Genomic DNA, 57,671 nt, shown 5'->3' with positions numbered 1-57,671 from the left:
ATCATAACCAGCCACCAGGTGAGGTGCGCGGGCACTATGAGAAATAGACAACCACAGCGCCACAATAATCCAGTTAGCCACCAACGAGGAGCCACCGGCAGACATGAAAGGAGTCGTCAGACCAGTCAGCGGAATCAAACGAGTCACGCCGCCAATCACCACGAACAGCTGCAGAACCATGACCGTAGACAGACCGGCAGCCAACAGCTTGCCGAAACCATCACGAGTACCCAACGCTGCACGGTAACCGCGCGAAACCAGAAGCATGAACATCATCAGGATGGCACCCAGACCAACCAGGCCCAGCTCCTCACCCAACGAGGAAATAATCATGTCCGAATTAGCGTACGGGACAAGGTTTGCGCGGCCCTGACCCCAACCGCGGCCAAAAAGACCGCCGTAAGCCAGACCGAAAACGCCCTGCAGAATCTGACCCGAACCACCAGGAGACGCCTGGTAAATCTCCGGATCAAAAGCATGCACCCACGCATAAATACGGGCGTGCACGTGCGAGACATAGTGGTACGCGAAATAGCCACCCACAGCCATACCGATACCCGCAACCACCAGCCACGAAATACGACCGGTCGACAGGTACAGCATCGCCATGAACAGGCCAAAGAACATAATTGCCGAACCAAGGTCCTTCTGGAACACCAGAACACCCAGGCTCACAATCCACGCCAAGAACACCGGCGCCAAATCACGCAGACGCGGCAGATTGATAGGGCCGATGCGGCGGCCAGCCACCAGAATCAGGTCACGGTGCGTCGCCAAATAGCCGGCGAAGAAAATCGCCAAAGTAATCTTCGCGACCTCACCCGGCTGGAACGTACGGTTACCGATATGAATCCAAATACGAGCACCATTGAGCTCCATACCCAGACCCGGAACCAGCGGCATGATAAGCAGGATCATCGACAGCACCAGGGAGGTGTACGTGACCTTACGCAGCAGACGGTAATCCCTGAGCACAAACACGATAATCGCGCACAGCACCATAGACACGCCAGTCCACATCAGCTGACCATCACCCACCGGAGCCGCAATCTGCGGATCCAGACGATAAATCATGGTCAAACCAATACCGTTCAGAGCCACCACCAGCGGCAGAATAAACGGATCAGCATAACGGGCGCGGAACTGCATGACTAGGTGAATCAGAAGAGCACCAGCACCCAGCACCACCGTGCACGGCAACCACTGGCTCTTCGACGTATCAAAAGCATGCTCCGGATCAATCAAGTACATGCCGAACGAGCTGATACCCACCGCCAAAACCAGCAGGAAAAGCTCCGTGAAACGGCGTGCACGAGGCGCGTCCGACTCACGACGGAACGAGAACTTAGCCATTGTTCTCACCGCCCTCTGCCGCAGGCGCGGAGGAAACCGTAGCCAGCTCAGGAGCCGGGGATGCCGAATCAGAGCCCGGTGCCTCAGCAGAGCCCGGTGCCTCAGAGCTCGGAGCCTCACTGGGCGCCTCAGAGCTCGAGGAAGCAGAAGCCGAGGCAGACGCGGAAGCAGACGCAGCGGCCTGCTCCGCCTTCTCACGAGACTGATCTGCCTGAGTCTTCAAACGAGACACAATCTGGTGCGCATCATCCAGGTCCTTCGCCGTAATCGCATTACGCAACAAAGAACGAGTATGATCGCTCAGCTCACTCGTAGGAATATCGGTATTCTCCACCACGTGAGAAAGGCGAATCGGACCCACCGCATGCGGAATACCGTTGTACACCGCAACCGTGCCGTCACTCTCACCCACATAGTAGCTACGCTCCACATAGCGCAGACCGGTCCACGCAGCCAGCGTCACAATAGCTGCAACCAGTAGAGTAATGAACAGGCGAATCGACCACGACCGCGGACGCGAACGCTCAACAGTATCCTCAGCGATCAGCTCCTCCAGCTCAGCCGGCAAGGTCGCCTCATCAGACTCAACCTTCAAAGGCACACGCTGAGCCACCGTCGCACGATGCTCCAGGGTACGCGAAGTCACCGCCGGAATCATGCCGGTCTCAGTAGCCACCGAAGCGGCACCAACCAGCTGATGCGGGCGGGAACCCAATTCGCTACGCAAGATCGCAGCATTCGTAAGAGCCGCATCCACGGCGTTATCGTACGTACCGATATGGTGACGCACCGCCCCAGAACCACTGTGCAACAGGGTTCCAGAGAAGTCACGAGCACGACGGAAACGGCGCAACGACCGACGATGAGGCTCCTCAGAGTCCTCATCATGGTGCGCACCCAAAATAGCCTCAGCAGCCTCAGCCGTAGCAGCAACCTCGGGAAGCTTCTGAGTATTCGTGCTGACCTCCTGCTCCGCCACAATCGAATCAGGCAGAGCAGACTCAGGCAGGCTCGAAGGACCCACCGGCTCATCCACCGGCAGAACCTCACGGTCAATCACCTGCAGGGACACAACCGTCACGTTATCCGGAGCGCCACGCTCCAAAGTCATCGCAATCAGAGTGTCAGCAATCTCAGATAGGTCATCGGTAGAACGCATCACCTGCTCAATCTCCGATAGGGACACCACAGCATCCAAACCGTCAGAAGAGAGCACCCAGCGCTCGCCGGGAACAGCGTCCAGAGTCTTCAACTCCAGCTCAGGGGACGCATCAACATCACCCAGAACGCGCATAATCACGTTCTTATGCGGGTGGTTCTCCGCCTCCTGCGGGGTAATGCGACCCTCATTGAGCAAGCGCTGCACAAACGTATGGTCAGTAGAAATCTGCTCAAACTCACCATCAGCACCCGGGCGCAGACGATACGCACGCGAGTCACCAATATGAGCCAGCTCAATACAATCGCCATCAATCAGCAGGGCAGTACAGGTCGTACCCATACCCGCCAGCTGCGGGTCATTCGCCGCCAGCTCATTAATAATCAGGTTCGCACTCTGAATCTCATCAGCCAGATAAACGCCGCCAGTACCATCCTCAAAATCAGGGTGATCAAGCGGAGTCAGATTCAGAACCGTCGTAGCCGACGCAACATCGCCGCCTACGTGGCCGCCCATACCGTCAGCAACGACAGCAAGGAAACGACCACCGTAGCCGGAGTCATCATTCTTCGAGCGTTTCAGACCCGTATCAGAGCGGGCCTCAAAACGAAAAGCAATCTTCATACACTAGCCCCTCAACTGCATGGTGGTACCGCCAACGCGGAAATCATCACCGGGCTCAATCGGGGTCGCACGAGTCAGACGCTCGCCATTGACGAACGTACCATTAGTAGAATTCAAATCCTCAAGGAACCAACGGGAACCCTGAGGGAACAGACGCGCATGGCGGCCCGAGGCGTAATCATCCTGCAGGGACACCTCAATGTCATTAGCGCGGCCAATAGTAATCGGGTGGTCCCCCAGCTGCATCATCGCGCCAGCCTGCGCACCGGCAGTAATCACAAGCTGCGAAGGGCGAGTCGGCGGAGGTGCAATATGGGTAGCCTCCGGAACCGCATCAACCGGTGCCGCACGATAGTTCTTACCCAAACCAAGGTCACGGCGAGCCGCCGAAACCACCAGGAAAACAAAGAACCAAATCAGAGCCAGAAAAGCGTAACGAAGGATAGTAACGGTCAATTCAGACGCCATTAACGGACACCTCCGGTCGAACTATGGAAGATGATGCGGGTATTACCCATGCGAAGCAGCGAACCGTTCGCCAGCACCACCGGCGCACGCAGAGGCGCACCATTAATCAACGTGCCGTTGGTAGAACCCATATCGGTGGCGACCACCGCACCACCCTGCATCGAAAGCTGCAGGTGACGGCGAGAAACACCCTTATCGTCCAGACGAAAATCAGCATCAGAACCGCGACCCAGCACAAACGGCAGGTGGTTCACCGGGTGCATGCGACCCTCAATCTCCAAGAAGAAACGGGGAGCACCCGCCGCGGGGGACGCTACAGGCATGTTCAGGCGAGGCGCAGGAGCCTGCTGAGGCGCAGGGCTGGGTGCAGGCTGAGTCGGCTGGGCAGCCGGCTTCGTAATGCGGGTCGGCAAAGAAGACTCACGCGGCGGACGCACCGGCGCGTAGTTAGTAGCACCGCGCAGAGATGGGGACGCCGGAGCCTCCGGCACAGAGAACGGCTCGAAAGTCGCAACAACCTCAAACTCGCCCTCAGAGAGAGAATCAAGAACGTTGAACGTCACGCGAACCGCACCAATGAGGGTGTAACCCTGCGCGCGGGCGTGCGAAATCGCCAAATCGCACAGCTCAACAGCGAACGGGTTGCCCCACTCGCGCACGCGAGGGAAATCAACCGGCGCAAAACGGAGAGTATAGACATTAGGAGCCATAGTGCGGCCACTGCCGTCCACATAGGACTCGTCATCCATCATGATGCGGACGCGGTTAGCGACATCCGCCTTCGCAAAGGTGCCGAAGCCCTTGGAAAGGCCGACAGTGCGGCCGATGCCTTGCTCCAGCTTGCCCAGCTTGTCGAAAAACTTCATGCCGCCTCCTTCTCAACGACCATTCCGAGCAACAGACCGCGCAAACGGTCTTTATCCGAAAGGCTCAGTTTAACGAGCGTGTCTGTGCGTTAGCTGTGTGTCCTGTGAATGAACACACCCGGTTCTATTTTAGGTGATGCACTCGCCATCGCTCTGGAACCCCGTCATTTAGCGGGGAATTGGTTATGGATATGAAAAAATCCCCGGTTCTTTCGAACCGGGGATCGTTGGTGCGCGAGGGGGGAGTTGAACCCCCACGCCCTCACGGGCACACGGACCTGAACCGTGCGCGTCTGCCTATTCCGCCACTCGCGCATGTGTCTTACGGTGTATCACCGCAGGCAACACATAAAACTATACGGACTGCATGCGGTGCTGTCCAATTGAGAGAGTGTGACCTTCGTTACTTGTGTTATGTGGAGGTGGTGGTGGGGGCTCAGGAAGAGCCTCCGAGCCGTTACCAGCCACCCTCCTCGGAAGTTGCAGTATCGGAAGCAGCCGCAGAAGCCTGCGCTCCGCGTTCCTGCTCAGTACGCTCCCGATCAATGCGTTCCAGACGCGCACGCAACAACCACGTCACCGGACCCACATACGGCAGACACAGCACCAGCAGAAGCCACTTCAACTTCTGTACCTCCGAAAAATGCGGGTTCCGATGAATCGTCACCAGGCACAGCAGCGCCAACGCAATACCCGCCAGAAAAACAACCGTGACCACCAGCTCCAGTACGGCATGCCAATCCATAAACCCTCCTAATATCCTTCCTAAGGATACAGACCCCGAATATGCCCCGGGATATGCATTAGGACGCGCCCAGAACGTGTGCCGGCAGGCGCCCCCCTCCACACGCCCCTCGGGCACGCAAAAGGGCCCGCCCCGCACACAGCAGGACGGACCCTCCACAAAGCCTTACACAGAAACCTGCGTGTAGCTCACAAACTAGCGGCTAACTTTCTTAGCCTTCTTCGCAGCACGACGCTCAGCAGCCTTCGCATCATACTCAGCCCAGAACTCACGGGTAGTCACCGCATCAGTACCATCCCACGCCGCAAGATTCTTCAACTCAGGCATATCCGAAGCCTTGAAAATCGGCTCCAAACCAGCCTTACGCTGAGCTTCATAGTTCTTCAACACCGCAACAACCTGCGGAGTCATCAACAGAACCGCCGTCAAGTTCACAATCACCATGCCGGCATTCAACATATCCGCGGTAGTCCACACCAGATCCAGCGAAGAAATCGCGCCGAAGAACACGAATACCAGAACCAGCGCACGGAAAATATTCATCGGCAGCTTACGCTCAGTCACAAAACGCATATTCGACTCGCCGTAGTAGTAGTTACCAATCACAGTCGAGAACGCAAACATGAAAATCGCGATAGTCAGGAAGTGAACCGCCCAATCGCCCAGCTGCATAGCCAACGCCGACTGAGTCAGCGACGCACCGCGAGAACGATCACCATAAGTCGGGTTCGACAGCAGAACAATAAACGCAGTCACAGTACACGCCATCATCGTGTCAAAATAAACACCCAAAGTCTGCACGTAACCCTGCTTAGCCGGGTGAGAAATAGTAGCGGTCGCACCAGCGTTCGGAGCAGTACCCATACCCGCCTCATTAGTCAGCAGGCCACGCTTCATACCCCAAATCACGGCACCCATGGTACCGCCGGTCACAAACTCCTTAATGCCAAAAGCGCCCTGGAAAATCATCAGCAGCATATTCGGAACCTCGGTAATGTTCAGCAGAACAACCAGCAGACCCAACAGCAGATACAGTACCGCCATAATCGGCACCAGCCACTCAGTCACCGAAGAAATCGCGCGAATACCACCGAAAATAATAGCCGCAGTCAGCGCCACCATAATCAGACCAATAGTGATGCGGAAGCCCATCGAGTTAGTACCCGAAACATCAATGCTGAACGAGTTCGCCGCAGCATCCACCACAGCATTCGTCTGAACCGCCACAAATACAAACGCATAAGTGACCACAATGAACGCCACGAAGATGTAACCCATCCACGGAGCATTCAGGCCGCGCTTCATGTAGTACGCCGGACCACCAATATAGGAATCCTTACCGCGCTCCTTATACAGCTGACCCAGAAGGGACTCCGCAAAAGCAGAAGCCGCACCAACAGCAGCAATAACCCACATCCAGAACACAGCACCCGGGCCACCCATAGCAATAGCCAAAGCAACACCCGCAACAGTACCGGTACCCACACGAGAAGCCGCCGAAACAGTAAACGCACGGAACGAAGAAATGCTCTTCTTACCGTCAGCCTCACGAGCAACCGGGTCACCCAGGACACGGACCATTTCCTTAATGGAACGCCACTGCACACCGCGAGTACGGATCGTAATGTACAGACCAGCCGCAATCAGAGCGTAGTAGAGGAAATTACTCCACATCCAGTTCTGCACGGCATCCACGGAGGAAGTCAGTTCCGCAGTCTGCGTATTAATGTCCCCGATGATATTCAGAAGAAAATCCACTCGGCACTCCAATCTTGAAAGCAAAAAGCCCGCACGCTCAAATCCGAAAGACGGACAACGTGTGGGCTACATTGCTGGGTGGCGCGGACTCAAAGCCGCGTAACGGAGGCACATACGCTCCGTATGATTAGTCACCTCATTGTGTCGGCTACGCCCCCCGCTCGGCAACTTAAAAAAGGGACCCAAGCCAAAATGTAACGAATACTTAATATATGGGCAGAGTAAATATAGACTCCGTGGAGGTGTTGACGGCACCGGCAGGGCGGGCACAAAAAGCCCGGCACAAGGCACAAAACCTCGCACCGGGCATAACGAAGAAGCGGGGGTATCAGTCGGGCTACGAACGCTCAGGCTTCACAAACGGGAACGACAACACCCCACGAATCTGCGTCTGAGCCAACAGCATCACCAAACGGTCCACACCCAGACCCAAACCACCCGTCGGCGGCATACCCGTCTCCAAGGCGTAAAGGAAATCCTCATCCACCTCCATCGCCTCCAGGTCACCCGAAGCCGCCTTCAACGACTGCTCCGTCAGGCGCTCACGCTGCACCAGCGGATCCGCCAGCTCCGAGTAGGCACAGCCCATCTCCATGCCGTTAATCACCAAATCCCAACGCTCCGCCAAACCCGGAACACTACGATGCGGCGCCGCAAGCGGACTCGTCTCCGCCGGGAAATCCGTATAGAACGTCGGCTCCACCGTATGCACCTCAACCAGCTCACCATACAGTTCCTCAACGATGGCACCCGGACCCATACCCTCGTGAACACGCACACCGTGCTGCTGCGCCAAAGCCAGCAACTCCTCAAAATCCGTCTGCACATCCACTCGGCGACCCAGCGCCTCCGACAGAGCATCACACACCGACACCACACGCCACGGACCCGACACATCACGCACCACGCGCTCGCTCGAAGCCTTACGACCCAGCGGCAAAGACACCGAACCAAACACCGCCTGAGCGGCATCCTTAATCAGACGCTCCGTCAACTCACGCATCTGCACATAATCCGCATACGGACGATACGCCTCAAGCACCGTAAACTCCGGATTATGGGTCGCATCAGCACCCTCATTGCGGAAATCACGACCCAGCTCATATACCGGACCGCTACCGCCCACCACCAGGCGCTTCAAATACAGCTCCGGCGCAATACGCAGCGTCAAATCCTCACCGTACGCATTGATATACGTGCGGAACGGACGCGCGCTCGCGCCACCGTGCACCGTATGCAGAATCGGGGTCTCCACCTCAAGGAAGCCCTCCGCATCCAGGCGGGCACGCAGTGCCTTAATGACCGCAGTACGCAGACGCAGATTCTGCATCTGATCCGGATGCACCAATAGGTCCGTGGAACGGCGACGCAGGCGCGCCTCCGGGTCAGTAAAGGAGTCGAAGGGGATGGGGTGCAGGCTCTTCGACGCCATGTACCAGGAGACGGCAATCAGCGATGGAGTGCCGTTACGGCTCACCCCGTAAGTGCCCTGCACGATGATGATGTCGCCGGTATCCAGGTTGCGGGAGGCGAGGCTCAACGGGCGCTCGCCCACCAGGCTGCGTTCCATGACGACCTGCAGGGTCTCACCCCCTTCAATGAGGATTGCAAAGAGGACTCCACCGTGGTTGCGAAGCGCGCGAATACGCCCCGAAACCATGAATTCCGAATCTGGAATATTTTCAGAAGAGAATATACTCAGGGCATCCTTCACGCCCAGAATAGGCGCACCATTACTGCGTATCTCACCACCCAGCGGATACGGATCCATGCCCGCCGCACGCAGCGCCTCCAGATGGCGCAGACGGTGCTGAGTCTGATCGCTACGCGACACCTCAGGAAGCTCTTCCACAGAAGCGAGCTGCATCTGGCGAAGAGCCTCCAGCTCATCTGTAGAAAGAACCTGCTCCTGATCCTGCAAACGGCGCGCCGACAAATTCGGTAAAAAGCCCTCCGCCATACCCGACGCAACCACAACATTCGCCATCGCCAACGTCGGCTCCGTCGCCAAAAAACGAGGAACCCACAGCGGGGCAAACTTCAGATTGAAACGATACAGGCGGCGTAACTGCAGAAAACGATCCAGCACACCCAAAGAGCGGGAAGCAAAACGGTTCCACGCTGACGCACCCACCTGATCAGCAGCCTCAAAAATATGGCCAAACATCGCAAAATTCAGCGACACCCGACGCACACCCAAAGACGCCGCCTGCTCCATCAGCGACGCCACCATAAACTCCACCACACCATTAGGTGCCTCAGGGGAGCGGCGCATAACATCCAAAGACAGCCCCGTAGGACCCCACGGGACGAACGACAGCAGAGCCACCATCTGACCAGCCTCATCATGAGCCGACACCAGAACAGACGAAGAATCCGCCGGATCATTCACACGATTCAGAGCCATCGAGAAGCCACGCTCCACACGCCCATGACGCCACGCCGAAATATTCTCCGCAACCTGCTGACGCTGCTGCTCAGCCAGCTCCACAAAGCGACGCATCTGCGCCGTGTACCCGCCGCGACGCACACGCTGAACCGCCTGACGCACCGGTAGCATCGACGTGTCATTGAGCGTGAAACGGTCCGCCTCAAGGACCGCCTCCTCACCCATCTGAATAATCGACAGGCCCGCACGGTTATAGGCGCGCGCACCCGCCTCACTCACGCTCAGCGCCGCAGGAACCCAACCATAGCTACGCGCCTGCAGCATCCACTGCTCAATGGCGGCATCCCACGAATCAGGGTCACCCACCGGGTCGCTCGACGCCAAACACACCGAACCCACCGAACGGTACGTAATCGCCGCCCTCTGATCCGGAGAGAAAATCACCTGCTTATCGCGACGCGTCGCAAAATAGGAGAGCGAATCATTGGCACCGTACTGCTGTAGCAGAGCGCGAATCTTCAGCTCCTTCTCGCCGGTCCACGCATCCGGGGCACGGTAACCGCGCGCCAACAGGTACAGTGCCGCAACCAGCGAGGCGCCGTAACCGAAAGAAGCCAAAAAAGCGACCACATCGGCAGACCACACGCCAGGATGGGTACGCTCAATACCCATGCCGTGCATCAGCAACTCCCACGGGGTCACCGAACGCAACGGCTCCCACACACCAATGTGGCAGAGGTACCAGAGCACCAGAGTAGTCAGCAGGATACCGCCAACAGCCGTCGACGCCGCACCCACCCACGAGAGGCGACCAATACGCGCCGGGAACGCCGAACGAATCGAGAAAAGGAAAGGCACCAGCGCGCACGCAAACACGATGGAGAGCGTATCGACCGTCGAGGAGAAAATACGGTCCTTCGGCATAATCCCCGCGGGGAACACCAGAGTGAATGCGCTATGGCTGGCGATCAGCACACCAAGCACCTGAAAAACGATGGCTGCAATGAGAGCGGCACGCTTGCGCACAATCAGCCCGGACACAAGCACAATCATCGTGATGGCGCTGGGTAGCGTGTGCGTGGAGGGAATATTCAGCAGGTCAGCGGTGACTTCCCACCAAGTGAAGCCGCGACCGTGCCGCAGAGGAGAAATAATCCACGCGAACGTGGTCAGTAGCGCGGCAAAGGAATACACCCCAATCACCACGCGTGCTGATATCTCTGCATACCTTGAAGGAGGCGCGGGCGCCTGCCCTGCTCGTGCTGTACGGCGACGTGAGGTAGTGCGGTGAGACATCATTATCAGCGGGGGATTGGGGTGTAGGGAAGGTACTAGACCTTAGGAGTTCTTGCTAGGCTTCGGTCTTCGGGTCACGGTAGGTGCCCTCGAAGACGTCGGGGATGCCGTTGTCGTCAGCGTCCACGCTTTCCTTCTCAGCCAGGGCACGGTAGTGCTTGTTACGGCGTGAAAGGATGATGGCACCGACAATCGCGGCGAGCACGGAACCGAAGAGAATCGCAATCTTTGCATCCTCGGTGTGCGGGGAGCCGTGCGGGAAGGACAGCTCAGCCACCAGTAGGGATACGGTGAAGCCGATACCGCCGGTTGCAGCCAGGCCGACCACGTCAATCCAGGCGACGTCCGGGTCGAGGTTAGCGTTCTTGAAGCGGGTCACGATCCAGGTGGTGCCGAAAATACCGATGGTTTTACCGGCAACCAGTGCAACCATAATGCCGACTGCCACGGAGTCGGTGAGGGCGCGTCCGAGGCCTTCAAAGCCGCCAACGGCCACACCCGCGCTGAAGAACGCGAAGACGGGCACGCAGATGCCCGTGGAGAGGGGACGGAATCGGTGCTCCAGCACCTCTGCAAGACCGTGTTCAGCCTGTGCCGCCTCAGAGCGAGCGGACATCTTCACGGGCACCAGGAAGCCGAGAACCACACCGGAAATGGTCGCGTGAATACCGGACTCGAGGAAGAGCGCCCAGGTGATAATACCCAGGGGCAGAAGTAGCAGCCAGGCAGCCAGCGGCTTCAGGTGCAGCATGGTCTCACCGCGGTAGGCAATGAACGCAAAAAGAGCGAGGGGAATGAGCGCGAAGAGCAGGTACTCGCCGTGGAAGTTATTGGTGTAGAAGATCGCGATAATGCAGATCGCAATCAGGTCATCGACCACTGCCAGGGTCAGCAGGAAGACACGCATCGCCGAGGGGAGGAAAGTACCCACGGCGGCGAGAACAGACACCGCGAACGCAATATCGGTTGCGGTGGGGATCGCCCAGCCGTGCAGAGCGGTGGGGCTGGTGAAGTTCAGCGCCGTGTAGATAATCGCGGGCACTGCCACGCCACCGAAGGCGGCCGCAATCGGCACAATAGCGGTGGAGGGCGACTTGAGGTCACCAATCACGAATTCCTTCTTCAGCTCCAGGCCGGTGAGGAAGAAGAAAACGACGAGCAGACCGTCTGCTGCCCAGGTTCCGATGCTCATCTGCAGGTGGTTGAAGCCGGGGATGACCGGACCAACAACGGTGTCTCGCAGACCAAAGTAGAAGGTGGATGCGGGGGTGTTGGCGAGTACTACTGCCAGCACCGTCGCAATCAGAAGTACGGTACCGCCGACTGATTCTGCACGCAGAATGTCGGCTACGCGGCGTGAGTTGCTATATGAGCCGCGGCTGAGGGTATCTGGGTTGGTGTGAGTCATTCTCTCCTCTTTCTGCCGCGATATTATGCGGCATCTAAGGCTTTTAAGTTTACTCTGCACTGTATGAGCATTCGAGTACCCGCTGGCGGCTTTTAGCTCCTGGACGGTGCACCGCGGTGTGCTTTCATGGCGTATATGCATAAACGTTCCGCCCTCCCCACGGCGTGTGGGGAGGGCGGAACGTTTAATATTTTGCAGATATTCTGCGTGGTCGACTAGGTGTCTAGCCGCCTGAACGCAAGATTAGGAACCAGCGATTGCGGGTGCACCGGACTCCTGGCCGTGGTCGTGTGCCAGCTCGCGTGCAACGTAGTTCTCCAGGTCGAAGAGGTTGCCGTTTGCGCGCTTCACGATGGTCACCAGGGTCTCCATGGTTGCAACTTCCTCAACCTGTTCCTTCAGGAACCAGAGGATGAACTGCTCGCCCAGTGCGTAGTTCTCAGCGCGTGCTGCGGAGAACAGCGCCTCGATCTGACCGGTGACAACCTTCTCCTGTGCCAGGGACATGTCAACGATTTCCTGAACGTTCTCGAAGTCGTTCTTGACAGCGGGAACAGCGGGGATCTCGACCTTGTGGCCGCGGTCCAGCTTGTACTGAACCATCATGAGTGCGTGCTCGCGCTCTTCGAGGGACTGCTGGTAGAAGAACTTAGCCAGCTGGGGCAGGTCCTCACCGTCGAGCCAGATAGCCATGGACAGGTACTGGTGAGATGCTGCGAACTCGTGGCCGATCTGCTCGTTCAGAAGGTCGTAGAAAGACTTAGACATATGGTTTCTCCTTATATGGTGGTTGCTTTTGGGTGCCGGGATGGCGCGGTGCAACCTGTTGATATTTATCGTAAGGGGTGGGGTGCGTCATGTACAGAGAGAAAAGGCTAATCGGTGAATCAGATAAGGTACCCCTGACATATTGTCACCACAACCCTTAGTGTGGATGCCCTGAATACTTTCTTTGGATTGAGTGGTATTGGGTGCGTTTCCTTGAGATTTCGCGGTTTAAAGCGGCATTAGATACCCCAATATCCCGCGTATATGCATGATGCCCCTGCGCCCGACAGCCGGTCATTCGACATTTCATAGCGGTACGTGATACCGCAAAAATTTTTTAAAATTCTTCGAATGTATCGATGCCCGGGGCAACTTTAGGCGGTTTTAAGGTTCGTGCGTACCGCAGCGCTCGCGACTGCAAGAGCCTATTTAAGAAATCTGTTAAAGAGATAAGGCACGTTCCCAGTGGGGAATGTGCCTTATCTCTGGTTCTCTCAACTCTCACCCGGGGCGAATCTTGCCCGAAGGCGGAGGAGGTTATTGTGCGGGGTAGTCCCCACGCTGCAGTGCATCAATCGAGATGACGTTTGAGGGGGTGTTGCCGAGGACTGCCTCGCCGATTTCTGCGAGATGCTCAACCTGTTCGGTGGTCAGGTGGTCGAAAATCTGGCGGCGTACTTCGCTCACGTGGCCGGGTGCGACTTCCTGCACCTTCTGCTCGCCTGCGGGGAGCAAGTGGCAGATGCTGACGCGGCGGTCTTCTGCACTGAGGGAGCGGCGGACGTAGCCGTCCTTCTCCAGGCGTGCCACAACGCGGGAGAGGCGTGCCGGGAGGGTGTTGGTAGTAACTGCCAGCTCGGTCATGGTGAGGGAATGATCCTTGGACTCGGAGAGCATCGCGAGCACCATGTATTCGACAAAGCTAATGCCAGCTTCGCTCTGCAGCTGGTTTTCCAGTTTGCGGGTGAGGCTGAAGATGATGGAGCTGATAAAGAGCCAGCCTTCTCGCTCTTGCTGGGAGAGCCACTGGATGGATTCGCTGTGTGCGGTATTGTCAGACCGCTGCGCAGACGTGGTTGGTGTGGACACGGGATTGGTTCCTCTTTTATCGGATATGGAGCTCCCTTATTAAGGGGAGGTGTGGTGTGCTGGCACCCATTGTAGCGAAAGGTCTTGCCCGGTAACCCTAAATTGGTACGGTCAAGTAATGCTTGACACTTTGGTGCTAATTTTTTGGAGGGTGCTAGGGTCATCTTTTTGCACGCAGTGACTATAAAAACCTTGGGTAGACAAGTGATGCACGACATATTTAAAAAGATTTCCGGTACAAGTATAGATGAGAACGTACCAAGAAGCATACTCACGAATTGAGCCAAATTCCGCGGAATATCAAGGTTTTTAGGGGGGTCAGTGAAAATTCTAGGGAGTGTAAAGAGCTTGCCAAGGGTGAAAAATAACGAAACGATAACAAAAATTTTAAAAAAATCTCGGTTTTGGCTTTGCAACCGTAATGAAACCGTGTACACTAATTACATAACGGGGTCGAAGGAAGCCTCCGAGGCGAGACCGGAAGCTCGCTTCGATAGGTTCGACTCTCTATTTATCGGTGATTGTCGTCGGTGTACGAGTAACTCGTATTTCTACCGACGGATGTGCGGTGCGGATGCAGTTCGTGGTTGGGCTGCATTCCGTACCGTATCTTTTTAACTGAAATCTCTATCAACTCACTCTAAGAGCATCCAATGATCGGGTGCTCTTTTTCTTTGCCCTCATAGGGATTAGCAAGAGCACCCCTGCGAACTAGGGGAGGAGCATGAGTCGAGGGGTCTGCACGCCTGCACTGCACCCCTTGCAGTTGTGGTGTTACTGTGCCGTATCGCGCCAGGAATGTTACCCACAGGGGTTATCCACAATGGTTATCCACAGTGTGGAGAACTTACACGCATGTGATTTGGTGAAGCTGGCGATGATGGTAATGCGAGATACCAAGAGGGGCCCGGTCAAAAAATTCTTGTAATTACAGGCTTTTGGAGCCGTTAAAAGCGAGGGTAAGTTCTTAAACAGAAGGCCTTTTCACCTTTAAATCCGCGGAACCCGAAAATTTCCACAGCTGTGGATAACCCTGTGCACTTAATCCACCGCCTCCGGCGTAAGGAGGCGCGTAAGATCGCTCGGCAGCCCTGTTGGCACTCAATATTTTGGCTAGTAGAGGGAAAAATGCCCTGAACGGAAGTAAAAATTCTGTAGTTTATCCCCCGCGCATCCCCAAAAAGGTGCGTTATCCACAGTAGTTATCCACAGTGTGGAGAACTTACAGCACTGTTATTCACATGAGTGCATAGCCCGGTATTTCAAGGCAGAATAGGGTATCGAGCCAGAAAAACCTGTTGATACACAGGGTTATCCACAGCTGTGGGGAAAAGTCTCCGGCTAAAATCCACAGGCTCGAGCGAGGTCTTACATAAATGTGACGCTCCCCAATTCGTGAAACGTAAAGTAAACGCTACGCTGGTAATCTTTAATACGAGCCAAGCATTCTAATGAAAGGCATCATCATGGCTGAAAAGTACACTCTCCCCGAGCTTCCCTACGACTACGCGGCGCTCGAGCCCCACATCTCCGCAAAGATCATGGAGCTGCACCACGACAAGCACCACGCAGCATACGTTGCAGGCGCTAACGCAGCTCTCGAGCAGCTCGAAGAGGCACGCGAGAACGGTGCATACGGCAACGTCTCCAAGCTCTCCAAGGACCTGGCGTTCAACCTGGGTGGCCACACCAACCACTCCATCTTCTGGAATAACCTGTCCCCCGAGGGTGGCGACAAGCCCACCGGCGAGCTGGCAGCGGCAATCGACGAGTTCTTCGGCTCCTTCGACAAGTTCCGTGAGCACTTCACCAACGTTGCACTGACCATTCAGGGCTCCGGCTGGGCAATCCTCGCATGGGACACCGTTGGCAAGCGCCTCATCATCGAGCAGCTTTACGATCAGCAGGGCAACATCTCCGTTGCACTGATCCCCGTTCTGCAGCTGGACATGTGGGAGCACGCATTCTACCTGGACTACCAGAACGTTAAGGGCGACTACGTCAAGGCATTCTGGAACATTGTGAACTGGGCTGACGTTCAGGCTCGCTTCGAGCGCGCAGTGTCCCAGACCAAGGGCCTGGTCCTCTAATCTAAGTTTTCGTCAGCGCGGTGAAGTAGCCGCGGTGAGATAACTGAAACGGGTGCCCGGCGCCTCCATATTCGGAGGTGCCGGGCACCCGTTCGTTTATCCCTGAACCACGTGGCGCGTCAGAGAACGCGAGACTCTAGGCGGCTACCGTGTGGTATACCGAGCCGCGGCGTCCCGAACGGGCTTTTTGCTCTACCAAACCTCGTTGGATTAGCTTGGGCAATGCGTAACGTACCTGCCGTGCACTCAACTCGGTGCTTTCCGCAATATCAGCGACTGTAGCAGGTCCGCGAGTCAAAGCAATGTACACCTGGGATTCCGTGGGGGATAGATTTTCCGGTATCTCAGCAAGCTGAGGAGTAGAGGATACCCCCATTGTGCTCGTAGGTTGCGTGTTATCGGCAGGACGGTAGATAATGACGCGTACCTGGATACCCTCGTCGATAATATGCGCCTTACGCAACCCAGCATCAACCAGGGCCTGTTGCGCAGCTAGGATACCGCCCCCTTCGCCCTCGATTAGTCGGTGACCGTCGCTGAGACGAATACTCTGGCAGATAGCATAGAGCGCCTCGTTTACAGCCGCGGGGCGATGCACGAGGCCTACCTGACTCGGCAGGATACCCCAAAAACCGCCGGGGCTGATGATTTCAATACGGCCGCGTTTGATAAAAATCTGTATAAATTTTCCGGATGCATCCCGTTCATAGCTCCGGTGGACGAGTGCGTTGGCTACGAACTCACGGAGAGCTACCAAGGGGATTTCTGGCTGATCGATGAGCCCCGCACCATTGGGAGCTGTGACGGTGCGGTTCTTAATGTTGCGTATAAGCCATGCAAGGGTATCTTCAAGCATGGCGGGAATAGGGCCTTCGCTTCGAAAACGGTCATCATTGCGGGTGTTGCCGCTTGTAGACACTATGCCAATAACGCTCGCCCCAGAATAAAACTGCTGAGGGTAGTCACCCAGAGCGCACATCCCAGCCAAGGTTAAATGATTATCTGCAGCTAGTACATTGCGTTTATACAAAATTTCTTGGTCAGAGCTCTGACGCAAACGGGCTGAGGAGAGACGTACCTGGCGCAGGAAGTCCTGCGTGTAGGACTTGTCCAAATCATCAATGGACGTGTGAGCGATGCTTTGTAAGTCATTGTGCGGTTTGTGGCGCTGCGCGTACATTAGACTGAGCGCGTAGCCATCCATTGGGTAGTCACCATCCCCGAGCCGTTGGTAGGCTATATTACCTTTGAAACAGGGACGTTCCTGTACCGGCAGGCCCGGAACGGTTACGATGAGCAGCTGATGGCCATCTAGAGTTATATCGTCGGTTTCCACTACGATTTTTGGCTTAAGATTTTGCGCGGCATCAATGATTTTTGCCCGCAGATCTTCAACATCATAAACGCCTACAGGTGCAAACTCCTGAGATTCGTCGACACCGCATATGATTGTGCCTCCGTCGGGAAGGTTAGCAAAGCTGCAGATAGTTTCCGCCACGGAGGAGGGGTAACCCATGTGGGCTGATTTAACCTCTACGGTCAGGCTGTCTCTACCTAGAAGCCGTAGCTCGTTGAGTGTTCGTGTTAGTTCTTCAGGCGTATACATGTACATATTGTAATTCCTGGAGTGACATTTTAGGCCTCATGCGGGACATTAGTTACAAATAAGATGGATTTTGGTGACAAATATGTAACTATCGAGGATGATTTGTTACATAAATAAGAAGCGGCCTGCGATGTTGGGCGGATGTGTTCCGGCTGTTGCTATGGTGGGTGCCCGGCGCCTCCATATTCGGAGGTGCCGGGCACCCGTTCGTTAAGCCCCGGGTAGCACCCGCGGGGTTGGGTTCGGAACCTTAGACGGAACCCTAGTTAGAGCGCCATCGTGCGGTCAATGCGGATGCGGCGGCAGAAATCCTCATCATGGCTCACCACGATGAGCGCACCGGTATAGGCTTCGAGCGCCTGCACCAGCCAATCCACCGAAGAAATGTCGAGGTTATTCGTCGGCTCATCCAGCATGAGTAGCTGTGGTACCGGATCTGCCAGAAGCACCTGTGCCACCGCGGCACGGAAACGCTCACCACCGGAGAGCTCGCCGGTCTTATGGTGCACGCTCTCTCGGCGGAAAAGCAGGCGCGCCAACTGGTCACGCAGATGCTGCTCGCTCACTCCGGGGTTTGCCCGCTGCACACTCTGCAGGAGGGTGAGCTGCGGGTCGAGGGTGATGCGCTGAGGAATGTACGCCCCGTCGAGGCAATAGTCGACCCGGTAGGTGGGCTGCACGGGGGAGCGGTAGTCAGCCTCGCCGGTGTGGGCGATAGCGTTCAAGAGGGTGGTCTTGCCGCTACCGTTTGCACCGGTGATGCGCAGATGCTCGGGACCGCTGAGAATCAGGTGTTCTGGGCGTTCCGCCGGGGTTCCCTGATTGCTCTCGCTATCAGCCTCGGCGGGTGAAAAATGCAGAGAATCAACCTTGGTAGGTTGCTGAGCGGTAAATGTTTCACATGAAACCTGCCGGGTATCAACCCTGCGTAGCTCCAGCACCTTGCGTCCCGCGGGTAGGGGTTGCTGGCTCAGCTCGGCGTAAATTTTCTCCTGCACGCGCACCTCATCCTGAGCCTTCTGGTATGCCTCCCGAGCCTGCTCCTGCTTGCCGACGCGCAGGCCGCGAAGCTTCGCCGCCGCCTGCCGGGAGGCATCTTTCGCTAGATCAAGAATCGTGTCCGGCTGGTCGTCCTTCCAGACCTGCGCCATGTTCTTCGAGATAATCTCCTGTGCCTGCACCCACTCACGATGCGCCGAACGCACCCGGTTCTTCGCCTCGCTCACGCGGCGCTGAGCTGCCTGCTGTTCGGTCTCCAGCGCCTGCCGGTAGGTGCTGTAGTTACCCTCAAAGAGGCGCAGATGAGCCAGCCCCTGGCGGTCGGCGTGAAGCTCCGCAATCACGTTTACACGCTCCAGTAGGTCGCGGTCATGGCTGATGATGAGCGCCGGGCAGGGGAATGCCTCCAGGGTTTCGAAGAGCTGCGCCTTCGCCGCGGAGTCCAGGTTGTTGGTCGGCTCGTCGAGCAGAATGAACTCGGGATCAGAAATCATTAGCGAGGCAAGTGCGGCAATGACCGCCTCGCCACCGGAGAAGCTGCTCATGTTGCGGGCAAAGAGCGCCCGAACCGATTCCGGGTTGTCACGATCAACCACGGTCGCCGGGGTGAAACCGTAGGTTGCAAGAGCCGCGAGGGTGCGCTCCTCAATGTCCCAGTTATCCCCGATGGTCTCGTAGAGTTCGGGGGAATACTCGCCGGATTCCACCGCCTGCAGTGCCCGCAGAATCTCAGAGATTCCGCAGAGCTCGGCGAGGGTCTGCTCTCGGTCCAGACCCAAATCTTGAGGTAGATACGCCATGCGTGCCGGTGCCGCCAAGGAACCGGAATCCGGCAGCAAATCACCCAAAATCAACCTCATAAGGGTGGATTTTCCGCAACCATTATCGCCGATGAGCCCGGTCAGAGGTGCCGAAAATACCGCCGACAGGTCGCTGAAGAGTGTGGGTTCGCTCGGGTGCGCAAAGTGTAGATGGGCGATACTAACATGCGCCGCCGCGTGGGAAGTGGCGTGCGAGCGGGCATCGCGGGAAGAAGCGGAACGGGGAAAGGTTGCCTGCGGCTGAAGTACGTGTGTCATACGAGCTCCTTGAGGTATGGATGCTCGGGTGCTCTCAAACTCCGACGGTGGTGCGTTGCAGTAGTGTGCCGGCGGTTTGGGGGTGCCTATGCTGAGCGCGTGGCGGTAAGAGGATCGCCCCAAAAAGGGTGCGAAAAAACCCGAGCGTAACGGTGGATGTACCTGTGCCCGGGTGCGTGCGCGCTGACGGAGACACGCAGAAAAATGGAAGTGTGCAGAGAATATGCCTGCACAAAAAGCTACGTGAGCGCGCGAAAAATTCTTCTGAGTCCGGGCTTATGCTCGGTGGGTCATTTCTTTGATGCCTCCTAGATTCCGAAGGGTACCCCGGTCGCGCCTTGGGTGGCTTCGGTCAAACGATACGTTCAGCTTCGCCAGCTACCCCTGCGGCGGGGTAACACGGATAGAGAGCTGAGAACTCCAGCATAGGAACTGACTGGGCGCTGAGTCAAACACCCTCCCATGTAGGAGAAGATTCAGCATGCTGATTCCCCGAATGGTTCCTTCCCGAGAGTTTTTGTTGAAAGGTTGAGTGTGCGGTCAATGCGGATGCGGCGGCAGAAGTCCTCATCATGGCTCACCACGATGAGCGCGCCGGTATAAGCTTCGAGTGCCTGCACCAGCCAATCCACCGAAGAAATGTCGAGGTTATTCGTCGGCTCATCCAATATGAGTAGCTGCGGCACCGGGTTGGCCAGAAGCACCTGCGCCACCGCGGCACGGAAGCGCTCACCTCCGGATAAATCCCCAATGCACTGATGTACGCTTTCGCGACGGAAGAGCAGGCGCGCCAGCTGGTCACGCAGATGCTGTTCGCTCGCACCGGGATTCGCCCTCTGTACGGTTTCAAGGAGGGTGAGCTCCGGGTCGAGGATGATGCGCTGCGGCAGGTATGCGGTCTTGTCCAGGCGGTAGAGCACTTGGTATGCAGGCGGCACTGGGGAACGGTAATCAGGGTCATTCGCGTGCGCTATCGCATTGAGAAGCACAGTCTTGCCACTGCCGTTTGCTCCCGTGATGTGCAGGTGTTCGGGTCCGGTCAGGATAAGAACCTCGGGAAAATCTTGGATTTGAAGCAGATAATCAACTTTATATGGTTGTGTTTCACGTGAAACGGTGTTTTGGGTGTACGCATTCTTAAGGTCGGTGCTCTGCGGTGTAGATGCGCAAGAGTCGTTCTTCACCCGATGTAATTCCAGTACCTTCCGCCCCAATGGGAGCGCGTCCTGAGCAAGTTCCAGATAGATACGCTCCTGCACGCGCAGGTTCTTTTGGGCTTCTCCAACTGCCGCACGCGCATCCGCCACCATGCTTTCGTGGGCTGTGTGAAGTTTCCCGGCAGAGCGCTCTGAACTGTTTTTATCCAGGCCCATAGCCATGCCAGGTTTCCGCTTTGACCGCTCAAATTCGCGACCTCGGCGGGCGTTGCGATCGAGCTTAATCTGGTTCTCGGCACGCTCACGCACAGCCTTACGCGCCTCATTTTTCGCCTCGGTCACGCGACGCTGAGCTGCCTGCTGTTCGGTCTCCAGTGCCTGCCGGTATGTGCTGTAGTTACCCTCGAAGAGGCGCAGATGAGCTAGCCCCTGACGGTCAGCATGAAGCTCGGCAATTACGTTCACGCGCTCCAGCAGGTCACGGTCGTGGCTAATAATCAGCGCCGGGCAGGGTAGCGCCTCCAGTGTCGTGAAGAGCTGGGCTTTCGCTGCGGAGTCCAGGTTGTTCGTCGGTTCGTCGAGCAGAATGAACTCTGGGTCTGAATACAGAAGCGCGGTGAGTGCGGCTGTGACCGTCTGACCACCTGAAAAGGTGCTAAGGGGACGCATCAGAAGGTTGCGACGGGCCTGTGTATCGGTCGTAGTGAGGGCAGGACCAAAACCATGTTCGGCAAGGGCTGCGAGGGTACGGTCTTCAATATCCCAGGCGTCGCCTATGGTGTCGTAAAGGCAGGGGGAATAGTCGCCCGATTCCAGTGCATCAAGCGCCTGCAGTATTTTTGTAATTCCAAAAATATCAGCAAGATGCTGATGCCCACTCAACCCTAAATCTTGCGGTAGGTACGCTATGCGCGGTGGGGTGCTGATTATCCCTTGACTAGGGTTTATGTCGCCAAGAATAAGTCTGAAGAGGGTAGTTTTTCCGGCGCCGTTATCGCCGATAAGCCCGGTGAGTGGCGCAGAAAATACCGCGGAAAGGTCGGTGAAAAGCGGAGGCTCACCCGGATGTGCGTACGAAATATGGTCGAGTGTAATGTGACGTGACATGGGCCGAGTTCCTTCGAGTAGGTGCTCGGATTCCTGCCAGCGCACATGAAGGCGTGAAGGCATGAAAAAACCCGAGCGTAACGGTGGATGTACCTGTGCCCGGGTGCGTGCGCACTGATTGGAGCACGTAGGAAACGTGTCCGTAGAGCTGCTACGTGAGCGCGCGAAAAATTCTTCTGAGTCCGGGCTTATGCTCGGTGGGTCATTTCTTTGATGCCTCCTAGATTCCGAAGGGCACCCCGGTCGTGCCTTGGACGGCTTCGGTCAATCGATATGTTCAGTCCCTTAGGCTACCCCCCCCACGGTGGGGTAGCGCGGATAGAGAGCTGATGGCTCAAGTATAGAAACTGTGTGGGTGCTGAGTCAAACACCCTCCCGAAAAACCGCCTGACAAGTGCCGATACCCCCTAGAGAACGCAAAAAGAGGGGCGACACCGCACGGTGCCGCCCCTCCTTTTAGGCATTAAATCTGCGCGCGTACAACGCGCGAAAGGCTATTACGCCTCGTGGCGCTCGCGGTACATGCCCAGCGGGCCCGCATCCGCGTACGCCTGAGCGTCGTTGTAACGGTACAGGCGCGGCGGGCGGTGACGGGTGCCCTCCACGCGGCGGCCGGTGTCAATAATCGACTTCGACGCCGCAATCTGGCGGCGGAAGTTCGCCGGATCCAGGGTGCGACCCAGAATCGCCTCGTACACCTCACGCAGCTGCGCCAGGGTGAACTCCTCACCCAAGAAAGAGTGCGCAATACGCGAGTACTCGACCTTGTTCTGCAGACGGTAGAGCGCGTACTCAATGATTTCGTTGTGGTCGAATGCCAGCTCGGGCAGTTCATCCACCGGGAACCAGCGGATGTTCTCGTGCACGCGAGTGTTCGCAACCTCGGTGGCGGGAATCGATGCCCAGTACACCACAGAAACCACGCGCTCGTGATCAGTGCCGGGTGCCGGGTCGGGCTCGCCCACAACGCGGGCGGCGCGCGCCTCGGGGGTGCGCAGAACGTCACCGAATGCGTAGAGCTGCTCCAGGTAGCCGGGCTGCAGGTTAGTTGCGCGCTTCAGGGTCGAAGCGGCTGCCTCTTCGAGGGAAAGATTCGGGTTGAGCGGACCGCCAGGAAGCGCCCACTGGCCCTTATAAGGCTCGCGGAGGCGGCGAACCAGCGGCAGCCACAGGGGAGGGTGGGTTTCGTTTTCCTTGGGGCGCAGTGCCAGAATAACGGTCGAGACGGCGAGGGATACAGAGGTGTGGTCCACGTCGTTGTGCTCTTCAACGGCGACTGCGCCGGGAAGAGGCTGGGATGCGATGCTCATTCAGACCTCCTGTGCGAATGGGTATCGATAGGTGTGCATACTCTACCCATTTTAAGGGGTTAATAGGGTAAAAATGCACGCAAGGCACCCGCTGAGTCGAAAACCGGTACCATCCGCGTCGTGTCAAGGGGAAAAGTTCAGGTACCGGACACACCAAAGCGCCCCTCCTGCCTGTCCAATAGAACAGGCAGAAGGGGCGCCCAGAGTCTAACTATGCAATTCTAGGGTGCATGTCGGGGGTGCAGACTAGTCGATCTGTAGCTCGCCCATAGCGTCCCAGCCGTCGCCGTCAACCAGGCGAGAAACAATCTTCGGGGTTGCAGTCAGCAGCGGACGCATGTCCTTCATAGCCTGCTGGAAGTGGTCAGAGTTCACGTGCGGGCCAGCTGCGTCGTCGTTGAAAGCCTCGAGCAGAACGAACTCATTCGGGTCCTCAACGCTGCGGGACCACTCGAAGAACTTGTTGCCTTCCTCGGCGCGGGTTGCCTCGGTGAAAGCGCGGGTCTTCTCAATCCACTGGTCAGCGTATTCGGGCTTGACGGGGAACTTTACAGCAATGAAAATCATCGGAACTCCTTAGGTTGAAGAGTAGATACGTACCCTTCCAGTTTAAGCCCCGGGTGCTCGCCGGCGCTGAAGAATAGGGTTTGAGGCAGCGGTTTTAGCTTGTGGCTTTAAGCGCTGTATCGGGTGGCTTTTGTGGTTTAACGAGCCGCCGCCTTGAGAACCTGCAGGGCGCGTTCGAGTGCCGCACGGTCTGCCGCGATGGCTGCAGCCCTCTGCGGGCTGGCGGAGTCGCCTCCGAACGCCGCGTTGTAGTACATGCCGTCACCCAGAAGCAGCACGGTGCGGGCAATCTGCTCATCGCCCAGCTCGGCGAGGACGAGCGCATGCCAGCCATCCTGTACGCGACTCATGGTCTGCTGGGCGAGCTCATTATTGTTCTGCGCCAGGCGGCTGAGGGCAATGAGGGCACGGTCGAACGGGGTGTTATCCGGCGTGGAGGAATTGATGTAGTAGGCGCTTGCCCCCTCGGGTGCCTGCTTCATCGCCGCGAAGTCCTCTTCAGCCAGGGTGAGGGTGCGTTCTGCGAGCGCCTCAAGGAGTGCCTTCTTGGAGGAGAAATGGTAGAGTAGCCCGCCCTTGGAAACCTTGGCGGCGGTGGCGACGGCGTCGAGGGTTGCGGCGCGTTCTCCCGAGCGAATCAGCAGGTCGACGTAGGTGTTGAGGATGTGTTCGCGGGAGTTGTTGGCGCGCTGTTTGCGGTGGTTGGGGGTGGTCATGGGTACCAGTCTAACCGCTTGAAACTATACCGTCCAGTTGGTATAGTTAATCTTCGTTTGTGGACCCGACCGGACCCCTAAAACCTCACTAAAAGACCTAGCCCAAAAGACAGGCCGAGCTGATGCCGCCGCGTCCGCCGCATCAGCCGACACCTTATAGACGCACGAAAACAACCCATGACGAATCACAATCCGCACACCACGGCTCTGCCCATTCACGCCCCCGACCAGAAGACCAAGCGCTGGGCGGCACTCGGTGTGCTCATGCTCCCGGTGCTCCTGGTCTCCATCGACAACACAGTGCTTGCCTTCGCGGTGCCCGCAATCGCTAAGGCGCTGAGCCCCTCCTCCGCGGAGCAGCTGTGGATCGTTGACTCCTACTCCCTGGTGCTCTCCGCCCTGCTCGTGCCCATGGGCGCTATCGGTGACCGCATCGGTCGCCGCAAGCTGCTGCTCATCGGCTCGACCGGCTTCGCGGCAATCTCTGCGCTCGCGGCATTCGCGCCCTCCGCGCTGATGCTCGTGGTTGCCCGCGCCCTGCTTGGCATTTTTGGCGCCATGCTCATGCCGGCAACCCTGTCGATTATTCGCAATATCTTTGTGGATGCGACCGAGCGCCGCATCGCTATTGCCGTGTGGGCTTCGGGCTTCTCGGCGGGTGCGGCGCTGGGCCCGATTGTGGGTGGTTTCCTGCTGGAGCACTTCGACTGGGGTTCGGTGTTCCTGCTCGCTGTGCCGATTCTGATTCCTCTGCTGATTCTCGCCCCGATTATGGTTCCCGAGTCGAAGGACCCGAACCCCAGCCCGGTGGATCCGCTGAGCATCCTGCTGATTATGACCGGCATGACCGGCATTACCTTCGGTCTGACTCACACCTCCGAAACCGGGTTCGATGCGGTGGCTATCAGCACCATCCTTGCCGGCCTGTGCTTCATTGTCCTGTTCGTGCTGCGTCAGCTCAACCGCGAGAAGAACGATATTCAGCCCATGCTGGATGTGCGCCTCTTCCGCAACACCGTGTTCACCGGCGCGATTACCGCAAACCTCATCTCCATGATGGTGGACGTTGGCTTCATCTACTTCGCCTCCCAGCACCTGCAGTTGGTCTCCGGTCTGCCGCCCATGTACGCCGGTATGCTGCTGATTCCCGGTACCCTGGCGATCATTATCGCCGGTCTGGTGATTGCGCGCGTGGCGGTGCACTTCCACCCGGCGCAGGTGGTGTCTTTCGGTCTGGCGCTCCACGCTGCCGCGTTCGCGGTGCTCGCCTTCCTGGGTGCGCACAACGACTTGGTGATTATCCTGATCTTCATTGTGCTCGGTACCGGCATCGGTATTGCGCAGACCATTTCGAACGACCTGATGCTCTCCAGCGTGCCGCCGCGTAAGGCTGGTGCGGCATCCGCGATCTCGGAGACCTCCTACGAGACAGGTACGGTGCTCGGCACCGTCATCATTGGTGGCATGCTCACCGCCGTCTACCGCGCAAATGTGGTTGTACCCGACGGCCTGGATGAGACTCTCGCCGACCACGCCCACGAAACCCTCGGCGGTGCCGTGTCTGTCGCCAGCCATGTAGGTGGCGAGCAGGCGAACCAGCTGCTCTCCTCCGCATTCGCTGCCTTCGACTCGGGCGTGGTGCTGAGCTCCGCATTCAGTGCCGTGCTCATGGGTGTTATGGCTGTCATCAGCTACCTCATGATTCGTAAGGCACCGCGCGAAATGAAGCCCGCAGAACACTAATACAGCGCACTAAACCTCATAGATAAGCTCCGTCTCCCGTTGCTCTTGAGCGCCGGGAGGCGGGGCTATTTTTACGCACCCACCTGCGCATTTAAAGGTTCAGCACAGGTGCCGGTGGTACGGTAAAAACAGTAGGCTCACGCCCGAAAAAGTCGCCCGAAAAAGACAGAGGAACCAACGGCTCCACACACTCAAGGAGGAACGCCACCATGGGACTCAAAGACTGGATTGCACCCTTCATTACACTGCTGATTGGTGCCAGCACCATCTTCATCTCCTACAAGAACTACCAGGCGCAGGCGGCGGCAAAACCCTCCGAACTGGCGCGACTGGAACTGTGGAGCAAGCTCCTCACCGAAGCCGGCTTGGACCTCAACGCCCTACCCGACCCCGAAAAGCTCACCTCCGACCAGCGCGTCGTCCTCGAAAACTACCGGGTCTTCCTCAAGCGTGCGTCCCTCGAATCGAAGCTGCGTAAAGTTGGCATCGACAGCAACCGTATCTTCAGCCTGCTCATGAAGCGTGCGCACTCTTCCGTGAAGCCTACGCCCATCCCCATTGGCGACTCGATTAGCTACTACCGCCTGATTCTACGTGCCCTGCTGTACATTTGGGTTCCGCTGGCCGTGATTTTCATCGGCGTGCCCATCATCGTGGTCACCATCGCCTACCTGATTGGCCTGTTCACGAACCACCGCGGCAATCTGTCTGACTTTGCACTCTCCCCGCTCGCCGTGGTGCTCCTGATTGTTGGTGCGGTCGCCGTCGGTGCCCTCGTGTACCTGCAGAACCGCATTATCTCCGCCATTATCGCGAACAATGTGTACTTTTACTTCTGGGATATTTACGGCTCCAAGAAGGGCGCTCGCGACTCCAAGGACGCCTACAGCGAGCGCCTGGCGGCTAAAACCTACGCCGACCAGCTGTTCCTCGGTCAGCAGGAGTTCGCTCACCAGTTCCGCGAGAACATGTACATGGCGGGTATTCAGGAGATTGATGAGTACCCGCGCGTGCTCAGCGACAGCGTGATGCTGCCGCGCAACTACCGGGTTGCGGAAACCACCGAGGGTGAGGACCGTATCGACCGCTTCGTGAACTGGGTGCGCTCCAAGATTGGTTTTGAGCGCCTGGAACCGCGCATCATCTACAGGCTCGAACATAAGGACGCGCACAAGGATGCGAAGAAGGAATCCGCGCACGGTGAGCCGGTAGCTACTGAGCAGGGTGTTTCTGAGCAGCCTGTAGAGACTCTGGCTCAGGATAAGCAGGAGGATGCGCAGAAGGCTCCGGAGGCGCCCGCCTCTGCGGAGTCCGCCTCGGATGAGCCCATCGTCGCGGAGGTGTCCGTCGAGGCTCCTGCCGAGGTACCTGCCGAGAATCTGGCTGAAGTACCCGTTGAGGATGCGCCCACCGAACCCGTCATCGGAGGCGCCACCGACTCTTCTGCCGCAGCTGGGGCAGACGACCCCACGGAGGCGTTCACCCGCATCCTGCACGATGCTGCCGGTCATGAGAACACCGGTGAAAAGAATGCCGCCGGAGAAAAACCCAGTACTGAGAAGCCTAAAAACTAAATAGCCCGCCCGAGGCACCGAAAACCGGGCATGAGAAAAGGGTCGCAGCCTACGAGTTCGCCATTGAACCGTAAGCGTGCGACCCTTTTCCTTTCCCTTCAAGGGCGAGCAGAATCGGAGGTACCACCCGACCAAGAAGAGCCAAATGATGCGCCCCTCCACCGGTAGAGGTTGCCTGGCAGAAGAACCCGCCGAAGCAGGTTGGCAGAGCGCCCGGCAGAGGGTGCATCACGCTTGAGGAACCGCCCCAGAGCCCACCGGAGAGGGGGCTGAGGGAACAGAAAACCCCGAGCTGGCGCATCTCTACATCTTCAGATTTCTTACATCATCAGAAAATAACTACATCTCGGGGTAGGGGAGGACGATTCGCGCTCCGGGTGGGACCTACCCACTCCCACCCGGAGGCGAATCCTAGGGATGTTCGCAGTGTCATGAATACATCCCACCGAAATCCCTCACAAACGTTCGGGGTTTCAGTATGAGCGGTATATGAGCCTACCGCAGTCTATGCCGCAACCTCGGGGTTACGGGAGATAACAACCTTCACCACGTTGTGCTCAGCAGCGTGGGAGAACAGGTCGTAGGCTTCCTCGAACTGGTCGAAGGTGAAGCGGTGGGTTGCCATTGCCTTAGCGTTCAGACGACCCGAGCGGACCATGTTCAGCAGGTTACCGACGGTGTTGCAGTTGACCAGGCCCATGTTGATGCTCACGTTAGAAATCCACATGGTGTTCAGCGGCAGCTCAACGGGCTTGCCATGCACGCCGGCGTTCGCGATGTTGCCGTAGGGGCGAACAATCTTGGTGCAGGTCTCGAAGGTCTGCGGAACGCCCACAGCCTCAATTGCCACGTCCACGCCCAGGCCGTCGGGGGAGAGAGCCTTAATCTTCTCGATGAAGTCCGGGTCGCCCGCGTTGACCTTGTCGGTTGCACCCAGCTCCAGTGCCTTGTTCATGCGGTTGTCGTCGAAGTCGACGGTGATGACGCGGCCGGCACCGCAGAGGTTAGCGGTCATGATTGCGCCCAGACCCACGGGGCCTGCACCCACGACAGCGACGGTGTCGCCGGGCTTGGTGTGACCGTTCAGAATACCGATCTCGAAGCCGGTGGGCAGTGCGTCGGTGAGGAAGAGGACGTCCTCATCGGACAGGCCCTCTGGAACCAGGTGAACCGAAGTCTCTGCGTAGGGAACGCGCACGTACTCAGCCTGGGTGCCGTCAATCATGTAACCGAAAATCCAGCCGACACCACCAACGGTCTGGCAGTGCGAAGGCTGGTTCGCCTTACAGTAGGAGCACTTACCGCAGCTGGTCACGGCGGGAATGATAATGCGGTCGCCGACCTTCAGATCAGTCACCGCGGAGCCAACCTCGGTGATGGTGCCGACAGCCTCATGGCCGAGGATGCGTCCGTGGTCCACCTCGGGGCAGTCACCCTTCAGGATGTGCAGGTCAGTACCGCAAATGGTGGTGGTGTCGACACGGGCGATAACGTCCGTGGGCTCAAGAATGGTGGGGTTCGGGACTTCCTCCCAGGCGCCCTTCTGGTCGGGGCCGTGGTATACATATGCCTTCATGATAACTCCTTCTTTGAAGCTCTAATGAGGGTGCAGTGACTGTTTTATCACTACATGTATCAACCCATAAGAAATATTTGATAGGTTGTATTTTCATTAAACCCGACGTGTTGAATTATGCGCTTTTATTACGCGGAGTGTATCTTTTGGTTCTTTAAACATGAACATGATTCACTTTGGGTATTTAAAACCTGTAAAAAACGCATGAGGCGCACCCCCCAAACGGGGATACGCCTCGTGCGTTTAGTCGAGAAAAGTTGGGTTGAGTCGAGGTTGAGCTGGGTTTAATTCTTCAGCTGGGCACGCGCTCGCGAACGAACCGCCGTCACTGCCCACACCAGCACAAAAGCCGCCACCATCGACAGCACAATCGTGCCACCGGTCGGCAGGTTAAACGCCCACGACAGGTACAGGCCAACAATCGAACAGATACCGCCAAACACCGGCGAGAACACCATCATCGACCCCAGTCGGCGGCACGCCAGGCGGGCTGCCGACGCCGGAATCACCAGAAGCGCCAACACCAGCACATTACCGAGCGTCTGCAGACCCAGCACCACAGAAATGGTCACCAGAACGTACAGCACAATATCCAAGGCGAGCACCGGCAGGCCCATCGCGCGGGCACTCTCACGGTCCAGGCTGACCGTCACAATCTGGCGGTGGAACAGCCACAGCACCAGCAGAATAACGGCACCCATAATCGCCGCCTGGGTAATGTCCTCATTCGAAACACCCACAATCGAGCCGAACAAGAAGTCCTGCACCGACCCCGAATAGCCCGGCGCCAAAGAAATAATCACAATACCCAACGCAAAAGACGCCGCGAAGAAAATACCGATCACAGAATCCTCGCGCAGCCGCTGATTCTGACTAAAAATAGCCACCAGAATAGCCGTCACCACGCCCGCGGTCAGGCCGCCCATGACCAGGTTGCCGCCCAGCACGAACGCCACCGCAAGGCCAGGGAACACCGAGTGCGCCACCGCATCGCCAATGAAGACCATGCCGCGCATCAGCACGTGGCAGCCCACCACACCGGTAACCACCGACGCGAGCAGCACCGCCGCCAGGGCACGCGGAAGGAACGCCAGAGACGGGTTGAACAGGTCGGCAAGAAAATCGATAGGAGTAATCAACGGGCACCCCCGGTAGAAGCAGTATGGGCGGGGGAGAGAGAAAGATCAGAAGTGCAGGAATCGGGTAGCTCGTGGCCGTACTCATCCAACGCACCACCGGCACAGGTGAAGCCCGTGCGGGCGTGGCCCTGCGCCTCCTCAATATCGTGACCGTGCAACCACGTATGCAGCTGCTCCAGGCTAAAGGAGTCCGCCGGACCATCCAGGTGAATATTGCCGCGCACACCGCACAGACGCGAGCAGGACTCGCGTGCCGCCAGCATGTCGTGCGTGGACATTAGAATCGTGATGCCCTCGTCCGCCAACTCACGGTACAGGCGAGTCAGAGTGGTCTGAGTCGGCGCGTCCACGCCCGTAAACGGCTCATCCAGCAGCAGCAGGGAGGGGTTCGCCGCCAAAGCGCGCGCCAAAAGAACCCTCTGACGCTGACCACCGGAAAGCTCCGCAATGGAAGCATCCTGCAGGTGCAGAACATCGGTGCGTTCCATCGCCGAAAAAACCTGAACCCAATCCTTCTTCGCCGGGCGGCGGAAGAACCCAATCTCACGCACGCGACCGGTCATCACTGTGTCCTTAACGGTCAGCGGAAAATCCCACTGGAACTGGTGCTTCTGCGGCACATAACCAATATGCGCACGCGCCACACGCGGCGACTCACCCAGCACGCGAACCTGACCGGACGCCGGGCGAATCAGACCCAAAATGGTGCGCAGCAGCGTGGTCTTACCGGCACCATTAGCGCCAATTAGACCCGCAAACTCGCCGCGCTCCAGGGTCAGGGACAGATCCTTGAGGATGGAACGGCGCGCGTAGCCGGCGTACAGGTTTGAAATCTCTAGGACGGGCTCAGTACCCGCTGTTACCGATGCGCTCACGAACGGTCACCGCGCACTTCATCCAGAGCCTCACGCTGCGCGGAGGAGCGGCGACGTCGGGAGGCGATGAATGCGCCCACGCCCACCACGACCACGATGCCAGCGACAATAGGACTCCAGGAAATCGTGAACTCAGCACGGAAACCGCTCTGATCGCTCGCTGCGGCGGCAGAAGAAGAACCGGATGCCTGAGTACCGGATGCCTGAGTACCGGATGCCTGAGAAGCGGAAGAATCCGAACCCGAGGAACCGCGAGCCTGCGCCTCCATCGCGTACAGGGCATCAGCGCTCGCAGAATCACCCACCGCAAACTTCAGGTAGCGGGTATCAGACACGGTCGAACCGTCAGACAGCTCAGCGCTCGCGGTAACCTTCAGCAGGTACTCGCCGGGGGCGGTGAACACCCAGTTTGCGTGGGTGTGAGTGTTCTTCTCAACCCACAGCTTCTGCGGCTCACTCTTGGTCGAGGACCACAGCACCTGCGGTGCCGAGAAGTTGCCGTTCTCCAGGTACAGGCTGAACGTGCCGGGGCCGCTCACCTGCTCCAGGGTCAGGTTCACGCCGCGGTTCAGCTTGGACACCAGCTGCGGATCCTGAGTGTTCCAACCCGGCCAGATTACGCCCTTAGTTTCGGTCTGCGGAATGACGTACACCTTAGAGCCGGCGGGCGCACCCACGAAGGAGTAGCGCGGGTCGTTCGGCACCTCAAGGATTGCCTGGTCGCTACCGCGGTAGATGACCTCGTCCAGGCTGCGCCAGACGGGGGTTTCACCGTGGTCGTCGTGGAGCATGAGCTCAAACTTGCCGTTGTTGAAACGAGGACCCATATCCACGTGACCGGCAGAAATTTCGGTGCGGCCGGATGCGACCGGCTGCTCAGCCGACAGGGTCTGGGTGAGGGCGCGCTCGCCGCGGCTGAGGTTGCTGTCGCTCGGCTGAGCCGAGGCGCTCTCAGCGGTTGCCTCAGCGGTTGCCGGGGTGGTCTCCGCGTGTGCCACACCCAGGGGTGCGAGCATGAGGCTGGCACCCAGAGCCAGGGCGGGCAGGGCGCGGCTACGCGAGGAGCGGGAGGGGGTGGTTGAGTTCATCATGAGGACTTCCTTGAATCATGACCTAGGTGGTGCGTGAAAGATTATCTATATACCAATACGGCTATATGAGCTTGTGGGGAGCTTAAAACCGGGTTACGAGGTGCTTGCCTCCGAGCAGCTAGCACCCGAAGAATCGCCGCCAGAACTAGCCCCCGAGCACAGTGCAATCGTGTGAGCATTCGCCAGCATCATCTGCGCGTAGTGAGGAGCCTGCGCATCCAGGGTATCCGAATAGAGCACCCCGGTACGCACCTGAGCCTCCCGGGCCAGCTCCGTCAGAACTGGCGAACGCATCGCCGTGGACTTGTCCAGATAAATCGCTGGAACCTTCAAATCCTCGACCGTGCGACGCAGGCGCTGACGCTGCTGAATGCTCGGCTCGCCGCTGGCGCTGGCGCTCACAAAACCGGCAATGTGCAACCCGTAGGTGCTCGCCAGGTAGCGGTAGCCGTCGTGCGTGGTGACCAGGTTGCGTGCCGACTCCGGCAGGCCCCCGTACACCTGACGCAGCTGAGCGTCCAGGGCGTCAAGCTCCTTCATGACCTGCTCGGTGCGGGTTGCGTACTCGCTCGCACCCGCCGGATCGGCGGAGATGAGCGCGTCACGGATGACCTGCACGCTCGCCTTCGCGTTCGGCACCGAATGCCAAATGTGCGGGTCGATTTCGCCGTGCACGTGCTTGCCCAGAACGGCCTGCGCCAGCAGGTACACCTGACCGCGATGCTCCGAAGCACCCGAACGCAGGAAACGGTAGCTACCGCCGGCGGGCACCTCCTGCAGGGTGCGGGAGGGGACCGCGACCACGGTGCGGTTCAGTTCGTACTCTACGGCGCCCTGGGAGGAATCCGCGCGAAGCACGAGCCTGCCGTCGCCGGTGCGTGCCGTAATATCGGCGTGACCTGCGGAAAGAACCTTGATGTCCGAAGCGGAAATGTTCTGTTCCTTCGCCAGGCGGTCCACCAGCTGTTGCGGGTCACGACCGACCGCGCAGTACAGGGTGCCGCGCGAGGAACGCACCGACTCCGGCGCATTGACTGCGGTGGCACTCAGTTCAATGGCGTACTCGCCGGCATCACTAAACGCCCACGACAGGTGCGTATGCGCCTGCAACGGAAGCTCCAGCGAACCCATATCGCCGGTGCGGATCGCGGTGTCCCCCTCACGGGTGAGGTTCACGCCGCGCGCATGCGAATCGCACAGCATCTCCACCGCGCCGAAGGTCTGCGTAATGAACGCCGCCAACTGCGCATTCGACGAATCGGTAGAGGTGCGCGCCCGCACGCTCTGCACCTCAAAGCGCATGCCTGCATCCGAAGAGTCGGCGGGGGCAGATTCGTTCTGCCCGCCCTCTTCAACGCGCAAACCCAGCCAGATGGAGTCCAGGGAGGCATCCTCAACAATGGCTTCGAGCTTGCCGCCGTACTGCTCAATCTTCTCCGCAACCGCCACGGACACAACGCCTGCGGGCAGGTTCGCCTCAACCATTTTGCTGAGCTTACGCTGCTCCAGCAGCAGACCGTTTGTCAGGGCGCAGCGTGCGTAGGCGACATCGCGGATATCGCGCAGGCTCGGCTCATACGAGTGCGGGTCAGCACCGGCAGGCACCAGGGAGTGCACGCTGGCGCGCTCTCCTGCAATTTGCTGCGCCAAGTCCGCCAGAATTGGGGTCGTGGCGACCACGCGCATCCGGTCGGAGGAAGCGTTCACGGTGCTGGCGCATCCGCTCAGCGCGAAGGCACCAGCCCCCACCCCCGCACCCACCGCAATGCGGGAGGCGAGGGTGAGGGCGGTACGCCGACTATATGCTTGCGCGCGGTTGCCGGTATGCCCGCTATGCGGTGTCACCGCTGCGGCCCTTTCGGCGTGCCGAACGCAGAATCATGGCACCGAGTGCCAGCGCCAGAATGGAGGTGCTGACCATGAACGGGTCGATGACCACACCGGTGTTCGGCAGCTTACCCGCCGCGGCTGCCTTCTGGGCGTTCGCGAGTTCCTGGCTGGTCAGGGCGCAATCCTCACCGGAGGCGGTCTTACCGACGATGCGCACCTTGGATCCGTCGGGCTTGGTGACGATGCCGGTGGCTTCGTCGACGGTGCCGTTGACGGGGTTCTTTGCGGTGCTCTTCTCGCCGCCGTTGTTGGTGCCGTTAGCGTTGCCGCCGTCATGCTTGGTTTCTGCCGCACCCTGCGCGTTGTTGCTTGCCGGGGCGTTATCGGGGTTGCCGACGGTGAAGTGCAGAACCGATTCGCTGCTGACCTGCTGGCCGTTCTTCAGGCGCGCAGTCCAGCCGATGGTCACGGTGTAGCGACCCTCAGCGGTGAACACCCAGTTGCTGTGCTGGTGGGTGTTTGCGGGCACCTGGAAGGAGCCGCCGCTACGCGAATCGAAGACCTTCTGACCGGCGGAACCGAAGTTGCCGGAGAGGAAGGTGGACATGGTTCCGGGGCCCTCAAAACCGTTGAGGCTCATGGTGACGGGGCCGTCGAGCTGCTTGAGCAGTTCGGGGTCCTGGGTGCTCCAGCCGAGCCAGGGCACGCCCTGCTGCTGGGTTGCACCGATCATGTGCACGGGGGTGCCCGCCGGGGCGATGTTCTCCATGCCTGCGGGCAGGTTGATCTTCGCGGCGTCATTGAGCACGAACTCGAGGGCGCCGGGGGAGACGTGGCGGGCGGGGCTGGTGCGGTCGTCCTTCACGCTGCTGGTGAGGTTGCCGCCGTTGAGGATCGGGCCCACGTCGAAGTGGCCGTGGGTGACTTCTTCACGGCCGCTGTGCTCGGCGGTGTTGACCACGGCGAGGGTGGGGATGCTGGTCGGTGCCTGGGCTGCCTGGTTGCTCTGCTTGTTGTCCTTCTGAGCGTCCTTGGAGTCCTTGGCATCTTCGGCGGGAACCTCGGTGGCGATGCACTGCTGGTTCAGGCTGCCGGGCAGACCGGAGGACAGCACGCCGTTACCGGTAATGCCGCCGCCGTTGCTGGGTGCGCTGATGTTCTGGGCGTTGGAGCCCTTTACGCTGCTGCGGGAGTTGCCGCCCTTGTTTTCACCCTTGTCGGAGCCGTTATTAGTGTTGTCGGTGCCGCTGATAGCGGTTACACCGGATCCACCCTGGGATGCCTGCTCACCATTTGCCGCTACCTTCGCGCCGTTCGGGTCGGTCACCTGCGCGGCATTCTGACCGTTCACGGATCCATCCACGCGGCGAATACCGGTGGATGCACTCGCCTCAGCAGATGCACTCGCCTCAGCACTTGCGGAGGTAGATGCGCTGGGGCTGCTGGTGGCGCTCTCGGTGGCGGTGGCGCTCGCCTCGGGGGTAGTGGTTGCCTCGCTCGTGGCTTCCTTGGTTGCTTCCTTTGCGGCGTTCTGCGCGTTCAGGAGCTTGAAGCCGTCCTCAGCGTTAGTGCCCACGGCGATGGTGTAGGTTGCCTCGGAGCTGACCGGGGTGCCGTCGGCAAGGGTTGCGGTGGCGCGGAACGTCAGCTGGTAGATGCCTTCGCGGGTGAATGCCCAGCTGAGGTGCTCGTGGCCGCCAGCGGTGATGGTGTGCGGTGCGAGCTGGTCGTTGGTGCTGAAGACGCGCGGGTTGTCGCGACCGGATTCGGTGAAGACTTCGGCGCGGCCGCCTTCGGGTACGCTGCTGCGCACGAGTTCAAGTTTGATGGTGTTGTCCTTGAGTGCGCCGGGGCGGATTCCTTCCGCACCGAGGCCGGGGTAGAGCAGGCCGCGGGTGCGGGTGGAGGGAATGTAGAAGATGTCGGTGCCTTCGGGGGCAATGTAGTCGTAGCCTGCTACGACCTTGGTGTGTGCATCCTCGACGTCGGGCAGGTGGAAGACGGTGCGGGCGGGGTTGAATCGTCCCTGCTGGCCGGGGCCGGTGTCTGCGAGGGTGCCGAGGGTGAACTGGTTGCCGTCGAGGAAGGCGTTGAGCATTTCGGTGTGTACGCCCGCGATGACGTAGTCACCTTCGTAGCTGACGTAACCGCGCGACTCGGTACCTGCCTGGGTGCCGGTCTGGTTTTCCTGCGCCTGGTTTTCCTGTGCCTGCGCGGCGGTGAAGGTGCCGACCTGAGGGAGGGCGAGGGGTGCCCCGAGTGCGAGGGTGCATCCGAGGGTGGTTGCGCTGAGTAGGCTCAGGGGTTTGGTGCGTCCTTGCATGGTGGCTCCTTGGATGACTGCTCGTTGGCTGGCGCGTTGCCCGATGTTTTCGGGGTTTGCCCGGTGCTGGGTCCGGCGGCCTGTTGCCGGTTTCCCTCTTGGGCTCGGGGTGCGCTCTGCCGTGTTTTTCTCTTTGTGGATGTACGTAGTGTGCGTTTTTGGGTGCGCCTCGGCGCACACGTGTTTCTGAGAATCACTATACTCACTTAGGTTCTAAATGACAATTATTTGCAAAAGAGCTACCCTAGAGGATAGAAAAATGAGAAAGGTTGTCATGAGCTCTCAGAAGCAGACCCAACGACGGGTCACCACACACACCCCCGCACTCTTCATCCCCGGCGGCAAGCCCGCCCTCCGCCGCGCAGCCGCATTCCTCTCCGCCGCAGCGCTGCTCGCGCTTGCCGGCGCTGCCCCCTCCCTGCCCGCTGCAGCAGGCCCCGACGACGGCAAAATCGTCACCACCAAGGGCCACGTTGACGCCCCCAAGGCATACTGGGACGAGCAGAACGGCACCTTCGTCCTCATGAACGAGGCGAACCCCTACAAGACCGGCGCAGACACCTACGAACTGGACAAGACCGTCAACTGGGTCGGCAAGGGCTACAGCACCAGGGACGGCAAGTCGCAGTACACCATGACCCTGGGCGACTCGCCCTCCCTGGCGTTCCTCGGCGAACCCGGCCAGACCCTCTACATGGCACCGCACCTGACCTACGGCAACCAGGACCCCATCTGGGCTGGCCTGGGCGCATCCACGAAGGTGCCCACCGAGCGTTTCCGTGACGGCGTGTTCGCTACCGACATTCTCTCCGTTGAGGGCCCCGGCCGTATGGAGCTCTTCCGCTACAACCCGGACGACGCCCCCGCCGACGTGTACCGCATGCTCTCCAGCAGCTCGACCGGCTGGCACTCCTGGCTGCTCGACAAGGGTAGCCACACCCACAACACCACGACCTTCACCCGCCCCGGCCGCTACGTGGTCACCTACCGCACCGTGGCGCGCTCCACCGACGGCCGCATTATTAGCTCCAAGCCGTCGAAGCTGGTCTGGCAGGTTGGCGGCATGCAGCCCGTGCTCGGTGACGGCACCCCGACCGCCGTACCCACGGTTGACCGCTACAATGCGGCACCCGTCGGTGACCTGGACGCCGCAAAGTACGTGCTGTCCGTGGCACCGCACCGCCTGGACGCCGACCCGGCTAAGAACAAGGACGCTGACGACAAGCTCAGCGACATCACCTTCACCGCCGCGAACAAGAACCTCAAGGGCACCCTGACCCTGTACAACAACGGCTACTTCCTGACCGACCTGCCGGTTGTGAACGGTACCGCCACCTGGTCTGAAATGCTCGGTAGCGAAGGCTCCCAGCTGCAGGCTGTCTTCACCCCCGACACCTCCGACGCGAACAGCGCGGAGGCGTCCCGCTGGATCTCGCACAAGCTCACCTACGAGCCCGGCCGCTCCGAGAGCGTGTACAGCGATGACGGTAACGGCTCCTGGCCCGAAGAAATCCCGGATCAGGCGAACACCGTACTCAGCACCCAGCAGTACACGCCGACCAGCATGGACTACGACGTGACCGTCACCCCGAACGGCAACGGCTTCAGCACCGTTGAGGTCCGCTTCAAGGACCCGAAGGTGCGCGGCTTCATGCGCGGCGGCTTCTACGCCCAGGATGACCCGGTCTACCCGTACCTCGACCTGGAAGGCTCCGTTGAGGATGGTGTGGCGCGCTTTACCTTCCGTGACGAGTCGTTCTACAAGGGCACGGCTCTGCGCGTGAAGATGCTGACCCACCCGGATATGAACGCTTCTGCTTCCACCACTGAGGTTGCGGCGAACTACGAGCCGGGCACCAAGTACACTGCGCACGGTGCGTTGGCTCCCGATAGCGCACCCATTAGCGATGCGCCGAAGCCTGCTCCGGTGGATCCGTCGCCGAGCGCTGAGCCTACCGTCGCGCCGACTGAAGCTCCTAGCGCTGAGCCGAGCGAGGCTCCTTCCGAGGCTCCGACTGCTGAGCCCAGCACCGTTCCGTCGGTGTCCCCCACCGAGGTTCCGACCGTGCCTGCGGTGCCGACCGCCTCCGCAGAGCCGAGCGTGCCTGCTCCGGCACCCTCCACTCCGGCTCCGACGACTCCGGCGCCGTCTAGCCCCGCGCCCGCGAACCCGACCCCGAGCGCACCTGCTCCGACTAGCCCGGCACCGTCTGCGCAGCCGTCCACCCCCGGAACCCCCGGCCACCAGTGCGTGCCCGGCAAGATTGACGGCCGCACCAAGATTTCGCACGGCCACCTGGACATCCAGGCGACCTTGAAGGACCGCCAGCTGTCCGTGGGTCTGCGCGATGACAGCGGCATCATTGACGCTGATTCGACCGTGCGCCCGCTCGATTCGGTCGTGTGGACCGTCAGTGAGAACGCCCGCCGTGTACGCACCGAACGTATGGCTGATGAGAAGCTGAACTTCATGGGTCCGGTCGGTACCGCCTTCTACGGCCTGCCGCAGACCCAGCAGAGCGGCCTGCCCTGGCCCGGCTACAACACGCAGGACATTGACTACTCGCAGCTGCGCGGCCCCGTGCGCCTGCACGTGGTGCCGAAGGTCATGCCTGAGGGTGCGCGCTTCGGCATGTTCACTGAGTCGCTGAACGGTGCGGATGTGCTGCTGGATTCGACGACCGGCAAGACCACGATCGACATTGATTACGCGACGCACGCACACGCGAACTGGGTGTTCTCTGAGCCCGGCCAGTACATGTTTGATGTGCACTATTCTGCGACTCTGGCTGATGGTACTGAGGTGAACAGCCCGGTGCAGCAGCTTGCGGTTGCTGTGGGTAAGAAGGCGTCGGATGCGTGCTCGTTTGAGACTGCCGTGCCGAAGGACCCGAATGCGGCTAAGGACGACTTTAGTGGTGTGCGCCGTGTGGATTCGGCAACCCCGGGCGGTACCGCTGGTGCTAACCAGCCCGGCTCCGCACAGTCTGGTACCGCGCAGGCTGGTCAGTCCGGTCAGGCTGGTGCTTCTGGTGCTGCCGGTGACGTGAACGCGCAGGGTTCGGCTGACGGTTCGGCTGATGGTTCTGCTGGCGGCGTGTACCCGGGCGGTATTTCCGGTGGTGGCACTGGCGGCGGCTCTTTGGGTCAGTCCGGTGTGTCTGCTGCGTCGGGTGGCGTGAGCTCCCAGCAGGGCGGCCTGGCGCGTACTGGTTTTGGTGCGGTGTCTGTGGCTGTGGGCGGCGCACTGGTGCTCGGTGCTGGCACTGTGATGGTGCTGCGTTCTCGCCGCCGCGCCTCCTAGCGCTCGCCGCGTGAGGACACGCTGATACGATAAAGCCCCCGCGGCTGAGAGGATGACTCTCGGCTGCGGGGGCTTTCCTGTGCTTGATTCTCGGGGGTTGATGCCGTGCTACATGTCGACGTCGGCGAGGCCGGTGACTTTCTCTTTTCCCCTGAAGTACGGGACTGTATCAGGGCCACTATCTAGAGCATCCACCCGAGCAATATCACTCGGATTATTCATATCAGGCCAGCGGTCATTATCAATCCTGAACCGCACAATCGCCATGAGGCGGTAATTCTTGTGAATAATCGGGCAGAAAGCGGCAATGAGTTTTCCGGATTTACTGTAGAAAGACACAAGGTCCTGGTCGTCTGTAGAGGTTGCCTCGTAGTATTCAATGCCGTCAATAGCGTTGACCGGGTACACGGTCGTACGCGCCGACCACATACGCTGCTCAATACCTTCAGGGGAGATCTTCACATAGGCAACATGGACATACCAGGCGTACAGCATGAACATAATTGACATAAGTATCCCACCCAGTTCATACCAAAAACCTGGAGACCCCTCCTCAACAAGATGGAGAAAGAAACCAAGACACGGGAACCCAGGGGTAAATATTGTTAGAAGAGCCTCTGCCTGATTAACCCGTCGGATATACGCGCCTTGGCGGCGGCGCTCCATATCCTTCCAGCGCTGAATCTCATAGTTGGTAATGATGTAGAGCGTTCCGGTTACCGAGATGAAGGCCATAATACCCCAGATAATAATCAGGAAAATGCGCATGATGGGTTCTCGTTTCGTGTGGTTGGTGAATATCCGGAAGCGCACCACCGGCAAGTGGCGTACCTTCCCCAAGGATACCCCGGTGTGCGAATCGTCCTAGACCGTGCGCTTGGCGCACAAGACTCATCAACCCGCGGGGCTCCACGGTTTAGCTTGCTGCAGGTTCAGCCTCCGGGTCCTCCTCGTCATCCTTCTCGGGGATAGCAACACCCACGGTCACGTACCTCTTCACCAGCAGGTACGAGGCGATCACCGGCACCACATACACCAGCGACAACCCGCTACCGGACTGCACAACATCAACGGCAAGACGGACCGCCGCCAAACATCCACCCAAACCCACCAGGGCTACGCAGAAGCCACGCAACACGCCATACCCGGCAGTGCCCTCCTCAAAGGTCGACGCCCACAGCTTGAACAGGGTGCGGCGCACAAAAATCAGGAAGACCGGCACCAGGCACAGCACCACCGAAACACCCACAGGCTCATAACCGGCAGTAGCGAACGAAACCACCGGAATAACCAGGCAGAAGAGCACCATCAGGGCGCTCACACCCAGCACCACCGCGCGCACATACCGGTTGATGCGCTCCATACGGTGCAGGTTAGGGATCTCCTCGCTCGGCTGCGCGGCATTGTAGAAGAACAGCAGCAGAACCAGCGCGGACACCACCACATACCAGGGCGCGAAATTGATACCGTCCACCTGCGGGGTGGAGGCAACCGGCGGGACACCCGCCAGGGAGAGAGCAGCGAGCAGAACAATCGCGGCAACGCAGAACGTGCCCACCGTCAGCAGAAAGTAATGGTACGCGCCGCCGTTCTTTGCATCCTGCACACCGTGCTCACGCGTGCCGTCAATCATCACGACGGAAAACAGCATCGTGGAGATGGATAGGATGCTCCACGCGTACTCGCCCGTCATGACGGGGACAAGCATGAGAAGCACGGACGCAGAGAAAAGAATCCACAGAAGCACTCGCTGCAGTGTGGGTGAGGACGCGATGGCCTCTCCAATAAAGTCGATAATAAATTCGCCGATAAAGCTCACGGTGGGATCCTTTCTGCGGGGGAGGGGTTACTCTTTGATTTCTTCAAAGCGGAGGACGCTGAAGTCGAATTCATCGTTACGGGTAGAGAAGGACTTGTATGCCCTGTATTTCTTGCCCGTCTTAAAGTTCTGGAGGTATTTGCGGATGGGGATACCATCAGGGGATTTGCTCGATGTGATGATTCCGCACTCTTCCGTTTCGAATTCACCAGAGATTGAGTAGGGGTCCTCGTGCTCAATGATTTCGACTGAGGTAACAGTGCAGATAGCGGATTCATTGCCCGGGTTGTAGTTGGTCATAAAATGTAAGGACGCGAAGAACCCTAGAATGACTACTACGGTTATGATGGAGCCACGTGCATCCCATACATCTTTTGCTATGTCGCGAAGATACTCTATGAAGTCGACTTTATTCTTCTTTTTCTTGACGTACCTCTTTTTGTTAATCTTCTTTGAAGCCCCAGTTTCGGTAACGTAATTTACCTCTGGGTAACTCTTTTTCTTTGGGGTGTTCCTTTTCTTTGAAACGTTCTTTTTCCTTGGGGAGTTCTTTTTCACTGCTCTTCACCTTCTTTCTGGGTTGTGGGCTGTTATTCTGCGCTAGGTTTCTAGGCTTTCGTTGCCTTGTGCGCTTCGCTGCTTACCTTGGTTGTGCTCATGGTATGTACGTCCTTGTGCGGTAGTGGTTGGTGAATCGTGCTCGCCCCGGTGAGATGGCGGGCACATCCTTAGCCTATCGCACGGTATCTGACCAGAAGGTTAACTCGACGCAATGCTCCGGTGAAGACTCGGCAACCACTCCGCGGATAACGCGAATCTGGGCTTAACCACCTAATTTCCTCGGCTACTCTGAGAACGAGCCTGCACCCTCCGCATCGTTGCCGGAAGGCCGCCGGTCACCGATAAAACAGAAAGGGTAGTTGACCACCATGATGATGAACTACACCATGATTGCCCTCTGGGGCGTAGTAAATGTCCTACAGGCGTACAAGATATTCCGGTCCATCATTGTCTACGAAATCAACCGACGCCGAGACAAGAAGCTGTACGCCAAAAACATTTACATTACTCGAAGCGACCGCTCCGAAATAATTGTGCTTGCCGTCGCCCTTCCCATGACCCCTGCTCTGATGTTTATGGTGCATCTGCTGGGCGATATAGGATTCCATTTTCTATATGATGTCGGAGCTTTCCTCTTCACGTGCTTTCTTCTATATGTCTTTAACGAAACCGCTGGTTCTTACACTAAAATCTCGCCGGAAGGATTCGAAGAGGACAACGGGCACGACAATAAAACCTTCTACCCGCTCAACGCGATCGATAAGGTCACGTATACGCAGAGTTCCGACAGTGAAATTTCAGACTCCGTCTCCTTCGACACGAAATCGGGTAAGCGCATTGCGCGTTTCGGGCCCATCTATGAGGGCTACCCCCTCCTCGCAATGACCCGATTCAGGATCGAAAACGAGCGCTGGCCAGACATGAACAACCCCGAAGAAGCCGCCCAGGTCAAGGCGTGGATGAACTGGAACTCCACCATCCCGCACATCAAGGATAAGGAAATTTCGGGCCTCGCCGAAGTAGACATGTAGCCCGCGTTTCAGCCCGCATTTAGCGTGTGCCCGGCGTGTTTCTCAACCAATATTTCCGTAATTTTTCTGCCAGAAAAACGTGGACTAGCCCGCATGGTTTAAGCCTCAACTAGAAGGTGCACTCTGCACGTAAAAACATTAACGTTGAGGCTTACAATAAAAAAGGTTTAACGCACAGCCGCACGCCGTGCACACACCACGTCACTTCACAGAAACACCGACCCCGAAAGGCACACCATGGCCACCAAGAAGCCCGCACGCCTCACCCGCCGCGCAGCACTCGCCGCCGCAGGCGCAGGCGCAGCAACCGCCCTCGGCGCACTGCTCACCCCCGCACAGGCAACCACCTACCGCCCCACCGTGCGCCGCACCCCCTACAACCGCTACTACTCCGACCGTTACGGCCGCCGCACCCGCATCGTCATCAGCGACTACTACGGCAGCTCCTACAGCCACTACTACTATTACGGCGGCTAAAGAATCCCAAGCCCAATAAACATATACTGGAAGACGGCACTACACCCCGTGTAGTGCCGTCTTCCCGTTAGATGCCGCAGGCATCACCCGCACCGCGGTGTGGAACCACACCACAGATAGAGAGAACCCATGAAGAACGTAACCCGCCGATCCGCCCTCGGCCTGCTCGCAGCAACCGGCGGCGCAACCCTCCTCGCAGCCTGCGGTGCTCAGCCTCAGGCAACCAGCGGCAACGCATCCGGTAGCGCATCTGCTTCCGCGTCGGCATCCAAGACCGCACGCACCGACTACTCCGGCGTTGCAGCCCTGGAGGGCTACACCTCCAAGCCTTCCGACTACCAGCCCGCAACCCGCACCGAGCCGTCCAAGAACGCCCCCGTGCCGACCAAGCCCGCCGTCGCCAACGAGAACAGCGTAGAAGGCCTGTACCAGTCCATCGCATTCTTCGGCGCAGCCATTGAATACTACATGCGTACCGGCAAGACCGAACCCCTGCGTGAATGCGCGGTTGACAACTCCGAGCTGAAGAACATGCTCGAACCCGAAGAAGGCACCCTGGGTGCTGGCCTGCAGCAGGGCAAGATTTGGATGCAGGACCCCTCCGTCACCATCACCATGCTTACCGCACAGCCCGAGCGTGATGGCGACGCCTACAACTGGGATATCCGCCTGACCATGGACAGCGGTGAGTTCATCGCAAGCAAGGACCGTGTGGAGAACGCTTCCTCCGATTCGGACCGTAAGAATGATGTGGAGCGTACCCTGCACGGTGTCTACGAGAACGGTGCGTGGAAGCTGACCGGTATGCGTACTTCTTCCTCTTCGTCCTCGGCTTCTGCTTCCTAAAAGCTTCAGCCTAGAAGCGCGTAGCTTCTACACCTAAAAGGCGCCCGCCCCGTGGCTAAAAACCACGAGGCGGGCGCCTCTCTCATGCGGTGAAGGACCTACCCTGCTTTTACCTATGCAGAAGCAAGCTTCTCCTCAAGCTCCTTCACAATCTTCGCGTGTTCCTTCTCAGAGATAGAAACCTTGAAGAAGAAGGCGAGGAACGAGCACACAATAATGGCCAGCGGCACATAGAAAGCAGCCGTGTTGAACGTCTGAATGTTCTGCGCGGTGAGGCTATTAGGACCAGTGCCACGTAGACCAGAGCCAAGTTCTGCGGGAAAAGAATGAACAGAATGTAGGCAACAATCATCACGCCTTCCGGCATCCTTAAAGGGACCAAACAAAGATGTATACGAGAGGAAGAAAGACATGTCTTCCACCGAACAAACGACTCCCGTAGTCTCCTCCCAGTCACCCTCAGCAGCGTGGCTTGATGACCCCACCGTGTACGCTGTCAACAGGGAAGCAGCGCACTCCGACCATCACTCCTCAAACCCCCAGCAGAGCCTCAACGGCACGTGGGCTGTCCGCACTGCATGGGCCTCAGAAATTGACGTCACCACCGCAGAATTCGCCGCCCCCGCCCTCGACGAAAGCGACTACCAGAGCATCCCCGTCCCCGCCACCCTGGAAACTGAAGGACTCTGGCGCCCCGCCTACGTCAACATCCAGATGCCCTGGGACGGCCACGAAAACCCCGAAGCTCCTCACATCCCCGAGAAGAACCACGTAGCCCTCTACCGCAAGCACTTCACCCTGGAGGGCGACCTCAAGAAGATGCTGAGCGAATCGGGCCGCATCGTGCTCGCCTTCGAAGGCTTCGCAACCGCAATTTACGTGTGGGTTGACGGCACCTTCGTCGGTTACGCAGAAGACGGTTACACCACCACCTCCTTCGACATCACCGATATCATCGGCAAGGACGCAGAAGGCAACCACACCCTGACCGTCGCATGCTACGAATACTCGAGCGCTTCATGGCTGGAAGGCCAGGACTCGTGGCGTTTCCATGGCCTCTTCCGCGCTGTGAACCTGGTAGCCCGCCCCGCAGTCAGCATCGCCTCCCTCACCGTTGAAGCAGACTACGACGCACCCACCGGCGAAGCACACCTGGACGCTCTCGTCACCCTCAACGGTGAAGAAATCAAGGCGTACACCCTGCAGGCCAGCGTCCTTGACGGCACCCAGGTCATCTGGTCTGGTACCGTCGCCGCCGAAGACGCATCCGTGCGCATCTCCTCCGACGCCCTTGAAGGTATCGCTCCCTGGTCGGCTGAATCGCCCTCTCTCTACACTCTGACGGTGGATCTGCTCCACGACGGCAAGACCGTAGAATCCACCAGCCAGCGCGTCGGATTCCGTCGCTTCCGCATCGAGAACGGAATCATGACCCTCAACGGTCACCGAGTCCTCTTCAAGGGTGTCAACCGCCACGAGTTCCACCCGCGTACCGGCCGCGTCCTGACCGTTGAAGACATGACTTCAGAGATTCTCTTCTGCAAGCAGCACAACATCAACGCTATCCGCACCAGCCACTACCCCAACGATTCACGCTTCTACGCCCTGGCTGACGAATACGGTATCTACCTGGTTGACGAAGCAAACCTGGAAACTCACGGCTCCTGGTGCACCCCCGGTGACATTCCCACCCCCGAGACCACGATCCCCGGCTCCCGCATGGAATGGGAAGGCGCCTGCGTTGACCGCGTAGAATCCATGATGCGCCGCGACTACAACCACCCCTCCGTAGTAATCTGGTCGCTCGGTAACGAAGCATACGGCGGCGAAGTATTCCGCTCCATGTACCGCCGAGTCCACGAACTGGACCCCAACCGCCCCGTACACTACGAAGGCATCACCTGGCACCGCGAATTTGATGACGTCACCGACATCGAATCCGGTATGTACACCCACACCGACGTCGTCGAAAAGTACCTGTCGAACAACCCCCAGAAGCCCTTCATCATGTGCGAATACATGCACGCAATGGGCAACTCGGTCGGCGCTATCGACGAATACGTCGCACTGGAACGCTACCCCCACTACCAGGGCGGTTTCATCTGGGACATGATCGACCAGGCACTCTGGCACCCCGGTGAGAGCGAAGGCGCCCCCGAATACCTCGCTTACGGTGGCGCATTCGGCGAACGCCCTTGCGACTACGAATTCTCCGGTGACGGTATCCTCTTCGCCGACCGCAAGGTAAGCCCCAAGGCCGCTGAGGTGAAGGCAGTGTACTCCAACCTGCGCATCACCCCCGACCAGAAGGGCGTGACGGTCGTCAACGACAACCTCTTCACCTCCACCGCAGACTACACCTTCAAGGCTAGCCTGCTGGTCAACGGCGTTCCTCAGTGGCAGGAAGACTACTTCTTCGACGTAGCCCCGGAATCCACCCACGAGCTGGTAATTCCCTGGCCCCTGGAAGAATACGCTGTCGACAACGCAGAAGTAACCCTGGACGTCAGCCTCGTGCTCACTGAAGACGCCGCATGGGCTCCTGCAGGACACGAAATTGCCTTCGGTCAGTACGTCATCCCCGCATCGCAGGCTGAAGCAAACACCGCTGAAGGCGCAGCAGATGCGACGGTGACCGTCGGCCGCTGGAACGTCGGTCTGCGCAACAACCAGGCTGAAGTTATTCTGTCCCGCACTCAGGGCGGCATCGTCTCCTGGGTACACAACGGCACCGAGCATGTTATTCGCCCCCCGAAGCTCACCACCTTCAGGCCCCTGACCGACAACGACCGCGGCGCCGGACACGGTTTCGAACGCGCCCAGTGGACCGTTGCAGGCCGCTACGCCCGTTGCGCTAACGTTGCTGTCGAGCAGCCCAGCGATGACAGCGTGGCAGTGACCTACACCTACGAGCTGGCAACCCCCGCTCACACCGCTGTTACGGTCCGCTACGAAGCACAGAGCACCGGCAACGTGCGAGTAACCATCGACTACCCCGGCGAGAAGGACGCACCGTCCCTGCCCGCATTCGGTCTGGAATGGGCACTGCCCGGCGAGTTCTCGCACCTGCGTTACTACGGCCTCGGCCCCGGCGACTCCTACCCCGACCGTTGCAGCGGCGTCCGCCTGGGCGTGTGGGAAAGCACCCCCGAGCAGGACTACGCACCGTACCTGGTACCTCAGGAAAGTGGCAACCACATGGGTGTCCGTTGGGCTGAAGTGACGAACGACAGCAACCACGGCTTCCGTGTCCGCCAGCTGCAGACTGCCGGTGACGGCCTGCACGTATCGCTCCTGCCCTACTCCTCCTACCAGATTGAGGAAGCTTCCTACCAGTGGGAGCTGCCCGAGAACAACCGCACCTACCTGCGTATCTTGGCAGGTCAGCTCGGCGTTGGTGGAGACGACTCGTGGGGCTCGCCGGTACACAGCCAGTACCACATCGATGCAACCGAGCCGCTGCACATGGATATTGCGCTAGAAATTATCTAACGCAACGCTCGGCACAGTAGCAGTAGATGCCTACCTTCGTGTAGCGTCCACAGCTCTCTAGAAAAGAGGCGCCCGCCCCGTGGCTAGAAACCACGAGGCGGGCGCCTCACTTATATACGCAATAAAGCATATACCCTTATCGGGATGCTACCAGATGCGCACGCGCTCCTCCGGAGCCAGGTACAGTGCATCGCCCTCAGAGACACCAAACGCCTCATAGAACTCATCAATATTGCGCACCACACCGTTCACACGGAACTCATCCGGCGAATGCGGATCCACCGAAATCATCACCTCAGCATGCTGCGGGCGGGACTTCGTGCACCAGCCGCGAGCATTCGAGAAGAAGAAACGCTGAATACCGGTCATGCCGTCAATCACCGGCGCCTCATCCAGCGACTCAATACCCTGCTTCTTCAACGCCAGACGGTACGCCTTCAATGCAATCGACATGCCGGACAGGTCGCCAATGTTCTCACCCAGAGTCAGCTCACCGTTCACGTGGAACTTCGGATCCAGACCCACCGGAACGTACGCGTTGTACTGCTCCACCAGTGCTGCGGTACGCTCCTTGAACTTCGCGTAATCCTCCTCAGTCCACCAGCTCTCCAGCTTGCCGTCGCCGTCATAGCGGGAACCCTGATCGTCAAAACCGTGACCAATCTCGTGGCCAATAATCATGCCGATATTGCCGTAGTTCGCCGCATCGTCAGCATCCGGGTTGAAGTACGGCGGCTGCAGAATCGCTGCCGGGAACACAATCTCATTCGCCGGCGGCATGTAGTACGCGTTCACGGTCTGCGGAGTCATCAGCCACTCCGACTTATCCACCGGCTGACCCTTACGGGCAATCAGCCAGTCAGCATCAAACGCTCCGGTACGGCGCAGGTTCTCGAACAGGTCACCGGGTACCAGCTCCAGTGCGGAGAAGTCACGCCACTTATCGGGGTAACCGATCTTGGTGACGAACTTCGACAGCTTCTCCAACGCCTTCTGGCGGGTTGCCTCAGTCATCCAGTCCAGTGACTCAATAGACTCGCGGTACGCCTCCAGGAGGTTGCCGACCAGAACCAGCATCTTCTCCTTGTGCGAGGGCGGGAAGTGCACAGCCACGTACTCCTGGCCAATTTCCTCACCCAGAGCCTTCTCGACAGCGCCCACGCCGCGCTTCCAGCGCTCACGAATCTGCTGAGTGCCGGAAAGGGTCTTGCCGTAGAAGTTGAAGCTCTCCTGGACCAGCTCGTCGTACATGAACGGCGCACGCGAACGCAGAACGGTCCACACAGCCCACAGCTTCCAGCTCATCAGCGGGATGGAGGTGAACAGCTTAGCCGCACCCTCAAAGAAGGACGGCTGAGCCACAATAACCTGACCCAGGGTCTCCGGGTCGGCACCCAGAGCCAGCAGCCACTGCGAGAACGGGAAGCCGGGGAACTTCTCGTCCAGCTCGGTCGCCTGGTACGGGTTGTAGGTCGCCTCAGCGTCGCGGTTCTCCACGACGTTCCAGTGCAGGCGAGCCAGCTCCGACTCGTGGGTGAACACCAGCTGAGCCGCCTGCTCCGGGGTCAGGCCGAAGCCCTCAGCCAGACCGGTCAGCTCAAACATGCGGGCAATATGCTCAACGTACGCCGCGCATGCAGCCTCGTGCTTCTCTTCACGGTAGTAGGATTCATCCGGCAGACCCAGACCCGACTGGTACAGGAAGAACGTGTAATTCTTCGGGTCCTTCGGGTCGTTGCTGGTGTACCAAGCGAACAGCTGCGGCAGACCCGCACGAGACAGCAGCGCCAGGGTCACAGCCAGGTGGGAGGGGGTTGCCGAGTTCAGAATCGGGGCGATTTCCTTCAGCAGCGGCTCCAGGCCGTCCGCCTCAATCTTCTCAACATCCATGAAGGAGTTGTACAGCGCGCCAATACGGGACTCCGGCTGCTCCTTCGCGATCTTCTCCACCAGCTCACGCACGTGCTTCTCTGCGTTATCGCGGAGGGTGTACAGGCCGCCGTCCTTGGGGCGGTCCGCCGGGATTTCGTGGGTTGCCAGCCACTTACCGTTGACGTGGCGGAAGAAATCGTCGCCCGGCTTGACGGTTTCATCCACCCATTCTTTAGTGATTCCAGAGTTAGTAGTCATGGTTCCATTCTAGGTTCTTAACGTAAGAAGCCACACGATTGCCGACAAGCCACCATATGGTGACTCACCAGCAAACGTGTGGCTTCCCTACACGAAAGACCGGGCAATTATGCCTGAGCCGCCAGCTTCTCTGCACGCTCAGCCATCAGACGCTTCTCAGCACCGTTAACCAGCCAGAGGAACAGCACAGCCAGACCCGAGCACACAATCATGAAGACGAACGCGGTGCTCCAACCCCAGTGGTCAACAATAATGCCGATACCGGCAGACGCCAGGGTCGCACCCAGCGCGTAACCGAACAGGCCGGTGAAGCCCGCAGCGGTACCCGCAACGTGCGAGGGAGACAGGTCAATAGCCTGCAGACCAATCAGCATAACCGGGCCGTAAATCAGGCCACCAATCAGAGCCAACGCAACGTACGCAATCCACAGCGGCGCATCCGAAGAAGGCAGCCAGTACAGCAGAATCGCGCCAACGGTCGCAATCAGGAACAGGATACCCGCGGGGGAGCGGCGACCCTTGAACATGCGGTCAGAAACGTAACCGCACAGGACGGTGCCACCAATACCGGCAAGCTCCAGAATCGAGAAGCCCGCAATACCACCCTCAAGGGAAGCGTGGCGCACATCGTGCAGGTACTTCGGCGCCCACACCAGCACGCCGTAACGAAGGGTGTACACGAACACGTTCGCCAGAGCCAGGTACACCATGGTCGAGTTGGTCAGCACGTGCTTACGGATGGTGGTCCAAGTGGATTCTGCACGATCCTCAGCGGTGGACTCAACCTTGTGCGGGTCGTTGCGGTACACGTCAACGGTGGGCAGACCCTCAGCCTCGGGGTTATCACGGATCAACAGCCACGCCACGAACGCCAGAACGAAGCTGATAACAGCCGGGAACCAGAAGGCAACTTCCCAGGTCTTGCCGAACATGGAGAAGCCCCACGCAACCAGCAGACCGGACAGCGCACCACCAACGTTGTGAGCGGTGTTCCACCAGGAAACCTTCGTGCCGCGCTCGCTGGTGGAGAACCAGTTCACGAGCACACGACCCGAGGGAGGCCAACCCATACCCTGGAAGATGCCGTTGAAGACCATGATGGTCGCCATGATGGAGGCGATAGCAGCAGCGTAGCCCGTCGCGCCCGCGCCTTCACCCATGTAACCGGTCAGCGCCAGCAGGATGTTTGCAACACCCGAGAGCACCAGACCGATGGGCAGGAACAAACGCGCGTTCGAGCGGTCAGAAATCATTGCGGTGAAGAACTTGCTGAAGCCGTAAGCGAGCAGCAGTGCGGTGGACAGCGCACCAATTGCTGCGTTGCTGAAGCCAAGTTCCTTGGTCAGAATCGGGGTGACCAGCGGGACGTTGTTACGAATCAGGTAGAAGGTCGCGTAACCGATGAAGATACCCATGAAGACCTGTAGGCGCATGCGCGGGTACTTCGCATTAACTTCTGCTTCGCTGAGCTGGGGCTTGGGTGCCGGAATAGCGAGCCAGCGGGGTGTAGAACCCTTCTTCTTCTTTGATGAAGTGGTAGTAGTCATGCTGGAATTCTAAAAACGGCGGCTTATAAAAATGCTAATCTGCTGGAAAAGTTTTCAGTAGAATGTTCACTATGGTGAACAGATATTCAGAGTGATTATTCTATTAATACTGTTTTTACCCCGGAATTACAGGGAAGTGCTAAATCTGTGTGATGTATATCTGTCTACTGGGCAACAGCGCCACAGATGATGCAGTGAATATAAATACTTTCTTTGTTGAGTAAGTATGTGTTTTGGTCAGACCACACTTAAATTTAGAGTAATTTATACCCTAAGTTCAAAAAGAAAACCACTTGGATGCCACTAAATCGGCGCCCAAAAACAGCACAGAAAAGCCCGCCCGCACGGTGCAGAAGAAAAACCGTACGGGCGGGCTCGTTATCTATCCCCAAAAGCTCGGCATACAGTCGGTACGCATACCGGCACGAAGCCGAACAGCCGCCACCTGCCGCAGGTTACCGCGAGCAAACCATCATCCGGTCAACCCGCAGCAGGCAGCGGAACCAATAGGCGCCTCCTAGAGGGATGCGCGAATCGCCTTGGTGGCGTCCACCAGGTGACGCAGAGACTGCTTGGTCTCCTCGTAATCACGAGTCTTCAGACCACAGTCAGGGTTCACCCACAGGTCAGCAATGGTGCCGTAACCAATCGCAGCCTTCAGCAGGGACTCAATCTCATCCTGCGAAGGAACACGCGGGGAGTGGATGTCCCACACGCCGGGGCCCAGACCGGAAACGAAGCTCTCCGGAATATCAGCCAGCAGCTCCATGTGCGAGCGGGCGGCCTCGATGCTGGTTACGTCGGCGTTCAGAGCGTTAATCGAGTCGATAATCTCGTTGAACTCCGAGTAGCACAGGTGGGTGTGAATCTGAGTGGAATCCTTCACCGCGCTGGTTGCCAGGCGGAAGGAGTTCACCGACCAGTCCAGGTACTGCGGCTGCTCATCGCGGCGCAGGGGCAGCAGCTCACGCAGAGCCGGCTCGTCCACCTGAATGATGCGGATGCCCGCCTGCTCCAGGTCGGCAATCTCGTCGGCAAGAGCCAGAGCCACCTGGTTAGCGGTCTCGCGGCGCGGCTGGTCGTCACGCACGAAGGACCACGCCAGAATCGTCACCGGGCCGGTGAGCATGCCCTTGACCGGCTTGTCGCTCAGCGACTGTGCGTGGGAGCTCCACGGAACGGTGAACGCCTCACCGCGCAGGCCCTCACCGTGACGCTTCACGTCACCGAACAGGATCGAGGGGCGGGTGCAACGCGAACCGTAGGACTGAACCCAGCCGTGGCGGGTGGTTGCGAAGCCGTCGAAGTTCTCAGCGAAGTACTGAACCATGTCGTTACGCTCGGCCTCACCGTGAACCAGCACGTCCAGGCCCAGCTCCTCCTGCAACTTGATGACCGAAGCAATCTCGTCACGCAGGAAGCCGTTCAGCTCCTCAGCGGAAATCTTGCCCGCACGAGCCTCCGCACGGCGGCGGCGAATCTCAGCGGTCTGGGGGAAGGAGCCGATGGTGGTGGTCGGCAGCTTCGGCAGGTTCAGGTCAGCCTGAGCCGCGCGGCGAACGTCAATAGTCGGGCGGTCAAAGTCCTCGGGAGTCACAGCTGCGGCGCGGGCACGAATCTCGTCGTTGTGCTTGCGCGGGTCAGCGGCGAAGCGAGCCAGCGCCTCGTCAGCAGCCTTCAGCTCCGGCTCAACAGCAGCCTCACCCTCAGCCAGGCCACGAGCCAGCAGAGCAATCTCGGCAACCTTCTGGTCAGCGAATGCCAGGCCGTCCACGGGAACCTCGGCGGGGTCTTCCAGAGCCAGGTCGTGCGGCACGTGCTGCAGGGAGGTCGAGGAAGCCACAGACACGGCACCCTCGGATGCGCCGGGCAGCGCCTCCAGAGTCTTCAGTGCGGCACGAACATCAGCACGCCACACGTTACGGCCGTTCACAACACCGGCAACCAGGTGCACACCAGCAGCAGAAACGGACTCAAGCTCAGCCTTCGAGTACACACCGTGCACCAGGTCAAGGTGCAGCGCCTCAATACCGGTACCCAGCAGTGCCGGCAGGTTCTCACGCAGGGAACCGTAGGGGCTGGTCACCAGAATCTGCGGGCGCTTCTCGCCGGCAGCCAGGGCGCGGTAGGTGCGCTCGGCCAGCTCGGCAACCTTCGCGTTGTCGGCACGGTCCACGGTCAGGCCCGGCTCATCCAGCTGAACCCACTCAACACCGCGCTCAGCCAGCTGCTCCAGCACCTGAGCGTAAGCGGCAACGAACTCATCCAGACGGTCAACGGGGGAGAAGTCCTCAGCGGAACCCTGCTCAGCCTTAGCGCCCAGCAGCAGGGTCAGCGGGCCAACAATCTGCGGGCGAACCTTCACGCCAGCCTGCTTTGCAACCTCAAGCTGCTCGTCAATAGCCTCAAGGTTCAGCTTAATCTCGGTACCGGCACCAATCTCAGGCACCAGGTAGTGGTAGTTGGTGTCGAACCACTTAGTCATCTCCAGAGGAGGCAGGGTCTCGGTACCGCGCGCCAGTGCGAAGTAGCCGGGCAGATCCAGCAGGCCGCGTGCATCCTTAGCCTCAGCCAGACGCTCGGGAACCAGGGTGAACAGGCGAACCACATCAAGCACCTGGTCGTAGTAGGAGAAGGTTGCCGGAATCGAGTAGTTGTCAGCCTTCAGACCCGCAGCGGTCACGCGCTCGAAGTAGGTGCGCTGCACGTCAGCGGCGGTGTCCTGCAGCTCCTGCAGGGTTGCCTTGCCCTTCCAGAAAGCCTCCTGAGCCTTCTTCAGCTCACGGAAGCGGCCCACGCGGGGGTAGCCAACAATGGTTGCGGCGGGGAATGCGGTGTTCGACATAATAGTTATTCCTTTACTGGGGATAGATGTGGGAGTCGGTTCCGGCGTTTTACCACCCGACTGTGGGTGGTGAAACGGAGGACTCAACAACTCCCGGAATATTTGTGGGGGAGAAAATGGAAACGCATCCGACAAGGAGCGTTATGGGTTGAGGCGGGGGGTGTTTAGACGTATTCCAGTTCGCTCAGCGACTGAGAGAAACGGTTACTGTACCGCGGCAAATCCAGCTGATCCAGAACGTCCAGAACCGCCGCATGCTCGTTGAAGGTGAAGAAGTGCAGACCCGGCGCGCCCGCGTCCATCACGGTGCGGCACTGGTTCAACGCGTACTCAACACCGATGCGGTGCAACTCTGCGTTGCTGGTCGCCGTCTCTAGGGCGTAGGCGAGGTCCGTCGGGACTTCCATGCCCGCCATCTGGCAGAGATTCTGCAACCGCTTCAGCGAGGTTACCGGCATGATGCCCGGAATAATCGGAATATCCACACCTGCCAGGTGCGCCGAATCGACCAGGGCGCTGTAGCGCTCATCCTCAAAGAACACCTGAGTAATCGCGAAATCCGCGCCGGCACGCTGCTTGGACAGCAGAATCTCAATATCCTGCAGCAGGGATGCCGACTCGGGGTGCTTCTGCGGGTACGCCGCCACACCGATCGACACCTTGCCAGCAGCCAGGTGAGCGAAATCTTCACGCTCCACGCGGCGAATCAGCTCCACCAGGTAGCGGGCGAAAGGAAGTTCAGAAACCTGACCTTCCTGAATATCACCGCGAAGAGCCAGGAAACCGCGCACGCCCAGACCCAGAATCAGGCGGACCGCACGCTCCAGCTCATGCACCGAGTGGCCTGCACAAATCAGGTGAGCCAGCGGGGTGAGGGAGGTTTCATGCACCAGGTGGTCGAGCAGCGCCAAGGTCTTCTGGCGGCGCTTCGCGTCACCGGCGTAGGTGACCGACACGTAGTCGGGGTTGGTGCCCTCAAGCTCCGCAATGGTGTGGAGTAGCGACTCGCAGCTTGCGTGTGAGCGGGGTGGGAACAGCTCAAAAGAAAGAGCCGGGTGAACTGTCGTCATAACCTTCCTTCGTGTTCACCCGATAGATACGCACCGGGAGGGTGCGTGAATTCTTCTGCAGGATGCGCTGTACCGGTTTGCGGGTGCACATCATCAAGGGGTGCCGAAGGGTATTCTTCTCTATCGGTTCTGGCGGGAGCACCTTGTCCGTACCCTGCACCGTGACGGTGGGGGATACTGGCGAGGTTGCTGCGACGTCTACGAGCCAGATCTCTCGGTCGCTCTTGATAGATAACGCTTTCACTCTACCCACTGCCTCCGAGGGTGTGCAAGGGATGCGGCGGTTGATGTCCTAATATTTCTGGACATGACATTGGGGAGAAATATGAACTTAATATGACTGACTATGACGAAGGGCGGCTGGGGGCGTTGCGGGTAGGGCTGTCGGTTGACCCCTGGATGCCTGAAAATATCACAGATATATCTGCTTAATATTCTTGGACACGCGCAAATATGTGTGTTTTATATTTCAATGAGGAGTAGGGTAACTAATGAGGCACGGGTAGTGTTTCAATGTCGCTCATCGAGGAGTTGTAGGGCTCAAAGATGAGTTCAGTATGACTTTGTGAGCGTGGTGAGAATGAAAAAGCTATTTTCTTCTATACTCTGGTCCTTCCGCCTAGCATGGAAAACCTGTCCCGCGACCCTGGTGAGCGTCGCCCTATCGCTAGCCGTCATTGCCTGCATTCCCTTGAGTCAGTCCCTGCTGATTGGTAATACAGTATCAGCCTTGAGCGGTTCAAATGGTGGCGCGGCCTGGATTTATATCGTTGCTCTTGCCCTTGTTGTCGGAATTAATATCATTGCTAAACGCTGGGTCATAAGTAACATGCTCATCCTCAAATCAAAGGTGAACTATCGGGTTCACTGCATGTTAAATAACAGGTTATCTACATTTCCGTTATCTGATATAGGTAGCACAAAATCACAGGAAGATATACGTGCTGCTAGAGAGGCAATATCGAAACAGGAATTGCAGGTTCACACCATGTCAGTTATGACACTGGTGAGTGCCTTCGCAATGGTGTTACTTCTCTGTCTTAATATCGCGAACGTCAGCATTGTGGCAGCAATTTTTGCGGCACTGTGTTCACTACCCCTATCTATTGCAATGGTAATCCTCGCTAAACGTGATTACGCTATATACACCCTAATGTACGAGGACTATCGGGTAGAGAACTACTATCTAGACAATCTGATGGCTCAGAGTCGAGCCCAAGAACTTCACCTCATGAGAGCCTCCCGATTTTTCTCGCAACGCGTAGCGTCCTGGCGACGCCGGGCGGCCGGTAGGGAATTGAGCCTTGAAAGTGTTAGAGGAATCATCTCCATAGTTGCAGGGCTACTCTGCTCTGTCTTACTTTTTGCGTCCCTGTACTTCCTTGTGGATTCAGGCGCCAATATATCGTATGTGGCCGGATCGCTGATTGGAATCATTGCCTGTGTTGATGCGACCCAAGAGGTGGGATATTCATTTGGTCAGATTATTAATGGAGCATTATCTGTTCAGCAATTCCGAAGGGTATGCGACTCTGATACTTACGACCATGTTTCTGAGATAAAAACTTCTAACCCTAACCATGAAAATATTTCAAAAATTATATGCAAAGATGTATCCGTTCAGTATGAGGGCTCGTCGTCTTTTGCGCTTAAAGATATTAATCTTGAGCTGATGAATAATCAAATGATTGCAGTAGTTGGTGCCTCGGGCGCGGGAAAAACAACGCTAATAAATGCAATTCTTGGAATTACACCAATTGCCCAGGGGAGCATAACGTATAAGGGTGCTTCTTCTGAGAGTAAATACAACATGTTGGCAAATGTTGGTTTGGTGAGTCAAGACT

The 57,671-nt window shown here is 58.5% G+C and carries 38 protein-coding genes, 1 tRNA gene and 1 riboswitch (1 of these 40 running past the window's edge); of the genes, 9 read left to right on the top strand and 30 right to left on the bottom strand.

The window, feature by feature from the left end; genetic code table 11:
* The 11 genes from HMPREF2928_RS00270 to HMPREF2928_RS00220 all read right to left on the bottom strand — a co-directional run.
* Positions 1-1,353, bottom strand: partial view of an FtsW/RodA/SpoVE family cell cycle protein gene (locus tag HMPREF2928_RS00270; protein WP_005507381.1) — the 5' portion only. Its footprint begins 108 nt before the window's first position; 1,353 of the gene's 1,461 nt are visible here — the first part of the coding sequence; the start codon lies at positions 1,351-1,353; the stop codon falls past the left edge of the window.
* Positions 1,346-3,136, bottom strand: coding sequence for a PP2C family protein-serine/threonine phosphatase (locus HMPREF2928_RS00265; protein WP_070686885.1), 1,791 nt, complete (start codon positions 3,134-3,136; stop codon positions 1,346-1,348). The genes HMPREF2928_RS00270 and HMPREF2928_RS00265 overlap by 8 nt, the downstream gene beginning before the upstream one ends.
* 3 nt (positions 3,137-3,139) lie before the next feature.
* Positions 3,140-3,604, bottom strand: a complete 465-nt coding sequence (locus tag HMPREF2928_RS00260) for an FHA domain-containing protein FhaB/FipA (protein WP_005507379.1) — start codon at positions 3,602-3,604, stop codon at positions 3,140-3,142.
* Positions 3,604-4,470, bottom strand: a complete 867-nt coding sequence (locus tag HMPREF2928_RS00255; protein ID WP_070686883.1) for an FhaA domain-containing protein — start codon at positions 4,468-4,470, stop codon at positions 3,604-3,606. Before HMPREF2928_RS00255 ends, HMPREF2928_RS00260 begins: the two co-directional genes overlap by 1 nt.
* 228 nt (positions 4,471-4,698) lie before the next feature.
* Positions 4,699-4,785 (bottom strand) — tRNA-Leu (locus HMPREF2928_RS00250).
* A 142-nt stretch (positions 4,786-4,927) separates the two neighbouring features.
* Positions 4,928-5,215 (bottom strand): PLDc N-terminal domain-containing protein, encoded by a 288-nt coding sequence (locus tag HMPREF2928_RS00245; RefSeq protein WP_044150893.1) that lies wholly within the window; start codon positions 5,213-5,215, stop codon positions 4,928-4,930.
* Between the two features lie 195 nt (positions 5,216-5,410).
* Positions 5,411-6,973, bottom strand: coding sequence for an alanine/glycine:cation symporter family protein (locus HMPREF2928_RS00240; protein ID WP_070686882.1), 1,563 nt, complete (start codon positions 6,971-6,973; stop codon positions 5,411-5,413).
* A 337-nt stretch (positions 6,974-7,310) separates the two neighbouring features.
* Positions 7,311-10,661 carry a bifunctional lysylphosphatidylglycerol synthetase/lysine--tRNA ligase LysX gene (gene lysX / locus HMPREF2928_RS00235; protein WP_083311355.1) on the bottom strand — a complete coding sequence of 1,117 codons (3,351 nt, stop codon included), beginning with the start codon at positions 10,659-10,661 and terminating at the stop codon, positions 7,311-7,313.
* A gap of 52 nt (positions 10,662-10,713) precedes the next feature.
* On the bottom strand, positions 10,714-12,066 hold the full coding sequence (gene nhaA / locus HMPREF2928_RS00230) for a Na+/H+ antiporter NhaA (protein WP_070686878.1): 1,353 nt from the start codon (positions 12,064-12,066) through the stop codon (positions 10,714-10,716).
* A 243-nt stretch (positions 12,067-12,309) separates the two neighbouring features.
* Complete coding sequence (locus HMPREF2928_RS00225; protein ID WP_070686876.1) at positions 12,310-12,834, bottom strand: ferritin; 525 nt, start codon at positions 12,832-12,834, stop codon at positions 12,310-12,312.
* Between the two features lie 537 nt (positions 12,835-13,371).
* On the bottom strand, positions 13,372-13,923 hold the full coding sequence (locus tag HMPREF2928_RS00220; RefSeq protein ID WP_070686874.1) for a MarR family winged helix-turn-helix transcriptional regulator: 552 nt from the start codon (positions 13,921-13,923) through the stop codon (positions 13,372-13,374).
* Between the two features lie 1,466 nt (positions 13,924-15,389).
* Here HMPREF2928_RS00220 and HMPREF2928_RS00215 point away from each other — a divergent pair.
* Positions 15,390-16,013 carry a superoxide dismutase gene (locus HMPREF2928_RS00215; protein ID WP_044150883.1) on the top strand — a complete coding sequence of 208 codons (624 nt, stop codon included), beginning with the start codon at positions 15,390-15,392 and terminating at the stop codon, positions 16,011-16,013.
* A 136-nt stretch (positions 16,014-16,149) separates the two neighbouring features.
* Here HMPREF2928_RS00215 and HMPREF2928_RS00210 read toward each other — a convergent pair whose 3' ends face one another.
* The 6 genes from HMPREF2928_RS00210 to HMPREF2928_RS00185 all read right to left on the bottom strand — a co-directional run bounded on the left by HMPREF2928_RS00210 (position 16,150) and on the right by HMPREF2928_RS00185 (position 24,554).
* On the bottom strand, positions 16,150-17,619 hold the full coding sequence (locus HMPREF2928_RS00210) for an RNA-binding domain-containing protein (RefSeq protein WP_070686904.1): 1,470 nt from the start codon (positions 17,617-17,619) through the stop codon (positions 16,150-16,152).
* A gap of 266 nt (positions 17,620-17,885) precedes the next feature.
* Positions 17,886-19,697 (bottom strand): ABC-F family ATP-binding cassette domain-containing protein, encoded by a 1,812-nt coding sequence (locus tag HMPREF2928_RS00205; protein ID WP_070686872.1) that lies wholly within the window; start codon positions 19,695-19,697, stop codon positions 17,886-17,888.
* 476 nt (positions 19,698-20,173) lie between these two features.
* On the bottom strand, positions 20,174-21,961 hold the full coding sequence (locus HMPREF2928_RS00200; RefSeq protein ID WP_070686870.1) for an ATP-binding cassette domain-containing protein: 1,788 nt from the start codon (positions 21,959-21,961) through the stop codon (positions 20,174-20,176).
* A gap of 497 nt (positions 21,962-22,458) precedes the next feature.
* A complete protein-coding gene (locus HMPREF2928_RS00195) occupies positions 22,459-23,271 on the bottom strand; it encodes an NUDIX hydrolase (protein WP_070686869.1) in 813 nt (270 codons plus the stop codon).
* A gap of 246 nt (positions 23,272-23,517) precedes the next feature.
* Positions 23,518-23,838 (bottom strand): putative quinol monooxygenase, encoded by a 321-nt coding sequence (locus HMPREF2928_RS00190; protein WP_049341970.1) that lies wholly within the window; start codon positions 23,836-23,838, stop codon positions 23,518-23,520.
* Between the two features lie 137 nt (positions 23,839-23,975).
* A complete protein-coding gene (locus HMPREF2928_RS00185) occupies positions 23,976-24,554 on the bottom strand; it encodes a TetR/AcrR family transcriptional regulator (protein WP_070686867.1) in 579 nt (192 codons plus the stop codon).
* Between the two features lie 177 nt (positions 24,555-24,731).
* Between HMPREF2928_RS00185 and HMPREF2928_RS00180 the strand changes: the two genes are divergently transcribed.
* A complete protein-coding gene (locus HMPREF2928_RS00180) occupies positions 24,732-26,297 on the top strand; it encodes an MFS transporter (RefSeq protein ID WP_012904341.1) in 1,566 nt (521 codons plus the stop codon).
* Positions 26,298-26,506: 209 nt separating this feature from the next.
* The gene (locus tag HMPREF2928_RS00175) at positions 26,507-27,871 is read left to right on the top strand and encodes an NADH dehydrogenase (protein WP_049363766.1); all 1,365 of its coding nucleotides are present in this window, start codon (positions 26,507-26,509) and stop codon (positions 27,869-27,871) included.
* A 505-nt stretch (positions 27,872-28,376) separates the two neighbouring features.
* Here the strand turns inward: HMPREF2928_RS00175 and HMPREF2928_RS00170 are convergent.
* The 6 genes from HMPREF2928_RS00170 to HMPREF2928_RS00145 form a co-directional block, all read right to left on the bottom strand.
* Entirely contained in the window at positions 28,377-29,447 is a 1,071-nt protein-coding gene (locus tag HMPREF2928_RS00170; protein ID WP_070677717.1) for an alcohol dehydrogenase catalytic domain-containing protein, read from the bottom strand.
* A gap of 284 nt (positions 29,448-29,731) precedes the next feature.
* Entirely contained in the window at positions 29,732-30,586 is an 855-nt protein-coding gene (locus HMPREF2928_RS00165; protein WP_012904337.1) for an anchored repeat-type ABC transporter permease subunit, read from the bottom strand.
* On the bottom strand, positions 30,583-31,461 hold the full coding sequence (locus tag HMPREF2928_RS00160; RefSeq protein WP_049347372.1) for a metal ABC transporter ATP-binding protein: 879 nt from the start codon (positions 31,459-31,461) through the stop codon (positions 30,583-30,585). Before HMPREF2928_RS00160 ends, HMPREF2928_RS00165 begins: the two co-directional genes overlap by 4 nt.
* The gene (locus HMPREF2928_RS00155) at positions 31,458-32,552 is read right to left on the bottom strand and encodes a TIGR03773 family transporter-associated surface protein (protein ID WP_070686865.1); all 1,095 of its coding nucleotides are present in this window, start codon (positions 32,550-32,552) and stop codon (positions 31,458-31,460) included. Before HMPREF2928_RS00155 ends, HMPREF2928_RS00160 begins: the two co-directional genes overlap by 4 nt.
* A gap of 93 nt (positions 32,553-32,645) precedes the next feature.
* Positions 32,646-34,397, bottom strand: coding sequence for an anchored repeat ABC transporter, substrate-binding protein (locus tag HMPREF2928_RS00150; RefSeq protein WP_070686863.1), 1,752 nt, complete (start codon positions 34,395-34,397; stop codon positions 32,646-32,648).
* On the bottom strand, positions 34,384-36,705 hold the full coding sequence (locus tag HMPREF2928_RS00145) for a TIGR03773 family transporter-associated surface protein (protein WP_070686861.1): 2,322 nt from the start codon (positions 36,703-36,705) through the stop codon (positions 34,384-34,386). The genes HMPREF2928_RS00150 and HMPREF2928_RS00145 overlap by 14 nt, the downstream gene beginning before the upstream one ends.
* A gap of 274 nt (positions 36,706-36,979) precedes the next feature.
* Here HMPREF2928_RS00145 and HMPREF2928_RS00140 point away from each other — a divergent pair, with 274 nt between their 5' ends.
* On the top strand, positions 36,980-40,009 hold the full coding sequence (locus HMPREF2928_RS00140) for a choice-of-anchor M domain-containing protein (protein ID WP_070686859.1): 3,030 nt from the start codon (positions 36,980-36,982) through the stop codon (positions 40,007-40,009).
* Between the two features lie 108 nt (positions 40,010-40,117).
* On the opposite strand, the gene HMPREF2928_RS00135 is transcribed toward HMPREF2928_RS00140, so the two are convergent.
* From HMPREF2928_RS00135 to HMPREF2928_RS00125, 3 genes are all read right to left on the bottom strand, one after another.
* A complete protein-coding gene (locus tag HMPREF2928_RS00135; protein ID WP_049354389.1) occupies positions 40,118-40,777 on the bottom strand; it encodes a hypothetical protein in 660 nt (219 codons plus the stop codon).
* Positions 40,778-40,925: 148 nt separating this feature from the next.
* Positions 40,926-41,828 (bottom strand): hypothetical protein, encoded by a 903-nt coding sequence (locus HMPREF2928_RS00130; RefSeq protein ID WP_070686857.1) that lies wholly within the window; start codon positions 41,826-41,828, stop codon positions 40,926-40,928.
* Positions 41,829-41,855: 27 nt separating this feature from the next.
* Entirely contained in the window at positions 41,856-42,386 is a 531-nt protein-coding gene (locus HMPREF2928_RS00125) for a hypothetical protein (RefSeq protein WP_070686855.1), read from the bottom strand.
* 371 nt (positions 42,387-42,757) lie between these two features.
* On the opposite strand from HMPREF2928_RS00125, the gene HMPREF2928_RS00120 reads away from it, so the two are divergent.
* From HMPREF2928_RS00120 to HMPREF2928_RS00100, 4 genes are all read left to right on the top strand, one after another.
* Entirely contained in the window at positions 42,758-43,420 is a 663-nt protein-coding gene (locus tag HMPREF2928_RS00120) for a hypothetical protein (protein WP_083311356.1), read from the top strand.
* A gap of 237 nt (positions 43,421-43,657) precedes the next feature.
* On the top strand, positions 43,658-43,897 hold the full coding sequence (locus HMPREF2928_RS00115; protein ID WP_049354346.1) for a hypothetical protein: 240 nt from the start codon (positions 43,658-43,660) through the stop codon (positions 43,895-43,897).
* A 129-nt stretch (positions 43,898-44,026) separates the two neighbouring features.
* Complete coding sequence (locus tag HMPREF2928_RS00110; protein ID WP_070686852.1) at positions 44,027-44,743, top strand: DUF6318 family protein; 717 nt, start codon at positions 44,027-44,029, stop codon at positions 44,741-44,743.
* Positions 44,744-45,154: 411 nt separating this feature from the next.
* Entirely contained in the window at positions 45,155-48,235 is a 3,081-nt protein-coding gene (locus HMPREF2928_RS00100) for a beta-galactosidase, LacZ type (protein ID WP_070686850.1), read from the top strand.
* Between the two features lie 147 nt (positions 48,236-48,382).
* Here HMPREF2928_RS00100 and HMPREF2928_RS00095 read toward each other — a convergent pair whose 3' ends face one another.
* The 4 genes from HMPREF2928_RS00095 to HMPREF2928_RS00080 all read right to left on the bottom strand — a co-directional run bounded on the left by HMPREF2928_RS00095 (position 48,383) and on the right by HMPREF2928_RS00080 (position 55,827).
* Positions 48,383-50,365, bottom strand: coding sequence for a M13 family metallopeptidase (locus HMPREF2928_RS00095; RefSeq protein ID WP_070633901.1), 1,983 nt, complete (start codon positions 50,363-50,365; stop codon positions 48,383-48,385).
* Positions 50,366-50,472: 107 nt separating this feature from the next.
* Positions 50,473-51,912 carry an MFS transporter gene (locus HMPREF2928_RS00090; protein WP_070604005.1) on the bottom strand — a complete coding sequence of 480 codons (1,440 nt, stop codon included), beginning with the start codon at positions 51,910-51,912 and terminating at the stop codon, positions 50,473-50,475.
* Between the two features lie 517 nt (positions 51,913-52,429).
* Complete coding sequence (metE, locus tag HMPREF2928_RS00085) at positions 52,430-54,757, bottom strand: 5-methyltetrahydropteroyltriglutamate--homocysteine S-methyltransferase (RefSeq protein ID WP_070686848.1); 2,328 nt, start codon at positions 54,755-54,757, stop codon at positions 52,430-52,432.
* Positions 54,758-54,921: 164 nt separating this feature from the next.
* On the bottom strand, positions 54,922-55,827 hold the full coding sequence (locus HMPREF2928_RS00080) for a methylenetetrahydrofolate reductase (RefSeq protein ID WP_070686846.1): 906 nt from the start codon (positions 55,825-55,827) through the stop codon (positions 54,922-54,924).
* A 117-nt stretch (positions 55,828-55,944) separates the two neighbouring features.
* A riboswitch (SAM riboswitch) is annotated at positions 55,945-56,061 on the bottom strand.
* Between the two features lie 346 nt (positions 56,062-56,407).
* Between HMPREF2928_RS00080 and HMPREF2928_RS00075 the strand changes: the two genes are divergently transcribed.
* The coding region (locus tag HMPREF2928_RS00075) for an ATP-binding cassette domain-containing protein (RefSeq protein ID WP_070686900.1) at positions 56,408-57,671 on the top strand (1,264 nt) is incomplete at its 3' end.

It is taken from the genome of Rothia sp. HMSC072B04, assembly GCF_001813725.1.
In the GTDB taxonomy this organism is placed as follows: domain Bacteria; phylum Actinomycetota; class Actinomycetes; order Actinomycetales; family Micrococcaceae; genus Rothia; species Rothia mucilaginosa.
The sequence above is the reverse complement of the archived record's forward strand: the minus strand, read 5'-3'. Positions and strand labels throughout refer to the sequence as shown.

Excerpts from the sequence above, each read along its gene's own strand:
- HMPREF2928_RS00265 (WP_070686885.1), bottom strand. The coding sequence starts at position 3,136 with ATGAAGATTGCTTTTCGTTTTGAGGCCCGCTCTGATACGGGTCTGAAA.
- HMPREF2928_RS00260 (WP_005507379.1), bottom strand. The coding sequence starts at position 3,604 with ATGGCGTCTGAATTGACCGTTACTATCCTTCGTTACGCTTTTCTGGCT.
- HMPREF2928_RS00255 (WP_070686883.1), bottom strand. The coding sequence starts at position 4,470 with ATGAAGTTTTTCGACAAGCTGGGCAAGCTGGAGCAAGGCATCGGCCGC.
- HMPREF2928_RS00245 (WP_044150893.1), bottom strand. The coding sequence starts at position 5,215 with ATGGATTGGCATGCCGTACTGGAGCTGGTGGTCACGGTTGTTTTTCTG.
- lysX (WP_083311355.1), bottom strand. The coding sequence starts at position 10,661 with ATGATGTCTCACCGCACTACCTCACGTCGCCGTACAGCACGAGCAGGG.
- nhaA (WP_070686878.1), bottom strand. The coding sequence starts at position 12,066 with ATGACTCACACCAACCCAGATACCCTCAGCCGCGGCTCATATAGCAAC.
- HMPREF2928_RS00225 (WP_070686876.1), bottom strand. The coding sequence starts at position 12,834 with ATGTCTAAGTCTTTCTACGACCTTCTGAACGAGCAGATCGGCCACGAG.
- HMPREF2928_RS00215 (WP_044150883.1), top strand. The coding sequence starts at position 15,390 with ATGGCTGAAAAGTACACTCTCCCCGAGCTTCCCTACGACTACGCGGCG.
- HMPREF2928_RS00210 (WP_070686904.1), bottom strand. The coding sequence starts at position 17,619 with ATGTATACGCCTGAAGAACTAACACGAACACTCAACGAGCTACGGCTT.
- HMPREF2928_RS00205 (WP_070686872.1), bottom strand. The coding sequence starts at position 19,697 with ATGACACACGTACTTCAGCCGCAGGCAACCTTTCCCCGTTCCGCTTCT.
- HMPREF2928_RS00200 (WP_070686870.1), bottom strand. The coding sequence starts at position 21,961 with ATGTCACGTCACATTACACTCGACCATATTTCGTACGCACATCCGGGT.
- HMPREF2928_RS00195 (WP_070686869.1), bottom strand. The coding sequence starts at position 23,271 with ATGAGCATCGCATCCCAGCCTCTTCCCGGCGCAGTCGCCGTTGAAGAG.
- HMPREF2928_RS00190 (WP_049341970.1), bottom strand. The coding sequence starts at position 23,838 with ATGATTTTCATTGCTGTAAAGTTCCCCGTCAAGCCCGAATACGCTGAC.
- HMPREF2928_RS00185 (WP_070686867.1), bottom strand. The coding sequence starts at position 24,554 with ATGACCACCCCCAACCACCGCAAACAGCGCGCCAACAACTCCCGCGAA.
- HMPREF2928_RS00180 (WP_012904341.1), top strand. The coding sequence starts at position 24,732 with ATGACGAATCACAATCCGCACACCACGGCTCTGCCCATTCACGCCCCC.
- HMPREF2928_RS00175 (WP_049363766.1), top strand. The coding sequence starts at position 26,507 with ATGGGACTCAAAGACTGGATTGCACCCTTCATTACACTGCTGATTGGT.
- HMPREF2928_RS00170 (WP_070677717.1), bottom strand. The coding sequence starts at position 29,447 with ATGAAGGCATATGTATACCACGGCCCCGACCAGAAGGGCGCCTGGGAG.
- HMPREF2928_RS00155 (WP_070686865.1), bottom strand. The coding sequence starts at position 32,552 with ATGATGAACTCAACCACCCCCTCCCGCTCCTCGCGTAGCCGCGCCCTG.
- HMPREF2928_RS00145 (WP_070686861.1), bottom strand. The coding sequence starts at position 36,705 with ATGCAAGGACGCACCAAACCCCTGAGCCTACTCAGCGCAACCACCCTC.
- HMPREF2928_RS00140 (WP_070686859.1), top strand. The coding sequence starts at position 36,980 with ATGAGCTCTCAGAAGCAGACCCAACGACGGGTCACCACACACACCCCC.
- HMPREF2928_RS00135 (WP_049354389.1), bottom strand. The coding sequence starts at position 40,777 with ATGCGCATTTTCCTGATTATTATCTGGGGTATTATGGCCTTCATCTCG.
- HMPREF2928_RS00120 (WP_083311356.1), top strand. The coding sequence starts at position 42,758 with ATGATGATGAACTACACCATGATTGCCCTCTGGGGCGTAGTAAATGTC.
- HMPREF2928_RS00115 (WP_049354346.1), top strand. The coding sequence starts at position 43,658 with ATGGCCACCAAGAAGCCCGCACGCCTCACCCGCCGCGCAGCACTCGCC.
- HMPREF2928_RS00110 (WP_070686852.1), top strand. The coding sequence starts at position 44,027 with ATGAAGAACGTAACCCGCCGATCCGCCCTCGGCCTGCTCGCAGCAACC.
- HMPREF2928_RS00100 (WP_070686850.1), top strand. The coding sequence starts at position 45,155 with ATGTCTTCCACCGAACAAACGACTCCCGTAGTCTCCTCCCAGTCACCC.
- HMPREF2928_RS00095 (WP_070633901.1), bottom strand. The coding sequence starts at position 50,365 with ATGACTACTAACTCTGGAATCACTAAAGAATGGGTGGATGAAACCGTC.
- HMPREF2928_RS00090 (WP_070604005.1), bottom strand. The coding sequence starts at position 51,912 with ATGACTACTACCACTTCATCAAAGAAGAAGAAGGGTTCTACACCCCGC.
- metE (WP_070686848.1), bottom strand. The coding sequence starts at position 54,757 with ATGTCGAACACCGCATTCCCCGCCGCAACCATTGTTGGCTACCCCCGC.
- HMPREF2928_RS00080 (WP_070686846.1), bottom strand. The coding sequence starts at position 55,827 with ATGACGACAGTTCACCCGGCTCTTTCTTTTGAGCTGTTCCCACCCCGC.